General features: G+C 60.3%; 52 protein-coding genes (1 of these 52 cut by a window edge). 29 read left to right on the plus strand and 23 right to left on the minus strand.

The window, feature by feature from the left end; translation table 11 throughout:
- Positions 1–90: 90 nt before the first annotated feature.
- Positions 91–1,653 (minus strand): sigma-54-dependent transcriptional regulator, encoded by a 1,563-nt coding sequence (locus ACTD9P_RS03030; protein ID WP_138814472.1) that lies wholly within the window; start codon positions 1,651–1,653, stop codon positions 91–93.
- A gap of 257 nt (positions 1,654–1,910) precedes the next feature.
- Between ACTD9P_RS03030 and phhA the strand changes: the two genes are divergently transcribed.
- The 3 genes from phhA to ACTD9P_RS03045 all read left to right on the plus strand — a co-directional run bounded on the left by phhA (position 1,911) and on the right by ACTD9P_RS03045 (position 4,364).
- On the plus strand, positions 1,911–2,717 hold the full coding sequence (gene phhA / locus ACTD9P_RS03035) for a phenylalanine 4-monooxygenase (RefSeq protein WP_017134919.1): 807 nt from the start codon (positions 1,911–1,913) through the stop codon (positions 2,715–2,717).
- A 97-nt stretch (positions 2,718–2,814) separates the two neighbouring features.
- Positions 2,815–3,171 carry a 4a-hydroxytetrahydrobiopterin dehydratase gene (locus tag ACTD9P_RS03040; RefSeq protein ID WP_017134918.1) on the plus strand — a complete coding sequence of 119 codons (357 nt, stop codon included), beginning with the start codon at positions 2,815–2,817 and terminating at the stop codon, positions 3,169–3,171.
- Positions 3,171–4,364 carry an amino acid aminotransferase gene (locus ACTD9P_RS03045; RefSeq protein ID WP_438866630.1) on the plus strand — a complete coding sequence of 398 codons (1,194 nt, stop codon included), beginning with the start codon at positions 3,171–3,173 and terminating at the stop codon, positions 4,362–4,364. Before ACTD9P_RS03040 ends, ACTD9P_RS03045 begins: the two co-directional genes overlap by 1 nt.
- A gap of 130 nt (positions 4,365–4,494) precedes the next feature.
- Here the strand turns inward: ACTD9P_RS03045 and ACTD9P_RS03050 are convergent, their stop codons facing one another.
- Positions 4,495–5,304, minus strand: a complete 810-nt coding sequence (locus ACTD9P_RS03050) for a UDP-2,3-diacylglucosamine diphosphatase (protein WP_438866631.1) — start codon at positions 5,302–5,304, stop codon at positions 4,495–4,497.
- 137 nt (positions 5,305–5,441) lie between these two features.
- On the opposite strand from ACTD9P_RS03050, the gene ACTD9P_RS03055 reads away from it, so the two are divergent.
- Both ACTD9P_RS03055 and ACTD9P_RS03060 read left to right on the plus strand, forming a co-directional pair.
- On the plus strand, positions 5,442–6,191 hold the full coding sequence (locus ACTD9P_RS03055; protein WP_138814469.1) for an AraC family transcriptional regulator: 750 nt from the start codon (positions 5,442–5,444) through the stop codon (positions 6,189–6,191).
- A 100-nt stretch (positions 6,192–6,291) separates the two neighbouring features.
- Positions 6,292–7,176, plus strand: coding sequence for a DMT family transporter (locus ACTD9P_RS03060; protein ID WP_138814468.1), 885 nt, complete (start codon positions 6,292–6,294; stop codon positions 7,174–7,176).
- 3 nt (positions 7,177–7,179) lie between these two features.
- On the opposite strand, the gene ACTD9P_RS03065 is transcribed toward ACTD9P_RS03060, so the two are convergent.
- Complete coding sequence (locus ACTD9P_RS03065; RefSeq protein WP_138814467.1) at positions 7,180–7,467, minus strand: Rdx family protein; 288 nt, start codon at positions 7,465–7,467, stop codon at positions 7,180–7,182.
- Positions 7,468–7,551: 84 nt separating this feature from the next.
- On the opposite strand from ACTD9P_RS03065, the gene ACTD9P_RS03070 reads away from it, so the two are divergent.
- Positions 7,552–9,741, plus strand: a complete 2,190-nt coding sequence (locus ACTD9P_RS03070; protein WP_438866717.1) for a patatin-like phospholipase family protein — start codon at positions 7,552–7,554, stop codon at positions 9,739–9,741.
- 180 nt (positions 9,742–9,921) lie between these two features.
- Here the strand turns inward: ACTD9P_RS03070 and ACTD9P_RS03075 are convergent, their stop codons facing one another.
- Entirely contained in the window at positions 9,922–10,356 is a 435-nt protein-coding gene (locus ACTD9P_RS03075; protein WP_438866632.1) for a MarR family transcriptional regulator, read from the minus strand.
- A gap of 121 nt (positions 10,357–10,477) precedes the next feature.
- Positions 10,478–12,607, minus strand: coding sequence for a DNA helicase RecQ (gene recQ, locus ACTD9P_RS03080; protein ID WP_200433492.1), 2,130 nt, complete (start codon positions 12,605–12,607; stop codon positions 10,478–10,480).
- 276 nt (positions 12,608–12,883) lie between these two features.
- Here recQ and ACTD9P_RS03085 point away from each other — a divergent pair, with 276 nt between their 5' ends.
- Both ACTD9P_RS03085 and ACTD9P_RS03090 read left to right on the plus strand, forming a co-directional pair.
- A complete protein-coding gene (locus ACTD9P_RS03085; RefSeq protein ID WP_017134909.1) occupies positions 12,884–13,471 on the plus strand; it encodes a UPF0149 family protein in 588 nt (195 codons plus the stop codon).
- Between the two features lie 11 nt (positions 13,472–13,482).
- Entirely contained in the window at positions 13,483–13,875 is a 393-nt protein-coding gene (locus ACTD9P_RS03090; protein WP_438866633.1) for a YbaN family protein, read from the plus strand.
- A 662-nt stretch (positions 13,876–14,537) separates the two neighbouring features.
- Here ACTD9P_RS03090 and ACTD9P_RS03095 read toward each other — a convergent pair.
- From ACTD9P_RS03095 to ACTD9P_RS03150, 12 genes are read right to left on the minus strand one after another with little or no spacing between them, the layout of a single operon-like run.
- Entirely contained in the window at positions 14,538–15,593 is a 1,056-nt protein-coding gene (locus ACTD9P_RS03095) for an acyltransferase family protein (RefSeq protein WP_438866634.1), read from the minus strand.
- A 22-nt stretch (positions 15,594–15,615) separates the two neighbouring features.
- Positions 15,616–17,025 (minus strand): murein biosynthesis integral membrane protein MurJ, encoded by a 1,410-nt coding sequence (gene murJ / locus ACTD9P_RS03100; protein WP_438866635.1) that lies wholly within the window; start codon positions 17,023–17,025, stop codon positions 15,616–15,618.
- Between the two features lie 2 nt (positions 17,026–17,027).
- The gene (locus tag ACTD9P_RS03105) at positions 17,028–18,461 is read right to left on the minus strand and encodes an O-antigen ligase family protein (RefSeq protein ID WP_438866636.1); all 1,434 of its coding nucleotides are present in this window, start codon (positions 18,459–18,461) and stop codon (positions 17,028–17,030) included.
- Positions 18,458–19,561 carry a glycosyltransferase family 4 protein gene (locus tag ACTD9P_RS03110; RefSeq protein ID WP_438866637.1) on the minus strand — a complete coding sequence of 368 codons (1,104 nt, stop codon included), beginning with the start codon at positions 19,559–19,561 and terminating at the stop codon, positions 18,458–18,460. The genes ACTD9P_RS03105 and ACTD9P_RS03110 overlap by 4 nt, the downstream gene beginning before the upstream one ends.
- On the minus strand, positions 19,552–20,769 hold the full coding sequence (locus tag ACTD9P_RS03115) for a glycosyltransferase family 4 protein (RefSeq protein ID WP_219268348.1): 1,218 nt from the start codon (positions 20,767–20,769) through the stop codon (positions 19,552–19,554). Before ACTD9P_RS03115 ends, ACTD9P_RS03110 begins: the two co-directional genes overlap by 10 nt.
- Positions 20,770–20,777: 8 nt before the next feature.
- The gene (locus ACTD9P_RS03120) at positions 20,778–22,106 is read right to left on the minus strand and encodes a beta-galactosidase (RefSeq protein ID WP_438866638.1); all 1,329 of its coding nucleotides are present in this window, start codon (positions 22,104–22,106) and stop codon (positions 20,778–20,780) included.
- Positions 22,096–23,286, minus strand: a complete 1,191-nt coding sequence (locus ACTD9P_RS03125) for a glycosyltransferase (RefSeq protein WP_438866639.1) — start codon at positions 23,284–23,286, stop codon at positions 22,096–22,098. Before ACTD9P_RS03125 ends, ACTD9P_RS03120 begins: the two co-directional genes overlap by 11 nt.
- Complete coding sequence (locus ACTD9P_RS03130; RefSeq protein ID WP_438866640.1) at positions 23,286–25,277, minus strand: GumC family protein; 1,992 nt, start codon at positions 25,275–25,277, stop codon at positions 23,286–23,288. The genes ACTD9P_RS03125 and ACTD9P_RS03130 overlap by 1 nt, the downstream gene beginning before the upstream one ends.
- Before the next feature lie 14 nt (positions 25,278–25,291).
- Complete coding sequence (locus ACTD9P_RS03135) at positions 25,292–26,068, minus strand: polysaccharide biosynthesis/export family protein (protein WP_058420822.1); 777 nt, start codon at positions 26,066–26,068, stop codon at positions 25,292–25,294.
- 29 nt (positions 26,069–26,097) lie between these two features.
- Positions 26,098–27,009 (minus strand): glycosyltransferase family 2 protein, encoded by a 912-nt coding sequence (locus ACTD9P_RS03140; RefSeq protein ID WP_438866641.1) that lies wholly within the window; start codon positions 27,007–27,009, stop codon positions 26,098–26,100.
- Between the two features lies 1 nt (position 27,010).
- The gene (locus ACTD9P_RS03145; RefSeq protein WP_438866642.1) at positions 27,011–28,471 is read right to left on the minus strand and encodes a mannose-1-phosphate guanylyltransferase/mannose-6-phosphate isomerase; all 1,461 of its coding nucleotides are present in this window, start codon (positions 28,469–28,471) and stop codon (positions 27,011–27,013) included.
- Positions 28,471–29,910 (minus strand): undecaprenyl-phosphate glucose phosphotransferase, encoded by a 1,440-nt coding sequence (locus ACTD9P_RS03150; protein WP_438866643.1) that lies wholly within the window; start codon positions 29,908–29,910, stop codon positions 28,471–28,473. The genes ACTD9P_RS03145 and ACTD9P_RS03150 overlap by 1 nt, the downstream gene beginning before the upstream one ends.
- 513 nt (positions 29,911–30,423) lie before the next feature.
- Between ACTD9P_RS03150 and ACTD9P_RS03155 the strand changes: the two genes are divergently transcribed.
- Entirely contained in the window at positions 30,424–31,053 is a 630-nt protein-coding gene (locus tag ACTD9P_RS03155) for a LysE family translocator (RefSeq protein WP_438866644.1), read from the plus strand.
- Between the two features lie 18 nt (positions 31,054–31,071).
- Here ACTD9P_RS03155 and inhA read toward each other — a convergent pair whose 3' ends face one another.
- Positions 31,072–31,752, minus strand: coding sequence for an isonitrile hydratase (gene inhA / locus ACTD9P_RS03160; protein WP_438866645.1), 681 nt, complete (start codon positions 31,750–31,752; stop codon positions 31,072–31,074).
- A gap of 90 nt (positions 31,753–31,842) precedes the next feature.
- On the opposite strand from inhA, the gene ACTD9P_RS03165 reads away from it, so the two are divergent.
- Positions 31,843–32,811, plus strand: a complete 969-nt coding sequence (locus ACTD9P_RS03165) for a GlxA family transcriptional regulator (RefSeq protein ID WP_438866718.1) — start codon at positions 31,843–31,845, stop codon at positions 32,809–32,811.
- On the opposite strand, the gene ACTD9P_RS03170 is transcribed toward ACTD9P_RS03165, so the two are convergent.
- The 4 genes from ACTD9P_RS03170 to ACTD9P_RS03185 form a co-directional block, all read right to left on the minus strand.
- The gene (locus ACTD9P_RS03170) at positions 32,781–33,707 is read right to left on the minus strand and encodes an alpha/beta fold hydrolase (protein ID WP_438866646.1); all 927 of its coding nucleotides are present in this window, start codon (positions 33,705–33,707) and stop codon (positions 32,781–32,783) included. The two genes, ACTD9P_RS03165 and ACTD9P_RS03170, sit on opposite strands and share 31 nt — an antisense overlap.
- Positions 33,708–33,791: 84 nt before the next feature.
- Positions 33,792–34,337, minus strand: a complete 546-nt coding sequence (locus ACTD9P_RS03175; protein WP_438866647.1) for a GNAT family N-acetyltransferase — start codon at positions 34,335–34,337, stop codon at positions 33,792–33,794.
- Positions 34,338–34,460: 123 nt separating this feature from the next.
- Positions 34,461–36,287 carry a glycoside hydrolase family 15 protein gene (locus ACTD9P_RS03180; RefSeq protein ID WP_438866648.1) on the minus strand — a complete coding sequence of 609 codons (1,827 nt, stop codon included), beginning with the start codon at positions 36,285–36,287 and terminating at the stop codon, positions 34,461–34,463.
- Positions 36,280–37,080: a glucose 1-dehydrogenase gene (locus ACTD9P_RS03185; protein WP_438866649.1), complete on the minus strand. Its 801-nt coding sequence runs from the start codon at positions 37,078–37,080 to the stop codon at positions 36,280–36,282. The genes ACTD9P_RS03180 and ACTD9P_RS03185 overlap by 8 nt, the downstream gene beginning before the upstream one ends.
- A gap of 256 nt (positions 37,081–37,336) precedes the next feature.
- On the opposite strand from ACTD9P_RS03185, the gene ACTD9P_RS03190 reads away from it, so the two are divergent.
- The 15 genes from ACTD9P_RS03190 to ACTD9P_RS03260 all read left to right on the plus strand — a co-directional run bounded on the left by ACTD9P_RS03190 (position 37,337) and on the right by ACTD9P_RS03260 (position 50,933).
- Entirely contained in the window at positions 37,337–38,053 is a 717-nt protein-coding gene (locus ACTD9P_RS03190; RefSeq protein ID WP_438866650.1) for an HAD family hydrolase, read from the plus strand.
- Positions 38,054–38,078: 25 nt separating this feature from the next.
- Complete coding sequence (locus ACTD9P_RS03195; RefSeq protein WP_438866651.1) at positions 38,079–39,302, plus strand: transaldolase family protein; 1,224 nt, start codon at positions 38,079–38,081, stop codon at positions 39,300–39,302.
- A complete protein-coding gene (locus tag ACTD9P_RS03200) occupies positions 39,299–40,027 on the plus strand; it encodes a sulfotransferase-like domain-containing protein (RefSeq protein ID WP_438866652.1) in 729 nt (242 codons plus the stop codon). Before ACTD9P_RS03195 ends, ACTD9P_RS03200 begins: the two co-directional genes overlap by 4 nt.
- An 11-nt stretch (positions 40,028–40,038) precedes the next feature.
- Positions 40,039–40,764: an SDR family NAD(P)-dependent oxidoreductase gene (locus ACTD9P_RS03205; protein WP_438866653.1), complete on the plus strand. Its 726-nt coding sequence runs from the start codon at positions 40,039–40,041 to the stop codon at positions 40,762–40,764.
- Positions 40,761–41,897 carry an SDR family oxidoreductase gene (locus ACTD9P_RS03210; protein ID WP_438866654.1) on the plus strand — a complete coding sequence of 379 codons (1,137 nt, stop codon included), beginning with the start codon at positions 40,761–40,763 and terminating at the stop codon, positions 41,895–41,897. The genes ACTD9P_RS03205 and ACTD9P_RS03210 overlap by 4 nt, the downstream gene beginning before the upstream one ends.
- A 13-nt stretch (positions 41,898–41,910) precedes the next feature.
- Positions 41,911–42,681, plus strand: coding sequence for a class I SAM-dependent methyltransferase (locus ACTD9P_RS03215; RefSeq protein WP_438866655.1), 771 nt, complete (start codon positions 41,911–41,913; stop codon positions 42,679–42,681).
- Positions 42,682–42,691: 10 nt separating this feature from the next.
- Positions 42,692–43,921, plus strand: a complete 1,230-nt coding sequence (locus ACTD9P_RS03220; protein WP_438866656.1) for an MFS transporter — start codon at positions 42,692–42,694, stop codon at positions 43,919–43,921.
- A complete protein-coding gene (gene cysC / locus ACTD9P_RS03225) occupies positions 43,918–44,532 on the plus strand; it encodes an adenylyl-sulfate kinase (RefSeq protein WP_438866657.1) in 615 nt (204 codons plus the stop codon). The genes ACTD9P_RS03220 and cysC overlap by 4 nt, the downstream gene beginning before the upstream one ends.
- Before the next feature lie 95 nt (positions 44,533–44,627).
- Positions 44,628–45,272 carry a CGNR zinc finger domain-containing protein gene (locus ACTD9P_RS03230; RefSeq protein WP_438866658.1) on the plus strand — a complete coding sequence of 215 codons (645 nt, stop codon included), beginning with the start codon at positions 44,628–44,630 and terminating at the stop codon, positions 45,270–45,272.
- Between the two features lie 91 nt (positions 45,273–45,363).
- Positions 45,364–45,864 (plus strand): sigma-70 family RNA polymerase sigma factor, encoded by a 501-nt coding sequence (locus tag ACTD9P_RS03235; protein WP_438866659.1) that lies wholly within the window; start codon positions 45,364–45,366, stop codon positions 45,862–45,864.
- Positions 45,865–45,896: 32 nt separating this feature from the next.
- The gene (locus tag ACTD9P_RS03240) at positions 45,897–46,847 is read left to right on the plus strand and encodes a FecR family protein (protein WP_438866661.1); all 951 of its coding nucleotides are present in this window, start codon (positions 45,897–45,899) and stop codon (positions 46,845–46,847) included.
- 145 nt (positions 46,848–46,992) lie between these two features.
- Positions 46,993–49,350, plus strand: coding sequence for a TonB-dependent siderophore receptor (locus ACTD9P_RS03245; RefSeq protein ID WP_438866719.1), 2,358 nt, complete (start codon positions 46,993–46,995; stop codon positions 49,348–49,350).
- A 178-nt stretch (positions 49,351–49,528) separates the two neighbouring features.
- Complete coding sequence (locus ACTD9P_RS03250) at positions 49,529–49,855, plus strand: type III secretion protein (RefSeq protein WP_438866662.1); 327 nt, start codon at positions 49,529–49,531, stop codon at positions 49,853–49,855.
- A gap of 165 nt (positions 49,856–50,020) precedes the next feature.
- Positions 50,021–50,383 (plus strand): hypothetical protein, encoded by a 363-nt coding sequence (locus tag ACTD9P_RS03255; RefSeq protein ID WP_438866663.1) that lies wholly within the window; start codon positions 50,021–50,023, stop codon positions 50,381–50,383.
- Between the two features lie 13 nt (positions 50,384–50,396).
- A complete protein-coding gene (locus ACTD9P_RS03260; protein WP_438866664.1) occupies positions 50,397–50,933 on the plus strand; it encodes a type III secretion effector protein in 537 nt (178 codons plus the stop codon).
- 24 nt (positions 50,934–50,957) lie between these two features.
- Here the strand turns inward: ACTD9P_RS03260 and ACTD9P_RS03265 are convergent, their stop codons facing one another.
- Positions 50,958–52,109: an MFS transporter gene (locus ACTD9P_RS03265; protein WP_438866665.1), complete on the minus strand. Its 1,152-nt coding sequence runs from the start codon at positions 52,107–52,109 to the stop codon at positions 50,958–50,960.
- 356 nt (positions 52,110–52,465) lie between these two features.
- On the opposite strand from ACTD9P_RS03265, the gene ACTD9P_RS03270 reads away from it, so the two are divergent.
- The 4 genes from ACTD9P_RS03270 to ACTD9P_RS03285 all read left to right on the plus strand — a co-directional run.
- Positions 52,466–53,452, plus strand: a complete 987-nt coding sequence (locus ACTD9P_RS03270; RefSeq protein WP_438866666.1) for a diaminopimelate epimerase — start codon at positions 52,466–52,468, stop codon at positions 53,450–53,452.
- Positions 53,453–53,755: 303 nt separating this feature from the next.
- On the plus strand, positions 53,756–55,774 hold the full coding sequence (tssI, locus tag ACTD9P_RS03275) for a type VI secretion system tip protein TssI/VgrG (protein ID WP_438866667.1): 2,019 nt from the start codon (positions 53,756–53,758) through the stop codon (positions 55,772–55,774).
- Complete coding sequence (locus tag ACTD9P_RS03280; RefSeq protein ID WP_438866668.1) at positions 55,774–56,610, plus strand: DUF4123 domain-containing protein; 837 nt, start codon at positions 55,774–55,776, stop codon at positions 56,608–56,610. Before tssI ends, ACTD9P_RS03280 begins: the two co-directional genes overlap by 1 nt.
- A protein-coding gene (locus ACTD9P_RS03285) for a hypothetical protein (protein ID WP_438866669.1) crosses the window boundary here: on the plus strand, positions 56,603–57,067 show its 5' portion. 321 nt of this gene lie beyond the right edge of the window; 465 of the gene's 786 nt are visible here — the first part of the coding sequence; it begins with the start codon at positions 56,603–56,605; its stop codon lies off the right edge, out of view. Before ACTD9P_RS03280 ends, ACTD9P_RS03285 begins: the two co-directional genes overlap by 8 nt.

Genomic DNA, 57,067 nt, shown 5'->3' on the forward strand with positions numbered 1-57,067 from the left:
GGCGGTGGGTCAGTTAATTCATCTGTAACTGACCCACCGCCTTCGCGAGCAAGCCCGCTCCCACAGTTTAAACCTCAGCGTGTCAGCAGGTTATTTATCGGTCTTTAGGATTTCGTAATCGCGTAACTTATTGGCAATGGTGGTGTGCGACACACCAAGGCGCTTACCCAACTGCCGACTGCTCGGATGCTCGGCATACAAAGCCTCCAGCACCGCCTTTTCAAACCGCCCGACGATATTTTCCAATCCGCCTTCCAGGGAAAAATCGCCAAGCGGCTGACGCACCCCATAATCCGGCAAGCGAATATGCTCGGCCTTGACCATCCCGCCGTCGCACAACGACACCGCCTGAAACAACACGTTCTCCAACTGCCGCACATTACCGGGCCAATGGTAATGACTGAGCCGGTCCATCGCCGCCGGCGCCAGCTTGGGCAGCGGGCAACCAATCTGTCGGCTGGCCTGGTCAAGAAAGTGCTCTACCAGCGGCGCCAGGCCGTCCAGGCATTCACGCAACGGCGGGATATGCAGCGACAGCACGTTAAGCCGGTGATACAGGTCCTGGCGGAATTCGCCACGCGCACAGAGTTCCGACAAGTCCACCTGGGTCGCGCAGATCACCCGCACATCCAGATAGACCTCTTCATCACTGCCCACCCGGCGAAAGCAGCCGTCCTGCAAAAAGCGCAGCAATTTCACCTGCAAGCGTGCACTCATTTCCCCCACACCATCGAGAAACAACGTACCGCCCGCCGTCAGCTCCAGCAGGCCCAACTTGCCCTCGGCCCTTGCCCCTTCAAACGCACCGGGGCCGTAGCCGAACAACTCGGTCTCGGCCATCGACTCCGGCAGGCCCGCACAATTGAGCGCCATCAAGGGCGATTGCCCGCGCGGGCTGGCCAAGTGACAAGCGCGTGCCAGCAACTCTTTGCCAGTGCCGGTTTCACCTTCTATTAATAGCGGCGCATCCAGCGGCGCCATGCGCCGGGCTTCGCGCACCACGGCGGCCATGACTTTGGAGCTTTGGAAAATACTGTCGAAACCGCGCAGCTCTTGCTTGCGCACATTGTAGATACGCTCGCCCACACGGTCGGCACGGTGCAGGGTCAACACGGCGCCGGCCATGGCCTCGCTGTCGTCGTGCTCGGAGGATTGCAGCGGCGCGATGTCCGCCAGAAACACGTCACCCTTGACCTTGACCCGCAAGCCGTTGATGCGTGATTTGCTCGCACGCACCAGCTCCGGCAGGTCGAAATCCTCGGCATAACGCGACAGCGGAATGCCCGGCACCTCGTCCACCCGCACCCCGAGCAACTGCGCCGCCGCACGGTTGGCGGCGACGATGGAGCCGCCCATATCAATCGACAACACCGGAAACTCCAGGGCGCCGAGCAGCGCATTAAGCTCCATATGCCGACGTTCGCTGGGCATCAGCCCTACCCGTTTAACCCCAAATACCCCGGCTATCGCTTCGAATTGCGGGCGCAGCGCCTGGAACTGCATGTTCACCAGATTGGGACAAAACAGGTAAATGGCGTTGCCGTGCTCACCGCCCACCTCGCCTTTGGCGACGTTGACGCCGTACTCCACCAGCAGGTTGAGGATGTCCCGCAGGATGCCGATACGGTTCTGGCAGTGCACTTTAATACGCATTAAAAAACCCAAAAGGTGGGAAAGCGCCGCGTCTTTTTGCCGCTGGGCGCAGATAGTCGTCAAGATTATGTGACAGCTTGTGACCTTTTCCCAGCCCAAGACAACGAGAGGCCGGCGTACCGTAACGAAAACTTTACGAATAACGGTAACTTTTCCTACGCGCAAGCACCGGAGCCCGATGGAATCCGTCGCCTTCCGCGTTATCAATAGGCTCATCGCAGGACATAACAAGAACGAATGCCTAGCAGGAGAGCCGTATGAAGCAGACGCACTACGTGGCCCGCGAGCCCGATGCGCAAGGTTTTATCCACTACCCGCCGGAAGAACACGCGGTGTGGAACACCCTGATCACGCGCCAATTGAAAGTGATCGAAGGACGCGCCTGCCAGGAATACCTGGACGGCATCGACAAGCTCGGCCTGCCCCTGGACCGCATCCCGCAACTGGGTGAGATCAACAAGGTGTTGGCCGAAACCACCGGCTGGCAAGTTGCCCGCGTCCCCGCACTGATCCCCTTCCAGACCTTCTTTGAATTGCTCGCCAGCAAGCAATTTCCGGTGGCGACCTTTATTCGCACCCGCGAAGAACTGGACTACCTGCAAGAGCCGGATATTTTCCACGAGATCTTTGGCCACTGCCCGCTGCTGACCAACCCATGGTTTGCCGAGTTCACCCACACTTACGGCAAGCTCGGCCTCGCGGCCACCAAAGAGCAACGCGTGTACCTGGCGCGCCTGTACTGGATGACCATCGAATTCGGTTTGGTGGACACCCCGCAAGGCCGGCGCATCTACGGTGGCGGCATCTTGTCGTCGCCTAAAGAAAGCGTGTATTGCCTGTCGGATGAACCCGAACACCAGGCCTTCGACCCGCTGGAAGCGATGCGCACGCCGTATCGCATCGACATTCTGCAACCGCTGTACTTCGTATTGCCCGAGCTTAAGCGCCTGTTTGAAGTAGCGCAGGAAGACATCATGGGCATGGTCGAGCGCGGTATGCAGCTGGGTCTGCATGCTCCGCTCTTCACCCCAAAGGCAGTCCCGCCCAAGCCCGAAGCTGCTTGAACCTTACATTTTGAGGCCAGGTGAATCTGTTCCCTGGCCGCGCGTTGCTTTAGGGTAACGCCCACTGATCTCAATCTTTCGAATTCAGGACACCCCCATGACCACCTTGAACCAAGCCCACTGCGAAGCCTGCCGCGCCGATGCCCCACAAGTCAGCGACGAAGAGCTGCCGGTACTGATCAAGCAGATTCCCGACTGGAACATCGAGGTCCGCGATGGCGTGATGCAGCTGGAAAAGGTTTTCCTGTTCAAGAACTTCAAATTCGCCCTGGCCTTTACCAACGCCATGGGTGAAATCTCCGAAGCCGAGGGCCATCACCCAGGCCTGCTCACCGAGTGGGGAAAAGTCACCGTGACCTGGTGGAGCCACTCGATCAAAGGCCTGCACCGCAACGACTTCATCATGGCCGCGCGCACCGACGAAGTGGCCAAAGACGCCGAGGGCCGCAAGTAATGCATTTTGATGCCATTGGCCGTGTGCCCGGCGATCCGATCCTCGGGCTGATGGACCTGTATGCCCAGGACGCCAACCCGAACAAGTTCGACCTGGGCGTGGGCGTCTATAAGGACGACCAGGGCCTGACGCCGATTCCGCACTCGGTAAAACTGGCCGAACAGCGCCTGGTGGACACGCAAACCACCAAGACCTACATCGGTGGCCACGGCAACGCGGCCTTCGGTTCGCTGATCAGTAAATTGGTGCTGGGCGCCGATTCCGCGCTGGTTCGCGAACGTCGCGCGGGCGCCTCGCAAACCCCAGGCGGTACTGGCGCGCTGCGCCTGAGCGCTGACTTTATCGCGCAAAGTCTGCCGGGCCGTGGCGTATGGCTGAGCAACCCGACCTGGCCGATCCACGAAACCATCTTCGCCAAGGCGGGGCTCCAGGTCAGCCATTACCCGTATGTGGGCGCGGATAACCGCCTGGACGTGGGCGCGATGCTTACAACGCTGGCCACCGTGCCCAAGGGCGACGTGGTGTTGTTGCATGCCTGCTGCCATAACCCGACGGGTTTTGACCTGTCCCAGGACGATTGGCGCCAGGTGCTGCACATCGTGCGCGAACGGCAATTGCTGCCATTGATCGACTTCGCCTACCAGGGCTTTGGCGACGGGCTCGAGCAGGACGCCTGGGCGGTGCGGCTGTTTGCCGCCGAACTGCCGGAAGTGCTGGTCACCAGTTCCTGCTCGAAAAACTTTGGCCTGTACAGCGACCGTGTCGGCGCGCTGATTGTGTGCGCGGCAGACGCCGAAAAGCTCACGGACGTGCGCAGCCAACTGGCGAATATCGCGCGCAACCTGTGGTCGACACCGCCGGATCATGGCGCCGCCGTGGTAGCGACCATCTTGGGCGACGCCGAGCTGAAAAAGCGCTGGAGCGATGAAGTCGAGGCCATGCGTTCGCGCATTGCCCAACTGCGCTCCGGGCTGGTGGAGGCGCTGGCGCCCCACGGGCTGGCCGAGAAGTTTGCGCATATTGGTGCGCAGCGCGGGATGTTTTCCTATACCGGCTTGAGCGCCGAACAGGTCAAGCAACTGCGCGAGAAGCACAGCGTGTATATGGTCAGTTCAGGGCGGGCGAATGTTGCCGGCATTGATGCCACGCGTCTGGCATTATTGGCCGATGCTATCGCCGACATCTCGAAATAACTGAAGAAACCCAATCAAATTGTGGGAGCTGGCTTGCCTGCGATTACGGAGTGTCAGTCACTGAATAAGCTGACTGAACAACCGCCATCGCACGCAAGCCAGCTCCCACATTTTTGACCGTGCGAACCTTCTAGCTCGCAACCATCTCAGCTTTGAGCAGCGCCTCTTTAACCTGCGCATCCGCCAACCGATACAACTCGATACTGCCATCCCAGTGCTCGATCAACGCGGTGCACGACTCCACCCAATCCCCGCAATTGAGGTAGTCCACCTCACCCACCTTGCGAATCTCGGCATGGTGAATATGTCCGCACACCACGCCATGCAGCTCGCGCTTGGTGACCTCGTGGGCGATCGCTTCTTCGAAATCACTGATAAAACTCACCGCCGTCTTGACCTTGTGTTTCAGGTACGCCGACAACGACCAGTAGCCATAGCCATAGCGCGCACGCCAGTGGTTGAGCCAGCGATTAAGCGTGAGGGTGAACTCGTAGGCCGAATCACCGAGGAAGGCCAGCCAGCGGTGGTAACGGGTAATCACATCAAATTGATCACCGTGAATCACCAGCAGGTGGCGGCCGTCGGCGGTGACGTGCACGGCCTCGTCCACCAGTTGGATATTGCCCAGGATCAGCTTGGAGTAGCGCCGCAGGAATTCGTCGTGGTTACCGGTGACGTAGATCACCTCGGTGCCGCGCTTGGCCATGGTCAGCAAACGGCGGATCACATTGGTGTGGGCCTGGGGCCAATACATGCCGCCGCGCATTTTCCAGCCGTCGATGATATCGCCCACCAGGTACACCTTGTCGGCGTGGTAGCCCTTGAGGAACTGCGACAGGTGCTCGGCCTGGCAATCCCGGGTGCCCAAGTGCACGTCGGAGATCCACAGGGTACGAACCCGTTGTTTGCGGCTGGGTTTGGCCAACTCGGCACTGGTCATGGGCATCCCTCGACGGTGTTTTGGCGAGCTTGCGCCCAGGCGGTTAATAGCCCATGACAGCTGTGCGTCAGTCTGATGACAGCGCTCGCAGCCCTTGAAGCGTTGTAGACTGCAGGCCTGCTGCCCAGGAGACCGCGATGAGACCGACCCTCACGCTGCGCCACTATATTGAAGAGCCACTTGCCCACAGCCATGACCACGCACAGCTGGTGTTCGGGCTGTCGGGTCACTTGGACCTGGAAGTCGACGGCCTCGGCAGCCAGGTGCACGCCAGCAGCGTGATGGTGCTGCCCTTCTCGGCCCACCACGCCTGCGGCAGCCGCGACGGCAGCCGCTGCCTGGTGCTGGACGTTCCCGACGAGCAATGGGTGGCGCAGTCTTTGGGCGAACATGCCGACACCAGCCGCCGCCTGCTCGAGCAACCGGCGCGACTGACACTGGACGCCCGGCAAAGCCAGTTGGTGCAATGGCTGGCACACAGCCCGGTGGATGACGCGCTGATCGCCCAGCAAGGCGCAGTGTTGCTGTTGGCCAGTCTCAATCATCCGCAGGCCCAACCGATACCGGGCAAGCGTTTGCCGTATGCGGCGTTCAATGCGCACATCGAACGCCATGCTGCGCGCCCGTTGCAAGTGGCCGACCTGGCACGTATCGCCGACCTCTCGGTGGCGCGCTTGCATGCACGCTTTATGGCCGAGTGCGGGCAAACACCGATGGACTACCTGCGTAGCCGTCGCCTGCACATGGCGTTGAAACTTTTACGCGAGACGCCTCTGCCCGTTGGCGAAATTGCCGAACGCGTCGGCTACGCCTCACAAAGCGCCTTCTCTGCCGCCATGCTGCGCGAATTCGGCGCCTCGCCGGGCACACTGCGTCGCTCGGCATGACGAGAGCCTGACGCTAAGATTCGCGAGGCCCGCGACAGACACCGGCGCCCTCGACCCTCTAGACTGCGATTCTGTCACTCCCGTTGGTTCAAGGATCGCAATGACTCCCCGCTCAGCCCTTGGCGCCCTGCATATCGGCGCATTGATGTTTGGCCTCACCGGTGTCTTCGGCAAGCTGGCGGCTGCCTCGCCGGCCATCATTGTATTTGGCCGTGCCGCTTTTGCCGTGATCGCCCTGGCGATCTTTGCGCGATTCGCCAGCAACACCACCTGGAAAGCCCTCGAGATCCGTGACTGGCGCCGCCTCGTCGTCAGCGGCGTGCTGCTGGCGGCGCATTGGGTGACCTTCTTCATCGCCGTAAAAGTCGCCGGCGTCGCCGTCGCCACCCTGGGCTTTACCGCATTCCCGGCCTTTACCGTAATACTTGAAGGGCTGATATTCCGGGAACGCATTCGCGCCAACGAAGTGCTGTTGGTGGCGCTGGTCACGGTGGGCCTGGTGCTGGTGACGCCAGACTTCGATCTCGCCAGCCAAGCCACGGGCGGCCTGTTGTGGGGGATTCTCTCGGGCCTGTTGTTCTCGCTGCTGTCGCTGAACAACCGCGCCAGCTCCGGGCGCATTCCGGCGGTGCAGGCCGCGCTGTGCCAGAACGTGGTGGTCGCGGCCTGCCTGCTGCCGGTGGCGGCGCCAGGGTTGGCGGATGTGCGAGCGATTGACTGGCTGTGGATCGGGCTGCTTGGCGTGTTCTGTACCGGCCTGGCGCACAGCCTGTTTGTCGCCAGCCTCGCGGTGATCAAGGCGCGCACCGCCTCGGTGGTGTTCGCCATGGAGCCGGTCTACGGCATCACCGTGGCCTGGCTGCTGTTTGCCGAAACGCCGACCTTGCGCATGCTGCTGGGCGGCGCGCTGATCATCGTCGCCATTGTGCTCTCAGGCTTGATGGGCAGCGCCAGCCAGGCCAAACAGCCGGCAGCCACCGCGTAGCCTTCAGACCTTGCGGTCGTTGTGCCCCAAGTCGCGCTGCGGGTCGATCTGGTCGCGCACGCGTTGCTTGAGCACCTTGGCCTCCGGAAAGCCGCCGTCGGCCTTGCGCTCCCAGATCTGCACACCGTCACACGTGATGCGAAACGCGCCGCCGGTGGCCGGTTCAAGCGCCACGCGGCCCAGGTCATCGGCAAACGTACTTAACAATTCCTGGGCCAGCCACGCTGCGCGCAACAGCCATTGGCATTGGGTGCAATAGGTGATGACGATCTCGGGTTTGCTGGCAGACATAATTAGAGAAGTTCCTGACATAACGGGCACGGACGATCGAGTGACTATAATACCGGCCTTTATTGCCCAGCCTCGAGATTCATGATGCGCCGCCTGTTGTCCTGCCTGTTTCTGTGCTTGCTTCCCCTGATCGCCGACGCCGTCGAAAGCCCCCGCCCCAAGATCGGCCTGGTGCTGTCCGGCGGTGCCGCCCGTGGCCTGGCGCATATTGGCGTGCTCAAGGCGCTGGAAGAGCAAGGTATCCAGATCGATGCCATTGCCGGCACCAGCATGGGCGCGGTGATCGGTGGCCTGTACGCCTCGGGCTACAAGATCGATGAACTGGAAAAGCTCGCGCTGAGTATTGACTGGCAACAGGCATTATCCGATGCCCCACCGCGTGAAGACGTGCCGTTTCGGCGCAAACAGGATGATCGCGACTTTCTCGTCAAACAAAAACTCAGCTTCCGCGATGACGGCAGCCTCGGCTTGCCGCTCGGCGTGATCCAGGGCCAGAACCTGGCATTGTTGCTGGAAAGCATGTTCGCCCACTCCAGCAATACGCGTAACTTCGACAAGCTGCCAATCCCGTTCCGCGCCGTGGCCACCGACATCACCACCGGCGAAAAAGTGGTGTTCAGCAAGGGCCACTTGCCTCAGGTGATCCGCGCGAGCATGTCGATCCCGGCCGTGTTCGCTCCGGTGGAACTGGACGGACGACTGTTGGTGGACGGCGGCATGACCGACAACATCCCGCTGGATGTGGCGCGCGAAATGGGCGTGGATATCGCCATTGTCGTGGACATCGGCACGCCGCTGCGCTCACGCAAGCAACTGGCAACCGTGGTGGACGTACTCAACCAGTCCATCACCCTGATGACCCGGCGCAACTCCGAAGAACAACTCAAGGCCCTGCACCCCAAGGACGTACTGATCCAGCCGCCCCTGGCCGCCTACGGCGTGACGGACTTCGGCCGCGCCAAAGACATGATCGACGCCGGCTACCGAGCCACCCGCGCCCTCGACGTGCGCCTGGCGCACCTGCGCCCCGCCGAACCGATCGACCCGCAATTGGTGGAGGCCCGCACCCCAGGTGAACGCACGCCGGTGATCACCGCCATCAAGGTAGAGAACGACTCGAAAGTCAGTGACGACGTGATTCGCTACTACATCCGCCAAACCCTGGGCGAGCCGCTGAACCTGGGCCGCTTGCAAACCGACATGGGCACGTTGTACGGCCTGGATTACTTCGAGCAGGTGCAATACCGCGTGGTGAAAAAGGGCCAGGACAATACCCTGGTCATCAGCGCGCGTGGCAAACGCAGCGGCACCGACTATTTGCGCCTGGGCCTGAGCCTGTCGGATGACATGCGCGGCGAAAGCGCCTACAACCTGGGTGCCAGTTACCGCATGAACGGCATCAACCGCCTTGGCGCCGAATGGCTGACGCGTGTGCAGATTGGTGATCGCCAAGAGCTGTACAGCGAGTTCTACCAGCCACTGGATGTGGGCTCGCGCTACTTCGTCGCGCCCTATATCAGTGCCCAGGCACAGAACGTTGACCTGGTGCTGGACAGCGACCCTATCGCCGAATACCGCCTGGAGCGCTACGGTTTTGGTTTGAACGTGGGGCGCCAGATCGGCAACAGCGGCGAGATCCGCTTCGGCGTCGGTGAGGCGTGGGGCAAGGCCGATGTGCGCATTGGCGAGCGCGACTTGCCGAGTGTCAGCTTCAGTGAGGGTTTCTATGAGCTCAAGTACTCGTTCGATTCACTGGATAACGTGTACTTCCCCCATTCCGGCGAAGACATCGGCCTGGCCTTCCGAGAGTTCGAGCCAGGCCTGGGGTCGGACCAGCGCTACCGACAGTGGGAGTTCAAGCTGGACAAGGCCATGAGCCACGGCCCGGACACCTTGATACTCGGCGGTCGTTATGGCCGCACCCTGGATAAATCCGACGTGGTGGTTTCCAGCTTCCTGCTCGGCGGTGCGCGGCAATTATCAGGCTTTCGCGAAGACTCAATCTCGGGGCAGAACATCGCGCTGATGCGCGCTGTGTACTACCGCCGCCTGACGCCACGCTCGTACTTGCCGCTGGATTTCCCGCTGTACCTCGGCGCCTCGTTGGAGCGCGGCCGGGCCTGGAATAACGACAATCAGTTCGACAGCGGGTATATCAATGCCGCGAGTATTTTCCTCGGCTTTGATACGCCGTTGGGGCCACTGAACTTCAGCTATGGGTTCAATGATGACAAGCAGCAGGCGGTATACCTGAACCTGGGGCAGACGTTCTAGCTGAATGCCTGGCTTACTGTGGCGAGGGAGCTTGCTCCCGCTTGGGTGCGAAGCGCCCCCAATGCGGTGAATGCGATCATTCAGGTGCAACGAGGTTGATGGCTTTGGGGCTGCTACGCAGCCCAGCGGGAGCAAGCTCCCTCGCCACAACAAGCCCGCTTGCCACTAAATGGGTCCGCCTCAGGACTTTTCCAGGTTCGCCAGAATGTGCCCATGCACGCGCATGCACACACGCAAATCTTCTTCATCCACGCCCACAAACAACTCGTGACGCAAGGCCGTGGCGATGGTTTCGATCTGGTCGATCAACGGGCAGGCGGTGTCGCACAGCAGGATGCGTTTTGCGCGACGGTCTTCCAGCACCGCCTGGCGCTGCACCAGGCCCTGGCCTTCAAGGCTGTCGAGCAGGCGTGCCAGGGTCGGACCTTCTACACCGACGCTTTGCGCCAGTTCGCGCTGAGTAGGTGCATCGACAAAACGGGCGAGGTGCAACAGCACCAGCCAACGCGCCTGAGACAAACCCAGGCCCGCCAAACGGCGGTCCAGTTCGGCGCGCCAGCCTCGGGACATTTGCGCCAACTGCATGCCAAAGCGGTGTTGTTCGGTTAACGGCATAAAAAACTCATAATTTAGACTGAAAATAAAATGTGACTAATTATTAGTCAGCTAAGCATGAGCCATGCCATCAGGCAAGCATCGCTACGTAGTGATTCGTTACATTGTCGTAATTGGCACACTAAATTTCAAATTCAGACTGCAAAGCGGCCCGTACGCAATACAAAACACCCTCCGGAACACGCCCGGTAAACAGCGGTGCGATCTCCGTGACAGGTGGCAATTCGCCTTCTCCGTCGAGGAAGGCATCCTGGATTTCGCCCAGCAGATCTTCCGGTAAATCAAGGGCCTGCTCCAACGACAACTGCTGTTTGCCAATAGATTCGGCCAGCAAGGTGTAGACGTTTTTCTCCGAGCATTGCAGCTGACCGGCGATCTGGATCGGGGTCATGCCGGCACGTGCCAGGCTGATCAGTTCGTGGCGGATGTCGGCAACTTCCTTGGGCGCTTCGACTTGGCCGCCGAGCACTTCGAGGAAGGCCTGGCCATAGCGTTCCAGCTTGCGCGCACCGACGCCGCTGACCTTGGCCATCTCGGCCATGCTGGTCGGCTGCTCGCGCAGCATCTCCAGCAACGTGGAGTCGGGGAAGATAACGTAAGGCGGCACACTGTGTTCCTGCGCCAGTTTGCGCCGCAGGGTGCGCAAGGCTTCCCACTGTTCGCGTTCTTCGCCGCGCACCAATTGGCTGGCCGGGCTGGTGCTGCTGCTTTTGGCAGTGGTCTGCGGCTTAAGGTCGCGGCGCAGCTCCAGGCTTACTTCGCCCTTGAGCAATGGCCGGCAACTGTCATTCAGGCGCAAGCCGCCGTAGCCTTCGATGTCGATGTCCACCAGGTTGCGCGCGACCATCTGCCGAAACAACGAACGCCATTCGCCTTCGGCGCGCGCCTTGCCGACACCGTACACCGAGAGTTTTTCATGGCCGAAGCTGCGCACTTTCTCGTTGTCCTTGCCCAGCAGTACGTCCACCAGATGCCCCACGCCGTAGCGCTGGCCGGTGCGGTAGATCGTCGACAGCGCCTGGCGTGCCGGTTCGGTAGCGTCCCAGGTCTGCACGCCATCGGTGCAATTGTCACAGTGCCCGCATGGCTCGGGCATGTCCTCGTCGAAATAGGCGAGTAGCGTCTGCCGGCGGCAACGGGTCTCTTCGCACAGCGAGAGCATGGCATCGAGCTTGTGTTGTTCCAGGCGCTTGTGGCGCTCGTCACCTTCGGAGTTCTGCAACATCTGCTTGAGCATCACCACGTCTTGCAGGCCGTAGACCATCCAGGCATCCGCCGGCAGGCCATCACGGCCGGCGCGACCGGTTTCCTGATAGTAGGCCTCAAGGGATTTTGGCAGGTCCATATGCGCAACAAAGCGTACGTTGGATTTGTCGATACCCATGCCGAACGCGATGGTCGCCACCATGATCAGGCCTTCCTCGTTGAGGAAGCGCTTCTGGTGGGCAGAGCGCGTGTCATTGGGCAGGCCCGCGTGATACGGCAGCGCCGGGTAGCCTTGCTCGCAGAGAAATGCCGCCACTTCATCGACCTTTTTGCGCGACAGGCAATACACGATGCCTGCGTCGCTGCGCCGCTCGGACAAGAATGCCAGCAACTGCTTGCGCGGCTGTTCCTTGGGCACGATGCGGTAAAAAATATTCGGCCGGTCGAAGCTCGACAGGAAGCGTTCGGCGTTCTGCAGATGCAGGCGCTCGACGATTTCTTCGCGGGTGCGTTTGTCGGCGGTGGCGGTCAGGGCGATGCGCGGCACGTCGGGGAACAATTCCGCCAGTTGGCCCAGTTGCAGGTATTCGCGACGGAAATCGTGGCCCCATTGCGACACGCAGTGGGCTTCGTCGATGGCGAACAGCGCAATTTCCAGACTTTGCAGGAAGGCCAGCATGCGTGGCTGCACCAGCCGTTCAGGCGCCAGGTAGAGCATCTTCACTTCACCGCGCTTGATGCGCGCAGCCAGCTCGCGCTGCTGTTCGGCACTCAAGGTGGAGTTCAAGGCGGCGGCGGCGACACCGAGTTCTTCAAGGGTGGCGACTTGATCGTCCATCAACGCGATCAGCGGCGACACCACCACGGCCAAGCCATTGCGCAACAGCGCCGGCACCTGGAAGCACAGCGACTTGCCGCCACCGGTAGGCATCAGGACCAGGGCATCACCACCACTGGCCACGCGCTCAATGATCGCACCCTGGCGGCCACGAAAACTGTCGTAGCCGAAGATGTCCTTGAGGACGCGTTGAGCCTGCTCGAGCATGTAAAACTCCAAAATGGTGCCGAAATCCCTCTGTACAGGCTGGCCGAAAAAATACCGCTTCACGGGAAATAATCCGTAAGCGAAGTTTTCGCGAATTGGCGCTTGGCCTGCAGGGGCATCACAAAACGCGGCAGTATACCCGAGCGTTACCCTGCAAAGGGCGTCACTGACGAATAGTCATCACGCTCTAAAACCCGGCAAATATGCCTTGCAGCTGGCCTGGGCGCTCAAGAAAGCCTAGAATTGCGCATCGTTTATTCCCAAGGTAGCCCTTCAATGTCCTTCGCTGAGCAACTAACCCGCCTGCAAGCCTTCCTCGACGCCGATGAGCTGCATGACGAGGCGCTGGACTACGTGGCCGCTCACGGCTACCTGACCGCCCTGTCGATCTGCGCCGACGTCGTGCCCGACCGTGAATGGATCGACGCGCTGTTCGCCGAAGAACCGCATTACGCCGACGCCGCCCAACGCGAAGAAATCGAATCGACCCTGCTGGCCCTCAAGGCCCACATTGGTCGCCAGCTGGCTTCCGATGAGGAATTCGAGCTGCCATGCGAGCTGGACCTGGGCGAGGAGCCGGATGACTCCGACCTGCGCGGCTGGTGCATCGGCTTCATGGAAGGTGTGTTCCTGCGCGAAGCCGCCTGGTTCGAAACTGCCGAGGAAGAAGTCAGCGAAATGCTGCTGCCGATCATGGTCGGTTCGGGCCTGTTCGATGACCAGCCGGAATTCTCCGACATCGCCGCCGATGCCAACCTGATGGACGACATGATCGTACAGATCCCGGAAGCCCTCACCGCCTTGTACCTGCTGTGCAACGCACCTGACGAAAAACCGGCGATCCTCAAGCCTCGTCACCACTGAGTCGTTTGCCCATGACGCCCATGGGCGAGCGCTCACTGCTCCTGCGCTACGTGCTGCTGGCCATCGGCTGGCTGAGCGTAGCGCTGGGTGTGATTGGGATTTTCCTGCCGGTATTGCCAACCACCCCCTTCCTCCTGCTCGCCGCCGCGTGCTTCGCTCGAAGCTCCCCGCGTTTCTACCAATGGCTGGTGGAACACCCGCGCCTGGGGCCGTGGATTCGTGACTATCTGGATGGCAATGGTATTCCGCTCAAGGGCAAAGTGTATGCCATAGGCCTGATGTGGCTGAGCATTGGGTTTTCCTGCTACCTGGTGCCGCTGCCTTGGGCACGCGGGTTTATGCTGACCAGTGCGGTGTTGGTGACGATTTATATTTTGCGCCAGAAGACCTTGCCGCGGCGGTGAGCGTGTTTTTTCGTAGTGGCGGGTGGCGTGTATATCCATTGCCGGGGTAACGGCGGCCTATGGTTCCGCTTTTACAGCGGGTCACTTTTGGCAAACGCCCGGAATGCCGGCCCAGCCAAAAGTCCAAAGTGCAAGGCAAAAGCCTATTTACCTGATGCAACGCGGTCTAAGTGTGGGAGCGGGCTTGCTCGCGAATGCGGTGGGTCAGCCAATTCATCTGTTACTGATACACCGCATTCGCGAGCAAGCCAGCTCCCACAGGTGACCGAGTATGGCTCTGCTGTTGCTGTTGCTCCGGCTCTTACATCCTTTTCGATGACGAAGTCAGCGGTCTTTTGATCTGCGCTTTTGATCGTGATCTTGATCTGAAATCGCCCCGTCAAACACGATGGCCGGAATTCGACAGTGATTTGGGGGGTAAACCGGCAGGACGCCGGTTTAGCCGCGCTGGGCCAAGGATGGCCCATCGCGGCGGCCCCCCAAATCACTGTCGGATTGCGGGCATGCCGAGCCATAGCGAGGCACCGAGTGTTGGGGCGAGGACCTTTTGGTTACTTTTGCGTCCTTGCAAAAGTGACCCGCTGTAAGAGCGGAACCATAGGCCGCCGTTACCGCAGCAACGGATATGTACACCAACAAGCCGCCATCACAGACACATTGATTCAGCGCTGTTCCAAAGGTTTTGCCACCTTCCGCACCGGAAACGGAAAATAGAAAAACCGCAAAAACGCCACCCGCTTGATCACTTCCCCAATCAACAACGGCACCACCACCGCCACCACCAATCCAATGCACGCCGACAGCAACGGATGCAGGCCCACACGCTCCATCAGGTCAACAGTCTTATGCTGAATCTCCCCATGAAAGATCAACAGAATCAAAGTGGACTGCCCGATGTACGTCATCACCCACGTGATGACGGCCGACGCCATCAGCACCCGCGCCAGTGACCAGCTCGCGTACACACCGATCACCGCCAGCAAGCTCGTCCACAGCCAATGGTCGTAGCGCCGCTGCGCCAGGTCCATGGTGTCGTGGCTGTAGAGGAATACCGCGGCGAACAACGCCACCGAAATCACCAGCGTCAGCAGCGACCCTTCATGCCGACGCAACCAATCGCGCAGCAGGTAGCCGTAGATGAAGTAAGTGCTGCTGATCAGGGTTATCTCAAGGCCGAAGGGTAAACCAGGCAGCGTCCAGGTCTGCCCGCCAACCGTCACCGGTATTTGCCAGAACCACGGCAATACCCAGATGCCGATCAGCAGTTGCACCACGACCAGCAAGCAACTCAACGGCAGTGACAGCTTCAGGCGCTGGATCAGGCGCAACATCAGCCAACTGAACAGAATCGCCACCCAGAAGTGCGGCAGAAACCACAGCGCCTGCCAGGGGATGGTGTCCACCGAGGCATACAACACGCCGCCGACATCCGGCAGCAGCGGTTGGCCGCGCAGTACATCGCGTACCAGCACGTACACCAGCATGGTGAAGAAAAACGGCTTGAGCAGGCCGTCGGCCTTGCGCACGGCCATCTCCACAAAGGGTTGCTCGGGCTTGAAGAACACCCCGGAGAGGAAAAAGAACAGCGGCAAGATGAACGAAGCAATGATCGGATACTGCAACTCCAGGGAGTTGGCCACGAACCAGCTGTGGCCGTACACGATCAGCAGAATGCCGATGCCCTTGGCAATGTCCATTTGAATCCAACGATGTTTCATCCGACTGCCCCCGACCGATCGATCATGCCTTGCGCCATGGCTTGAGCCACAGCCCCATGCCCAGCAACACCACGGCGCCGGCCAGGGTGCTTAACCCCAGTTGCAGCCACACGCCTTGAATTGGAAACAGCAATAGCGCCGCGAGTCCCATCACCAGCGCACTGAGCAGCCAGTGGCGTGCCCAAGGCAGAGCATCGAGTAATGCCTGGCGCTGCATCAGCAACAGTGCGGTGCAGATCACGCCCGCCAGTGCGGCCAGGGGAATACCCGCCAGGCCAAACACAAACGGCAGCACGCCCAGCAACAACACATTGACCAGGCTGCCGAGCAGCTCGCAACGCAGCGGCTGGCGCGTATCGCCCGCGGCATAGGCATAACGCGCCAGCAGGGCATTCCAGGCACCGAACACCAGTGGCACGGCAAACCAGGCCAGCAGCAGCGGCAACGGTGAGTCCGCCGATTGTTTGGGCAACAGCAGGGCCACCAGGCTCGGCGCCGCCGCCACCAGGCCAACGCCGGCGGGCAAGGTCAGCACGCTGGCGGTTTCCAGCCCGCGCTTGAGCAGGGCCAGGCGCTCATCGCCCTGGCGTCGGCTCATCATGCCCAGCAGCACCTGGTTGAGGCTCATCAGCGCAATCAGCGGCAGGTTCATCAGCTTGCGGGCGAGGTTGACCCAGGTCACCGCGCCTTCACCGAGCAGCGACGCCACCAGCCGTTCGATCAAGGCCAGGCCCTGGCTGGCGCCATTGCTCAGTAACAGCGGCCCGATGCGCTGGCCCAGCTCGCGCAGCGGCGCAAAGGACAGTTGCCAGCGCCACGGCCGCCAGCCCTGGCGCCAGATCGACGGCAGCAACGCCAGCGGCATCAACAGGCTGCCGGCCAGGCACGCCAAGGCGAGGGAATGCGGTTGCGTGGCCGTGCCCGCCAACGCCAGGTAGGTCACCGGCGGCAGGTTGAACAGCAACGAGCCCAACCCCGCCAGCACAAACCGCTCGCTGGCCTGCAACGGAATACTGAACAGCGCATGCAGCATCAAACCGGGCACGCACCACGCGACGATTTGCAGGTTGCTGCCGGCCAGCGCCGTGGCACTGGCCGCCAACCCCGGTCCGAGCAACTGCACCAGCCACGGCGCCAGCAGTGTCAGCAACAGGCTGGTGACCAGCGCGATCAGCATCAAGGCCGGGAACAGCACCGCCAGCCAGTCCAGGCGTTCGCCGTCCTTGCGTGCCAGGTACAGCGGCAGCGCGGCGGCGCTCAAGACGCCACCGGCCAACGACATGCGCAACGCCTCGGGCAAAAACAGCGCGATCAGGAACGCATCGCTGCGCTCTCCGGCACCCCACGCAGCCACCAGCAACCACTCGCGGGCGAACCCCAGGCACAGGCCCAGCAAGGTTGCAAGCGTCAGCCAGACGGCAGAGCCGAGCATGGTTAAGGCCGCACGCCGTCAAGCAGCGGCTTGCGGTACACCACGGTCTTGACCTGCGGCAGGCGCGCCGGAAACAGTCGGCGGGCCTCCAGCACATTGATGCCGACCATCAGCCAGAACAGCGACACCATCACCACGGCAAAACTGAAGTAGTGGTCAAACAGGCCGCTGACCAGTGCCGCCAGAATCCCGGCTGTGCTGCCCAGCCACAGTGCGTTGTCTTTGGTCAGGCGGATCGGGCCTTTGTCCGGGCGCGCTTCACGCCACCAGCGCACTGTCACGGCAATAAACAACAGCATGCCGACAATGCCGATCTTGTAGACGTAGTTCAGCCACAGGTTGGAGATCCCCAAAAAGTGCGTGCCCGGCACTGGCGGGTCGACCTTGAAGCCGATGCCGAACGGGTAGGCCGCCACCGCCTGCGGGAACATGCGGTATTCGTCGAAACGGATTTCGGTACTGGCGTTATCCGAGGAGAAAATCGTCGCCAGGCGGTCCTGCAACGGCGGATAAGCCATCACCAGCGCCACGGTCAGTGCCGCACCGATCATCAACAAGCGGCCGGTGTAGGGCACGCGGCGCGTGGCCATCCAGATCAGTACCAGCGCGAGGCTGACCATCGCCCCACGGCTACTGGCCAGCAGCAATGCAGCAGCCCCCAGGCACGCCACGCCCAGGCCCAACCCGCGCTTCCAGCCCTGTTCGGTCATGCCGAAGCAGAAGGCCAAGGGCAGCAGCAGGGCCATGATCCCGCCGATGGCATTCGGGTGCATCCACGGCGAGCCCATGCGCGACGACATCGCCTCCAGGCCGAATTTCAGGGTGTCGAAGTTGCCGTAATTGAACAGCGCCAGCACCGGCGCAATGCCGGCGCCCGAGCGGGTGCGCACGAACACTGCAATCGACAGCACCAGCATCGCCAGGGTGCCCAGCAACAGGGCAATCACCAACGATTCGCGGTGCTTGTGGTCGACCAGCAGCTTGGCGGCCAGAAACACCCCCGACAGGTTCAGCAACCAACGCAGCCAGTTCGCCACGCCACTGCTGTCGGCGTGAATGGTGACCTGGCCGACGATAAACGGGAACACGCTGAACAGCATCAGCCACAGCAGCATCTGGTCGGTGGGGCGGCGTGTAAGGCTCGGCGTGGCCGGCACACGGGCCAGGAAGCTGTGCCACAGCACCGCGCCCCAGGTCAGCGCCAGGATCGCTTCGCTGACCGTACTGCGAATACCCAGGTTGAGGGTGGAGTAGGGCATGAAGGTTGCCATCCCGGCGAACAACAGCAAGCCCCAGAACGGGAAGCGCAAAATAGTCACCGCAGCGGCCAGGCCGATCACCGCGAGAAACGCCTTGGCCGGTGATAGCATCAAGGCGAGTGCACCGAACAGCAGGCCGAACAGGATGGCGACGAGGCTTGCCAGGGAGAGTCTCATTTCAATTCCTCGATCAGTTCGGCCAGGCGTTGGCGATAGGCATGCTGATTGAAACGCTCTGCCCACTGGCGGTGTTGTTCGGGAGTGTCTTCATCCGCCTGATCACTCAGGCCCAGCATCAATTGCACCAGCGCCGGGCCATCGGTGGGCGAAAAACGCGGTGCCGACGGCGGGGTGATTTCATCCAGCGAGGTGCCGCTGGCCACCGCCACCGGCGTGCCGACGCTCAACGCTTCGATCACCGGCAAGCCAAAGCCTTCGGCATAGGACGGCTGCCACAGCCGCGAGGCCTGGCGGTACAGGGCGTGCAGCTCGGCATCCGACACACCGCTCAGGGCGCGAATCCCCGGCAGGCTGCGCTGAGCTTCGGGCAGGTGCTCGAGGCTGCCGACCAATACCAGTTCCGGCACTGCAGGTGAGAGCCGACGCGCCTGTTGCCAGGCCTCCACCAGAAACGGCACGTTCTTGCGCAATTCGCGTGTACCCACCAACAGCCAATAGCGCGGTGGCAGCTGGCGCGCAGTGAGGTCCGCCGCCAGTTCGATAAATCCATCGACCTGATTGGGCAACACGCGCACCTTGCCGGCGGCCTTGGGAAACAAACGCACGGTTTCATCGGCACTGTACTGCGACGGCGTCCACACCCGGTCGGCGCTGTGTACCGCATAGCTGATCGACAGGCGATCGCTGGTTTTGTAGATCAACGCCTTCAAACGGTTGGCGTGGTAGTTGTTCAACGTGATCTGGAACAGGTCGTGCAGCAGCACCACGCTGCGCATGCCTTTTGGTTTGGGTGGCAGCGGCAGGCCCATGTTGAAGGTGCTGATGTACAGGTCGATCCGCTGTTCGCGCAAGGCCTGCGGTAAAAAGCCGGCCTCGAAGCGCAGGCGATTCTGCGGCTGGTGCATGGCGGTTTTCGCACAGCCCCAGGCCGGGCAGTGGGCCTGCAAGCGCGTTTCATCGCCCAGCGGCGCCACGGTGAAGCGCTCCAGTTCAATGCCCGGCAATGTGCGCAGGGCGGCCTCGAGCGCATACACCTGGCGGCTGATGCCCGATTGCGGTGAGGTGCCGACGGTGCGGTAATCCAGGCCTACACGCATACGGGCTCCTTTTGATTGAGCGGTGCCAGTGAGGCATACACCTGCTCCAGCTGGCTGGCGGCAACGCTCCAGTCATGGGCACGGCGCACATAGGCGCGGCCGGCTTCACCCATGGGCGCGGCGGCCTCGGGAAATTGCAGCAGGCGCACCACGGCATCCGCCAGGCTCTCGGCACTTTGCCCGCCGAGGTAATCCAACCCTTCTACCAGGTCCAGGCCCGACACACCTTGCTCGGTGCTCGCCAGGGGCAACCCGGCTGCAAGCGCTTCGAGCACTTTCAATTTGGAGCCGCCGCCATGGCGCAAGGGCGCCAGGAACACCGAACAGCTCGATTGCAGGTTCAACAGGTTCGGCACAAACCCTTGCCATTCGATGCGCGGGTCTTTCCAACGCTCGCGCCAACTACCGGGCATGCCGAACCCGCAGACACTCATGCGCGCCTGCGGGCAACGCTCCCAGACTTTGGGCAGGATCTCATCCAGCGCCCACTCGATGGCGTCCACGTTGGGCGCGTATTCATAGTTACCGAGGAACAACACGCGCTGGGTCGACGGGTCGGGATGGGCGGCGGCGAAGTGATCGCAGTCCACGCCATTGACCACCACCGGCACCGGTTTGCCGGCGATTTTGGCCAGCACTTGCGCGTCGGCTTCGGTGACGGCCACCACTTGCGCCGCCTGGCGCATCACTCGATGTTCCCAGCGGCTGTAGCGCCATTGATCATAGCGAATGAACGGCAGCGCCCAGCGCGGCAGGCGGTCGTAGGTGGCGGCGCCCAACGCCGATTCCACGTTATGTTCGGTCAGCACGAACGGCTGGGATTTACGTGCCAGCGCATCTTCGTAGGGTTGGAAGGTGTAGGTGTGCTCGATCTGCACCACGTCCCAATGCTCGTTGAGCAGTTGGTGAAAGGTGTCCTGCAAGGCACCCGACAGGCCATTCACACTGGCCAGCAGCGGGTAGGGCGCCAACAACCCGGCCACCAGGGTTTTGAGGCTGCGCAGCGGGCGGCGCGGCAGGATGATCAGTTGTTCGAGGAAGGCTTCCAGCACTTGGCGGTCGGTCAGCGACACCGGGTGTTTGTCATGCAGCAGCAGGGTGATCCGATGCCCACGCGCCGCCAGGCTGCGCAGCAGGTGGAACTGGCGGGTCTTGCCGCCACTGGTGGCGGGCCAGGGTGAGTAGGGCAGGATCCATAAAATGCGCATGGCAGGCCTCAATCCCATAACAGAATTTGCAGGTTCGACTTGACCGGTACGGTCAGGCCGTCGGTGCCACTCAGCGGGGTTTGCGTGCCGCGCAGCGGGTCGTACAGGGTCGCGCCGGTCAGGCCGGGCAAGTGCGCGTTGCCGCCCTGGGCCGACCAGAAATACCAGAGTTTGTGGCCGTCGGCGCGGGTCCAGCCGATGCTGAACAGGCCGTCCGGCAATTGGTCGGCGCTGGGCGGGTCGCCGGGTGTGAGTTGCGGCCCGCTGACGTCGAGGAAGTTCTTCAGGGCGGTATAGACCGGTTTGGGGTTGGCGTCGATGTCGAGCAAGCCGTAAGACTGGTCGCGCACGCTGGCGCGCTGGTCGAGGTCGCTCAGGGTGAACAGGAAGATCCTGTCGAAATCCATTGCGCTCATCAGTGCCACGCGGCGCACTACATAATCGGCCTGGCCCTGCAAGGTAATCAGGTCTTGGGCGTCTTTGGGGCCGGGGTAGGTTGACCAGCCCCACTCGGTGCTCCACAGGGTGTGCACGCCACCGGCGCGCAGGGACTGGTTGAGCACCGTGGTCTTGGCGATAAAGTCCAGGTTCGCCGGGTCGTTGCCTTCGGGAAGCTGGGTGTAAGGGTGATAGGAAATCACCGTGTTCAAACTGGCCACGCCCAGCGCGCCAAGGGCCGAGAGCATGGTCTGGCCGTTGGGCATCTCGCTGAAGAACGCCATGCCGGCGGCCACCACTGGTTTGTTCGCATCCACTGCGCGCAAGGCGGCGGCGGTGACGGTCAGCAAGTTGGCATAGCCTGCGGGGTCGGCTGCCGGGCGCCAGAAGCCAAGCAGGTTAGGTTCGTTCCACACCTGCCAGGCATCGACGCTGGGGTAGCGTTGCGACAACAGCGCCATGCGGTTGGCGAACACATTCGGGTCCTTGGGCGGGTACTGGTCCTGATACGGCGCACCGACCGGCGCGGTGGTGGCGAAGGGCGCCGAACCCACCAGGTAGAACACCGACTTGAGCTGGTTGGTTTGCAGGTTGGCGACCAACTGATCCAGGGTCGCGACCTGATACTGGCCCTCAACGGGCTCCAACTGGTCCCAATGCAGATCCAGGCGCACCCATTGCAGGCCCAGGGCCTTGAGCCGGCCGATCTGCAGTTGATACAACGTGGGGCTGAACCACAGGAACTGCGCGTTCACCCCCAGAAAGTCCTTCCACACCACCACCTTGTTGCCCTTGAGCACATGGTTTTCGGCGTCGGCCTGACGCCCCCACATAAAGGCGCTGAGGCCGATGGCCGCGACCACGGCCAGGGTGGCTAACCACGTGCGTCTAGGTGCCATAAGGTGCTCCTGCAATGGCCTGTTCAAAGAGCTGCTTGAACTGCTGCGCGGTCAATGGCCACAGGCGTTCACGGCCGATTTCTGCGGCGCGCTCGGCCCAGTCGCGGGCCAGGGTCGGTGTGCGTGCCAGGCGCAGCAGCTGTGCACTCAAGGCCGCCACATCACCTTGGGGATAGATCGCACCATTGCCGCTGGCGACTTCTTCGGCAAACGCGCGCGCATCCGACGTGATCGCCCCACGCCCGCACGCCGCCGCCCAGGACAGCGCACCACTGGTGCCGCGTTGGCGCCCCAGCAGGCCGAGTTTTTTTGATTCGCGGTACGGCAGCACCATCACATGGTGCGCCTGGATCGTCTGCGCGATCTCGCCGGCCGGCAGGTTCAGCCGCCAGTCGATGGCGCCCGCCAGGCCGAGGTCGGCGATCTGGCGGTTCAACTGTTCCAGGTAATTGCCGCCTGCGCCAAATGCCATTTCGGCGGCAGTGCCACCGGCCAGGGTCAGGCGCACACGGTCACGCAATTCGGGGGCCTGCTTGAAAGCATCGGCCAACGCCTGCAACAGGTCTTCAATGCCTTTGCCACGGTAAATAAAGCCGAAATACAGCAGGTGCAAGGTGTCCAGCGACGGCAACGGTGCCGGCGCAATCGCCAGGTTGGCGTGGTTGATCACCGCCACTTTGCCGGCCGGCAGTTGCATACGTTGGGACAAACAATCGGCGCCCAGACGCGTGAGCGTCACCAGCCGCGTCAGGCCTTGGGCGACCTGGCGTTCTTCACGCAAGGTCAGCGGGTCGGCCAGCACCACCGCCGCTTGCGGTAATGGGCTGGGCAGACGCTCCAACAGGTTCAGTGGAAAGGGCAGGTGCTCCCGCCGCCAGACCATGCGTTCGGGGTCATGCACGGTGGCGGTCAGCGGCAGTTTGGGGTGGGCCTTGCGCAACTCGCGCAGGGCCAGGAATTCGCCAAGCCGCCCGCCACCCAGCTCGGCGTGGACCAGGTCCACGCGTTGCCAGTCGAACCCGGCGATGGCCTGCTGGATTGCAGCGCTGCTGCCTTCCACGCCGCTCAACGGTGTCGCCACCGTCACGCCCAACTGCTCCAAGGCCGTCTTGAAATGGTTCGCGTAGTCGGCGATCCCGTTTTTTTCCGGCGGCAAAGGCGCGAGCAGGGCGATGCGCATCAGAACGCTCCCCGGTATTTGGCGATGGTTTTGAGCACCTTGGCCGGCACTTCAAATTTGCGCCGGTTGATGATGATGCCGTCCACCTTGCCGAACGCAGTGTTGAGGATCGACAGCGCGTGTTCCACCACCGGCACCGTGCTTTTCTGCGCTTCCACCACCAGGGCAATCAGGTCGGCGCGGCGCAGGTTGATAAAGGCGTCGCGGTTATCCAGCAGCGCCGACGCATCCAGCAGTACCAATTCGCCAGGTGCCGCCGGTTGCGCGCCGCCGACCCGCACGTTGATGCCGTTCTCTTGCAGCAATTGGCGCAGTTGTTCGACCACAAAGGTCACGCCCTCGCCATGCCGTGCCGAGGTCAGCCCCAGGGTCATGCCGCGCTCGGCAATGCGGTCCAGCTGCAGCAAACCGTACAGGCGGTAAATGCTCGCATTGAACGCGTTGGTACTCTGCGCGGTGCTGGTGTCCAGCTCCGGCAGGGTGGTCCACAGCGGCAGGCCGAACTTGCGCTCCACCAACCCGCCGTCGTGAATGCGCTGGTCCAGCAGGTAGCACAGGTAGACCACCAGCAGGCCGACGACGATCGAGAACGGAATCGCCAACAGCAACATCAGCAAGGTTTTCGGGAAGATCCGGCCTGGGTTCAGGGTGGCTTCTTCGATCACGGCAATGTTGCTGATCTGGCTCTTGTCCAGCTCACGGTCGATGCGCGATTTTTCCAGGTTGTCCACGTACAGCGCGTAGTTGCGCTCGGTGGCGCTCAGTTCACGAGAGAGGCGAGTCAGCTCCGGTTCAATCTCCAGCGCCTCCTTGCGTTGTGCCTCAAGGTTCACCAATTGTTTTTGCTGCTGAACCAATTGGGTGCGCAGCGCCAGGTTGTTGCTCGACTCATCCAGCAGCACCCGCTGCAAGTGAATTTCGAGGGTGTTCGGCGCGCGGTTTTCCGAGCTTTGCACCGTGTTGCTTTCACCGGCCACCTGCGCCTGCATCGCGCGAATCGACGCATCCAGGGCTTTGACCGGCGGCGCGTTATCGGTGTAGGTGCGCATCATGTCGGCCTTTTCCAGCAGCTTCTGATTGAGCAGGCGACGCAAATCCTGTTGCTGCGGGTTCAGTGCGATCTGGCGCACCGTGGTGACTTCCTTGGGCTGGCCCTTGAGTTGGTCGCGGGTGCTCTGGATCGCGCTGTCGGAAGAGGCGATCAGGCGCGTGGTGTTGAAGGTCTCGCCACGCAGCACATTGATGCGCTCGGACAAGTCTTCCAGGCGGTCGGTGATGCTCGCCGCACCGATCTCGTTCAAGTGCTTGAGGATCTGCTCCTTGTAGCTTTTGATCTCGGTGGCGCTGGTGTTCACCTGGCCTTCATAGAAGGCATACAGGCTCTTGCGGCCCAGTGCCTGGGTGCGTTCGGTAATGTAGGTCTCAACCCAGTCCTTGACCACCTGTTGGGCGATCTCCGGGTCACCCCAGCGAAAGCTGATATCCATCACCGTGGAGCCCACGGCGTGGCTGACCTCGAAGTTTTTCTCAAGGCTGGCGGCCAGGCGTTCCACGGGGGTGGTTTTTTCCAGGATGCCGACGGTTTCCAGTACCACGCGAACCCCATCGAACACCGCGCCCACACCTTCCTTGAGGTAGTACTTGGTGCGCTTCCAGAAGCCTTCCGGCGGCGGTGCGTTGGCGATCACTTCCAGGTAATGCTCGGCCACCGTGCGCACAATCGGCCGCCCGGTCAGCAGGCGCTCCTCGTCCACGATCGGGTCGCGCTGGGTGCTGGGCATCACGATTGCCTGGCGGTTGCTGATCTCGATCGGCAAGGTCGAATCACGCCCCGGCTTGACCAGCAGGCGCGCGGTGGATTCGTACTTGGCCGGCAGCAAAAAGGCCCCCAGCAAGATGATCACCAGCGCCGCGATGGCCGCCAGTTTGAACTCGTGCCGGAAGATGAAGAACAGGCGCAGAAGATCACGAAAAGAACGGATCTCGATCATGGGATGTCGCTCCTTCAGTTATTGCCGCCGCTGGTTCGGGTGTAGTTGTAGCCAACCCCGATCGACTTGGTGAACGGGATCAGTTGGTTCAAGTAGGTATCCACCCCTTGGATGCGCTCGCCGACGTTGGATTTGGGCACGAACACCACGTCGCCGCGTTGCAGGTGCACCGGTTTACGTCCGTTGGGACCGGGCTTGAGGTATTGGCTGAAATCCAGGAAGTAGGCGTGATAGGCGCCCTGGGCATCTTCGCGCAGCAGCGCGACCATGCTCGCGTTGCCCGACGGGTTGACCCCACCGGCGCCGACGATGGCTTGCTCCAGGGTGTTGGCCGTGCCCAGCTGCACGGCGGTGGGGTTATTCACCGCGCCGCCGACGATCACCGAGTTGCCCGGTGCCTGGTTGATGTTCACCGTCACCCGTGGTTCGCGATACACCGGCGCGAGCTTGTTGCTCAGCTCGGTGGCCAGTTCCGAGGGCTGGCGCCCGGCGACCTGGATCGGCCCCAGGAACGGGTAATTGATCTTGCCGTCGGTCTGCACCGTGTACAGCGTCAGCTCATAGATGGTGCTGACGTTGAACGCCGACAGCGTCGGCATTTCCCCGGCATCACGCACAATGCGCAACTGGTCGCCGATGCGGATACGCTCCACCGCCGGCGGCAGTTGCGCAAGCTGGTCGAGGGCGCGTTTGCCGTCTTCAACGGTCTGGTCGTCCGGCGGGACGATGCGTGCGGGCGTATTGCAGGCGGCCAACGCCATCATGGCCAGGACGAGCAAGGTTCGTTTCATCAAGGGGGACTTCCTGTAGGTCATGATGCTCACCTCCAATAACCGGGGAACATGCTGATGCGCCGCTTGAGGGCGAGGGGTAGCCGGCGTTCCAGATGGCCCAGCCGGTAGCCGAGCAACTTGAACGCGCTGCGCACCAGTACTTCGGGCACGCGGTGCAATGCACCGGCTGCGCGCAATGCCGCGAGCTCAGCCAGTACATAGCGTTTACCTTCACCGCCGGCATCGCCAAACGCCTGGCGGATCCACGGCTCGCGACCGTAGAACACGCCAATGTCGAAGTAGCGGTGAAACTCATCCATGAGTCGGTAATCGTGGGAGTGGTACACCCGTGCAGTGGCGGCGTAGCGCACGGTGTAGCCTTCGAGCAGCATGCGCGCGGCGACGTAGGCGTCTTCGCTGCCGATCACATCGGCGGGGAAGCCTCCGACGGCCTGCAAGGCGCTGCGTCGGTACACGGAAAACGAGTCGGAGCTGAAGCAGGTTTTGATCCCGAGCGTGGGCGCGTCGGCCATGCGCTTGGTGCGGCTCTGGTCCGGGTAATTGAAGTGCCGCGACTGCGCGCCCAGCACCCCGGCGCCGGGGTGCGGCAACTGGCGACCGTAGGCCACGCCGTTGAGCGGGTCTTGCTGCAGCTCATCGAGCAGGTTGGCGAAGGTCTCGGCATCGGCGGGGATCGCGTCCTGGGTCATCACGATCAGTGCGTCACCGCTCACCTGCTCACTGGCCCAGCGGCGAGTGCCGCCGTGGTTGAAATCACGCGCATCGATCACCTCGACCCGGGCGCCGAATTCGCGAAAGCGCGCCACGGTGTCATCGCTGGACGCGCTGTCGACCACCAGCATCTCGTCCGGTTGCAGCGTCTGCTTGTTCAGCGCAGGCAGCAGTCGCGCCAGGTGGCTGGACGCGTTGCGGGTCGGGATGATCAACGAGGTGCGCATGTCACTTCTTCACTTCTGCCGGCGCACGCCCATAGATATCGTCAAAGCGCACGATGTCGTCCTCACCCAGGTACTCGCCGCTCTGCACCTCGATCATCACCAGGTCGATGATGCCGGGGTTGGTCAGGCGGTGCTTGTGCCCGGCCGGGATGTAGGTGGACTCGTTGGCGTTGATCAAAAACTCACGCTCGCCATTGGTGATTTGCGCGGCGCCACTGACCACCACCCAGTGCTCGCTGCGGTGATGGTGCATCTGCAACGACAGCGAGGCCTGGGGCTTGACCACGATGCGCTTGATCTTGAAGCGGCTGCTTTCCTCCAGCACCGTATATGTGCCCCACGGCCGGGTGACGGTGCGGTGCAAGCTGAACGCCGGATGGTTCTGGCGCTTGAGTTCGGCGACGATGTAGCGCACGTCCTGGCTGCGGTTGGCGTCGGCGATCAGCAGTGCGTCAGGGGTGTCGACGATGATCAGGTCGCGCACGCCGACGGCGCCGAGTACGCGCTTGGGCGAGTCGATGTAGCAGTTATGCACGTCATGCAAAATCGCTTCGCCATTCACCTGGTTGCCATGCGCATCGCTGGGCGTGAGCTGGCGCAGTGCTTCCCAGGAGCCGATATCGCTCCAGCCGATGTCGCAGGGCACCACGGCGACTTGCTTGGACTTCTCCATCAAGGCCACGTCGATGGAAATGTCCGGCGCGCTGCCGAACGCATCCGCATCGAGTTCGCGCTGGCGCGAGGTTTTGTTTTGCAGGCCATGGCTGTGTTCCAGGGCCGCTCTGGCAGCGGTCAGCACCTCGGGGGCATGGGCGGCGAGTTCGTCCACCAGGGTGCCGGCCTTGAAGCAGAACATACCGGCGTTCCACAGGTGCTTGCCGCCGTCGAGGTAGGCTTGCGCGGTGGCCAGGTCGGGCTTCTCGACAAAGCGTTTGACCCGGTTGCCGGTGCCCAGCGCGTCACCTTTTTCGATATAGCCAAAACCGGTTTCCGGGTGATCGGGCTGGATGCCGAAGGTCACCAGGTAGCCGGCTTCAGCCAGGTCGCGCGCCTGGGTTACAGCCTCGGCGAACGCGACTTCATTGAGGATCAGATGGTCGGCGGGCATCACCAGTAACTGTACGTCGTCGCCGAAATGCTCCTGCACATGCAGCGCCGCCACGGCAATCGCCGCTGCGGTGTTGCGCCCGAAGGGTTCGAGCAGCAGGTCCAGGGGCAGGTGGGCCTTGTTGACCCCACGGTAGTCATCCAGGGTGCGAAACAGCAGGTCGCGGTTGGTCACCGTGAGCACGCTTTCCACGCCGGGCAACTTGGCCGCGCGCTGAAAAGTCTTCTGCAACAGGCTCTGGCCGTCACGCATGCGCATGAAGGGCTTGGGCATGTTCTGCCGCGAGACCGGCCACAGCCGCGTACCCGAACCACCGGAAATGATGCAGGGAATTAATCCGTTGAGGGTGTTCATCAATAGACTTCCTTGGTGGAGAGGACGGCCGGGACCGTCATGAAGACGATGTACAAGTCAAACCACACCGACCACTTGGAGATGTACTCCAGGTCGTACTCGACACGTTTCTGGATTTTGAACAGGGTATCGGTCTCGCCCCGATAGCCGTTGATCTGCGCCCAGCCGGTGATGCCTGGCTTGACGCGATGGCGCGAACTGTACTCGCTTACCGCCACTTCGAACGGAATGCCTGCGGCTTTGGTGGCCGTGGCATGCGGGCGCGGGCCGACCATGGACATATTGCCCAGCAGCACATTAAACAGCTGCGGCAGCTCATCGATGCTGGTCTTGCGAATGATGCGGCCCACGCGGGTGATGCGTGGGTCTTTGCGGGTGGTCTGTTGTTCGGCGGTGAAGTCGCTCTGGTCGGTGAACATCGAGCGGAACTTGAACACGCGAATCTCGTTGTCGTTGTAGCCAAAACGGTTCTGGCGAAACAGCACCGGGCCCTTGGAGTCGAGCTTGATGGCGATGGCCGTGCACAGCATCACCGGCGACAGCGCCACCAGGGCCAGGCTGGCCAGCAGTAAGTCTTCACAGCGCTTGATAAAGGGCGACCAGCCGCGCAACGGCAGCTGCGAGGTGTTGAACATCAGGATGCCGCCCACGTCGGTGATGCGGCTGTGGCCGTAGCGCAGGGCGGCCATGTCGGGCACCAGCATCACGTTCACCGACATCTGCCGCAGGCGGTTGACCAGCCCATGAATGCGCTGCTCGGCGGCCCACGGCAGGCAGATCATCACTTGGTTGACCTGCTCGGCACGGATCAGTTTTTCCAGGTCACGGGTATTGCCCAGCAACGGCAGGTTGCTCAATTCCTTGGGAATGCGCTCGGTGCGGTCGTCAATGAAACCGATCAGGCCGGAGCGGATATCGCCATTGCGTTGCAGATGGTCGGCCACATGCACGGCGGTGTCGGTAAACCCCAGGATGACCGTGCGTTGCAGGTACTTGCCCTTGCGCATCAGGTTGCGATAAAGGCGCAGCATCACCAGGCGTTCAACGCAGAACAAAGCCAGGCTGGCGATGTACCAGACCACCAGGTTGCGCGGGGTCAATTGCGGGAAAAACTGCAGTATCTGGTACATGAACAACAAGATGCAGAACGCCGCAGACCAGGCCACGATGCTGGTGCGCAGGCGCAGGCGATTGCTGAACAGCTCTTCGGAATAAATCCCCAGAGCCTGAAACAGAATAATGCTCAGCACTGCAAAAAACAGCAGCAGGCCGAGAAAGTGGGACAGTAGCTCGGGGGCCAGCGGGTCAAGGAACAACACCAGCACCAAAGGTGGCAAAATCGCAGTGAGGCCGTGGACCAACTTGACGAAAACAACAAAAAATTCAACGAATCCAGCACGGGTCAGAAACAGGCTATCGACTGACGACTTTTCTCGCATAACAACATCCCTCATTGCACTCCAGACTTTCTGTTCGGCTACTTCAACCTGCTTGATAAGAAGGCAAATCGAACGACGGCTATGCTGGGTAAAACGCAACTATTTCATCCAAGTGCAACCGTCCAAATGGAGGAAATTGGCAGGGGGCAGTGACTAAAGGATTTTTCCTTTTATTGGCTTGGTCAAAAAGTTGACCGTGGAGCGAAGGTGGTATTCCAGACACGTTGGTTCAGGTTTTTATGTGTCATGTTGTTGACATTCCTTGTTCGTGCACTCGGTCTTGGGGTGTGATTTTGAGTGTAGGAACAAATATGGGAATTTTCCTGCTGGATGAGTAAACCTTTTTCGAAGGTGGCAGAAAAAGGGGACAGAGAGGGCGCGGCAACGCCAACAAACAAGGCATGGAGGCTAATGTTTTTTGTGCAGGATGATAGAAATGTATCCAGCACAATTTTTTGTTTGCGCAAGGTTCACCGATTAACCTGCGGGCTTTCCCTGGTAGATGGCTTGAGCATGATCGACCTCGCAACCCTCGCGGTGTTTTCCGGCGCTGTTTTGCTGTTGCTGCTGTCACCTGGGCCGAACATGGCATTTGTGATCAGCCATGGCGTGAGTTACGGCTGGCGCGGGGGCGTGGCTTCAAGCCTTGGGATCTGCGTGGCGGACCTGCTGCTGACTGCCTTGACGGCCTGCGGGGTCACCGCTTTGGTTGCCAGCTGGCCGCCGGCGTTTGATTTGATTCGGTACGCCGGGGTGATCTACCTGGTGTGGCTGGTGTTCAAGACTCTGCAAAAAAACACCGGCCTGGATATGACCCAGGTCCAGCGTGTACGTTTGGGGCATGTGTTTGTGCAGGCCATGCTCAACAGTTTGCTCAACCCTAAGGCGTTGTTGTTTTTTATGGTGTTCCTGCCCCAATTCGTCAAGCCAGAGGCAGGCTCCATTGCGATGCAGCTGTGGGTGCTGGGCGGCGTTCTGACCCTGATCGCCGGGGTTTTCCATGCCTTGCTGGGCATTTTTGGCGGGGCGATCAGCCGAGTGTTTGCGGGCAGTAGCCACAGCGCCAGGCTACAGAAATGGGGCCTGGCGACCGTGCTGATGCTATTGGCGGCGCGGTTGGCCTTTATGTCTCGGCCAGCCTGACCTACCCCATTCGTGCCATCAGCCCAACCGCGCGGCTGCCCGCGCCACAATTTCACCGCGCACCCGACGCGATTCCGCCGTGCGCTTGTTGGCTTCCTCCAGCACATGTTCAGGCGCGGTGTGCGGGCTGCCCGCGTCAAACGGCGGTGCTGGCGCGTATTCGATCTGCAACTGCACCAGCTGCGCGGCGGCCTCGCTGTACAGCTCGGCGGCCAGGGTCAGGGCAAAGTCGATCCCCGCAGTGATCCCGCCACCGGTGAACAGGTTGCCGTCACGCACCACGCGCGCCTGCACCGGGATGGCGCCCAGCGGGGCGAGCAGGTCGTGATAGGCCCAGTGGGTGGTGGCCTTGCGGCCGCGCAGCAAACCCGCCGCGCCGAGCACCAGTGAGCCGGTGCATACCGAGGTCACGTAGCGGGCGGTCTGCGCCTGGGCTTTGAGGAAATCGAGGGTTTGTGGGTCTTCCATCAAGGCGCCGACGCCGGAACCGCCGGGCACGCACAGCACATCCAGGCGCGGGCAGTCGGCATAGGCCATGGTCGGAGTGAACACCAACCCGGTGCTGGAGGTGATCGGCGCCAGGTCCTTCCACACCAGGTGCAGCTTCACATCCGGCAGCGAACCCAACACATCATAGGGGCCGGTAAGGTCAAGCTGCTGGATGCCGGGGAACAACAGAAAACCGATCTGCAAGGTCATGAATCAAGCTCCGTTAAAAGGGTGGACGGCTTCACTGTAGAGGCCTAGGCTTTGGCGAATACGCCATTGAACCCACAAATCACGCCAATCATGACCCGGATCATCCACGTTCTCGCTTTTGATAATGCCCAGGTGCTCGACGTGACCGGGCCATTGCAGGTGTTCGCCTCGACCAATGACCTGGCGCGCCAGCGCGGCCTGGCGTTGCCTTACGCGGTCTCGGTGGTCGCCGCGCAGGACACGCCGGTGATGACCTCCGCCGGCCTGGCGTTGGTGGCCGAGCCGCTGCCAGCGCCGGATACACCCTGCGACACGCTGGTGATTGCCGGCGGCTGGGGCGTGTACGGCGCCGCCGAAGACCCCGCGTTGGTGCAATGGGTGCGCGAAAAGGCCAGGCACACACGGCGCATGACATCGGTGTGTACCGGGGCTTTTTTGCTCGCCGCCAGCGGCTTGCTCGACGGCTGTCGCGTGGCCACCCATTGGACTCGCTGCGAAGAGCTGGCGCGCAAGTTTCCCGCGCTGACGGTGGAGTCCAACCCGATCTTTATCCAGCAAGGTGCGGTGTGGACCTCCGCCGGCGTCACCGCCGGCATCGACCTGTGCCTGGCCCTGGTGGAAGAAGACCTCGGCCGCGCCGTCGCCCTGGAAGTGGCGCGGCATTTGGTGGTGTTCCTCAAGCGCCCGGGCGGGCAATCGCAATTCAGCGCAACCTTGTCGCTGCAGAAGGGCGACAGCCGCTTTGCCGACTTGCACGCCTGGATGGCCGACAACCTCACCCTGGACCTGAATATCGCCACCCTGGCCGCCCAGGCCGGCATGAGCGAGCGCAGTTTTGTGCGCCACTACCGCACCGAAACCGGCCAGACCCCGGCACGCGCCGTTGAGTTGATCCGCGTGGAAACGGCGCGGCGGCAGTTGGCCGACAGCACGGCATCGATCAAACGCATTGCCGTGCAGTGCGGTTTTGGCTGTGAAGAAACCCTGCGGCGCAGCTTCCTGCGCGCGTTATCGGTGACGCCCCAGGCTTACCGCGAACGCTTTTCGCCGGTGTCGTGAGCGAGTAGTTCAAACAACGACTCAAGGGTCACCTGCGGCGCTTCCTGGAATACATTGTGGCCAACGCCCGGCAACACCTGGCGCCGATACACGCCGCTGAAGCACTCCAAATCGTCGTCCTCAACCGGGGCCGGGCCGACGCCATCATCGGCACCGCACAGCGAAATGCTCGGCACCGAAATCGGCGGTTGCAGCGCCAGAGCCTGTTCGATCGCTTCCAGCGCCGGGTCGCCAGGCGCATACATGAAGCGATGGCGATAGGAGTGAATGACCACCTCGACAAAATCCGGGTTATCAAACGACGGCGCAGTCTTGGCGTAGAGGCTCGGCCCTTCGGCCCAGGTCGGCGACCACAGCGTCCACAGCAGCGCGCACAGCTCGCGGCGATTGGCGGTCAAACCGTCCACACCCCGCTGGGTGTGAAAATAGAACTGATACCACAGGCGGTGCTCTGTGTCGGGCGCACGCGGCTTGAGGGACTTGGCAATGTCCTGAATGTTGTAGCCATCCCCCGTCACCAACCCTCGTACCCGCTCGGGCCACAGCGCGGCGACGATACACGCGGCGCGGCCACCCCAGTCAAACCCCGCCAGAGTGGCTTGCGGGATGTGCAGGGCATCCATGAAGTCCAGCAGGTCCTTGGCCAACGCCGCCTGCTGCCCGGAGCGCATGACCTGCTCATTGATAAACCGCGTCGGGCCGTAACCGCGCAGGTACGGCACCAGCACACGGTAGCCACGCTCGGCCAGCATCGGCGCGATGTCATCGTAACCACGCGGGTCGTAGGGGAAACCGTGCAGCAGAATAATCGGCGCACCGCTTTCGGGTCCGTGGGCTTCGTAGGCAACGTCGAGCATGGAGGTGCGCACGTAGAGCAGTGGGGCGAGTGGGGTCATGACGGTCTTCTCGTGGCAGGCCAAAAATGGAAGAACTCTAGTCAAACGCGGTGACGGAATATCGAGCGAATGGAGGCAATGGTCTTACTTGTCTAGACACTCCCGCGCCAACAACCCCAACACATTGAGGTCATGCCGCTGGCCATTCCAGAAACCAGCCTCGCGTAATGTGCCTTCAGTTTTAAAACCGAGTCGTTCCAGCAGTGCATGTGACGCGGTGTTCTGCGGATGCACCAACGCTTCTACGCGATGCAACTGCATATGCTCAAAGCCCCAATCGAGCATGGCCTGCAAGGCTTCGCGCATCAAGCCTTGCCCTCGAGCAGCAGGGGCCAGTTCGCAGGAGAGGGCGCAGCTGTTCCAGGCGCGGTTCCACTTGAACAGGCCGCAACTGCCGATCAACTTGCCGTGGTGTTCAAGGCCCCAACGGGTGCCTGGGTTGGGGTGAGTGCGCCACTGGGCAAAGGTGTCGATCAGGGCTTCGGCCTGGGCGATGTCAGTCATGGGGTCGGCGCCGAACCGGCGCATGCTCGCGGCATCGGCGTGGATGGCGAACAGCGCGGGGGCGTCGGTTACTTGCAGTTCTCGCAGGCGCAGGCGTGGGGTTGCGAGGGTAGGAAATCCGCTCATGCCGCCAGGGTCGCGAAAACCGGATCGCGATCAACGATTTTGACTAAAGGATGCCGCCCCACCTCTACCTCCATGTATTGCGCACAATCGAACGACGGGTCTGGCCATTGTGCCCAGCCCGCCTCAGGGTTGCCACACTGTCTTCACCCCACTGAGTTTACGGTCCAAAAACGTCGCCGCGCTGATCAATGCCAGGTGGCTCAGCGCCTGGGGCGTATTGCCCAGGTGACGGGCCTGGCTGTCGAATTCTTCGGCGTACAGGCCCAGCGGGTTGGCGTAGCGCAGCAGTTGTTCGAATTCCAGGTGGGCTTTTTCCACTTGGCCGGCGCGGGCCAGGCATTCGACGTACCAGAACGAGCAGGCAGTAAACGCGCCTTCAGTGCCTTGCAGGCCATCGATCTGGCTGTCGTCGTTGCGGTAGCGGTAGACCATGCCGTCACGCACCAGGCTTTTCTGGATCGCTTCCAGGGTCGACAGCCAGCGCGGATCGGTGGCCGCGACGAAGCGCACCAGCGGCATCAGCAGCATCGAGCCATCCAGTGCGGTGCTGCCGATATGTTGCACAAAGTGCCCGCGCTCTTCGTTCCAGAAATTGCTCCAGATGTCGGCATAGATCGCCTGGCGAGTCTGGTCCCAGCGTGCGAATGGGGCCGGCAGCGAGCGTTTGGAGGCCAGGCGGATTGCGCGGTCCAGTGCCACCCAGCACATCAGCCGCGAATGCAGGAAGTGATGCTGCTCGCCGCGCATCTCCCAGATGCCCACGTCTTTCTGGTTCCAGATTTCGCAGACCTGGTCGGCCACTTCCACCGTGTGTTTCCAGCCTTCGTGGGAAATCGCCTCGCCGTATTTGTTGACCAGGTACACCGCGTCCATCAGCTCGCCGTAGATATCCAGTTGGATCTGGTCAAACGCTTCGTTTCCGACACGCACCGGCTTGGCGTCGCCGTGACCACGCAAATGGTCCAACTCGGTTTCCGGCAATTCCTGGCGCCCGTCGATGCCATAGAGGATATTGATTTTGGTCGGCTGGCCGCAGCAGTCGCTGACCCGGCCCTTGAGCCAGCGCATGTAGCTGTTGGCTTCCTCGACAAAGCCCAGGCGCATAAAGGCGTAGACGGTGAACGAGGCGTCGCGGATCCAGGTATAGCGGTAGTCCCAGTTGCGTTCACCGCCGGGAGATTCGGGCAGGCCGAAGGTGGCGGCAGCAATGATTGCGCCGTGTTTGCGTGACGTCAGAAGCTTCAAGGCCAACGCCGAGCGGTTGACCATTTCGCGCCAGCGTCCACGGTAATTGGACTGCGCGATCCAGCCGCGCCAGAACTTCAGGGTGCGTTCCAGGTACAGGTCGGTGCAGTCGTTGGTGACGCGTGGGTCGTCGGCGCCACCGAGGACAAATTCGGCGCCTTCCTCCTGGCTCAGGCTAAAACGTGCGACTGCCGCCTGGTCTTCGAGGCTCAGCGGGTGGCTGCCGACCAGGCGCAGGCCGGGCTGGCCGTCAGCGGTAAACAGCACGCCGCCGTTGTCGGCCGTCGCCTTGGTCGTCGCGCGGGCGTAGTCATGGCGCACGGCGCAGCGCAGGTGAAGGGTGGCTTTGCCGCTGACCACACGCACGCGGCGAATCAGCAACGGCAGTTCATCGACGTCTTCGCTGACGGTCAACAGGTCGGTGATTTCCACCACCGCTTCATCACTCAGCCAGCGGGTTTGCAGCACATTGGTGTCGGGCAGGTAGATTTGCTCGCGACGAGCGTTGGGCAGGTCGGGGGTGAGTTGGAAAGCACCGGCCTCGTGCGTGTCCAGCAGTGAGCAGAAGATTGATGGGCTGTCGAATTCCGGCCAGCAGAAAAAATCGATGCTGCCTTTGTCATTAACCAATGCAGCGCTGCGCATATCGCCGATGATGCCGTGGGCATCGATGGCGCTTTGCGGTTCGTTCTTGAAATCAACCATTGCCACGAAACTCCGGATATAGGCTCATGCCGCCATCAATAAACAAAGTGCTGCCCACCACGTAATCGGAGGCATCACTGGCCAGCCAGACCACCGCGTTGGCCACGTCTTCCACATCGCCTACGCGGCCGTAGGGAATCAACTTGAGCAGTTCTTTTTCAGCCGCGCCTTCAGTGGCCGCACGGTTGATTGCCGTGCGAATCGCCCCTGGCGCGATGCCATTGATGCGGATGCGCTGTTCGCTGACTTCCTGGGCGAGGGTGCGCATCAGCATCTCCACGCCGCCCTTGGAGGCTGCGTAATTCACATGCCCGGCCCAGGGGATGATCTGGTGCACCGAACTCATGTGGATGATTTTGCCGGCCGACCGCGATACGCCGTCGCGAATGCCTTGGCGATTGAAGATCCGCACGGCGGCGCGGGCGCACAGGAACTGGCCGGTGAGGTTGACGCCGATCACGGTGTTCCAGTCATCAAGGGTCATGTCGACCAGATTGGCGTCTTTTTGCAGGCCCGAGTTGGCCACCAGAATGTCCAGGTGACCAAAAGCGTCGAGGGTCTGGGCGAACAGGCGCTCCACGTCCGCCTCTTTGGACACGTCGCCACCGATGGCAATCGCCCGCCCGCCGTTTGCGTTGATCTGCGCGGCGAGGGCTTCGGCCGGCGCCGCCTGGGAATTGTAGTTGAGCACCACGGCCGCCCCGGCTTCGGCTAACGCCTTTGCCGCACCTGCGCCGATGCCGGAACTGGCACCGGTGACCAGGGCCACTTGTTGCTGCAAGGAGATCTGCATTGCCCACCCACCGTTTTATCAGAGTCCTTTGTGCTGACTGGCACGCGTCGGTAGAAGTTCAGCAGCCTCAAGTGGGTTTTTTTGCGAAGCATTTATGCTTTATGGAATAAAAAACTAATCGCAAATAATTAAAAGTAATTAATAATCCACCAAAAACCGTTTGACAGGATATTGCTGCGGGCGTCTTATAAGCACACCTCAATGTGCTCCGCTGGTAGTTCAGAAGTCATCGCGGATATACCTATAAGAGATGCCTATGCACCCATTGGCCTTTATAGGGGAACTACCAGTTCAGGGGGCAGCGCCTGTCCGTGTGGGCGTGCCTAAGTTAGTGATCTTCGATTGCGACGGTGTACTCGTGCAAAGCGAAGAAATCACCCTGTCTGTACTGATTTCCCTGCTGAATGAACAAGCACGTCGTGATGCGCATGAGACTACGGGTCTTGACTTGGTAGAATTCATTGAGCGATTTCGCGGGCGAAAGATTGCCGACTGCTTACGTGAAGCCGAACGGGTATTGAATATTTGCCTCGACAGTCAGTTTGAAGAAACTTATCGCCAGCGTGCTGAGATCGCTTTGACCGCGCATTTAAAACCTACTGAGGGTATCAGTGAGGTGCTCGAGAACTTGAGTATTCCTTTTTGCGTAGCCTCGAGTGCGCCCCGGCATAAAATAGAACACTGTTTGCGTCTCACCGGACTGCTCTCTTATTTTGAGGGGCACCTGTTCAGTTGTTATGAGTTAGGTCGCTGGAAGCCGGATCCTCTGGTGTTTTTGACGGCGTGCGCCACTTATAACGTTGATGTCCGTGATGTATTAGTTATTGAAGACAGTGTGGCCGGTATTCAAGCGGCGATTGCGGCGAACATCAAAGTGCTGGGTTTTGGACCGGTCGACCGGCATTCAATGTTGGTCGATGCGGGGGCGTTAGCATTTTCCGATATGCGTGAATTACTCACGATTCTACAGTGATATGACCACTCAAGGAGGAGGCGTTGTGACGACATCAGGTTATACCGAGCGACTAAAAAGTAATGACCCATATTCTGAAGTTTGGTGGGACTCTTCGCCTGCCGTCTATGCACCTTATAAGAAATACTTGCTTGAAAAGTACCCGGCCGCCTTCAGCTCCATAGAACAGTTAATGCCAGACACGTTTTCGCAGCCCGGTGGGTTCAGCAATGTGACGACTAACCCTCGTCTGGTGACTGCGGTAATTCTTGAAAAACGCGAGTATTGGTTGTCGCGGTTTAATCTTGCCAAACTGACGCCCCAAGAATTGCGCCGCAAGCTGTACGACGAAGTGATCGTGCAGGGGGCTTCGGACCTGAAGCAACGCTGGGTTCAATCTGCCCAGTGTGAAGGGTGGATTTGCGCTCAAGTCGATCCTGTCGATGTGCGCTGTGCCGAACGCATGACTGCCAGGGGCGTGGCACTGCGTCAGTTGGCTGCGAATGTGATGGTGAAGGTGCCCGCAAGCCTGGAGGGCCTTACGACTGTCGAGCACTTAGTAGCGCAAGGCAGTTCTGTCAATATCACCTTCTGCTTCACTGTTGCGCAATTTCAGGCAGGCATCCAGGCCATAGAACGTGGAAGGATGACTGCGCGCAGCAAGGGCATCGACACACGCCATTGCAAGTACGTGATCACGTTCATGATCGGCCGCTTCGCTTGTCAGCCCGAGTTTGCGTTACAAGCGGCAGAGGGCGGCCTGACGCTGAGTCCAGAGGATCTGCGCTGGGCGGAGTTGATGGTTTATGAGCAAATACAGGCGCTGGTCTCGGCGTCTTCCGCTCCAGTCAAAACCCTGCTTTCCAGTATAAAAGTCGATGTGGACGAGCGTGGCAACAAGCACTGCTGGCACCTGGAGAAGACCGGCTTGCTGGCGACGTGCTACACACTGACGCCGGAAGTGGTTGAGTTTCTGATTGAGCGCGAAAGTCGCGGTAAACCGGTATTCCCTGCGGGGGAACCCTTGAAGCCACCGGCTTCGACGCTCGCGAAGTTGTTTCGTATCCCGTATTTCTGCGAAGCCTACTGCCTGGACGGCATCGAGCCTTATGACTTTTGCAATCATGAGGCGTTTATCAATACGTGCAATGAGGCCAACAGTGCGCATCGGCGCCTGGCCGATTTTTGCACTCGACTCTGCCCCCCTACGCATGCTTTCAGCCGTTCGCTCAGTGCGATCATGGCGGCCGAATACGGGGTGCTCGTATGAACAAGATGGTCGGGTTATGGGCGCACCCACGTTCTCGCTCCACGGTGTTGGAACGCGTATTTATCGAGCGCAAAGACTTTGAAGTTTTCCACGAACCGTTTGCCCATATGGCATTTTCTGCTGACTCTGCCATTCCGTCGGATGAATGGGATCACAGTTTCCCAACCACTTATCAGGCAATAAAAGAGCGGCTGGTCAAGGCCAGGGAGACGGCCAATGTCTTTCACAAAGACATGTGTTATCACTGCCTCAATGACTTGAAAGCAGACGTGGACTTCCTGGCGCAACAAGACAATATCTTTCTTATCCGGGAACCCGCCAGCAGCATTCTTTCGCATTATCGCGTGCACCCCAATATGCCGTTGCAAGCCATTGGCCATAAAGCCTTGTATGAGATTTTTTGTGTGGTCACTAAGCTCACCGGCAAAATGCCCTATGTCATAAATGCTGATGACCTGGCGGCAGCGCCGGAGCGGGTGATTGGTAAACTATGTGACTATTTGGGTATTGAATTCCTGCCGCACGCCATGGTGTGGAAGCGCGAGTGCCCAGAACAATGGAAAACCTGGCGAAGTTGGCATATTGCCGCAGAAAACAGTGAATGCATTATTTCACCGAGTCAGCCTCACCCCGATAAAGAGGTGCTCGATAACACCCCGGCGTTAAAAGCGATGTATGACTATCACCGGGTTTTTTACGCGCGCATGAACGAATTCTGTCAATAGGGGAGCAGGGCATGAAAAAGTTGATTATTACTGGCGCCGCCAATGGAATTGGTCGGGCGACGGTGGAGCAGGCTATTGTCGATGGTTACTTTGTTATTGCCGTCGATAAGGACATCGACGCCCTCAACGCCCTGCAACAAACTTACGGCGCGAGTGTGCTAGAGACGCAAGTAGCCGATCTTTCCAATGGTGCTGTAATCAAGGGTTTTATTCCACGCCTGTATGAGCGTCATGCCAGTATTTATGGGTTAATTAATAATGCTGGGGTGTATCACGGCAAAAGCATTTACGCCTATTCCGATTACGAGGTGGATGAAATGCTTAACGTTAACCTCAAAGCCCTGGTTTATCTTTCCAAAGACTTCGCCGAACGCGAAATGAAGCATGAAGCGCCGCGCAGCATCGTCAATATCACCTCAGTGGCAGGGGAAGTGGGCAGTTGTGATGCCCTGTACGGCGCCACGAAAGCCGCAGTGATCGGCTTGACCAAGGCCAACGCCTGGAACTTCGCGCCTTTTGTGCGGGTAAACGCGGTGTCTCCGGCACTGATTCACGACACGGCCATCTACGACACCATTCCTGAGTATCGGCGCGCGGAGTACGCGCGCCAGGAAATTCTCAAAGACCCCATCCTGCCCAGTGGTGTGGCCGAGGTTATCTTGCTGCTGGTTGGTGAAGGTTTGCGGCATATGACCGGCAAGGTTATCCCGGTTGATAACGGAGCCTACCCACGGTGAGCCAGCCCAAACCGAAGAAAAAGTTGCTGTTGGTGGGCGCGGGTAATCTGTGCCTGCAGATTCTCAAGATTCTGGCACCCAGGAATAAATTCGAGTTTGTCGTGCTGGGGCGCAACGAAGAAGCGACCATCCGGCTGTGCAACCTGGTGACGCTGTCGTGCGCACAACTGGAGCAGTATGTTGCTATCTCGCCGGTGATCGCGGACTTGACGGATATCGGCAGCGTGACCCAAGTGCTCCGGGAACACGCGCCGGACATCATCGTGAACTGCGCCTCGTTGCAGTCATGGCGAGTGATCACCGGGTTGCCCAAACGCTTGTTCGAACAACTTGACCAGGCACAGTTCGGTCCTTGGCTACCCATGCACCTGACACTGATGCATGACTTGATGCAAGCCGTGAAGACCTCCGGTATCGCGACCCTGACCGTCAATGCGGCCTTTCCCGACGCCGTCAACCCGATCCTGGCCAGGGTCGGTCTGGCGCCTGATATAGGGGTAGGTAATGTCGCCAACCTGATTCCGGCCGTGCGTTTGTCCATCGCAAAGTTGCTGAAGTGCTCTGCCGCGGACGTGGAGGTGATGCTGTATGCCCAGCATTATTTCAGTCACTACGTGCCACGGGGCGGCCTGCCCCCACGTGCCAGCTACCGCTTGCTGTATGAGGTTCGCGGCCAGCGTACGGTCGCTCGTCTGTCGGATGAGGTGATTTTTTCTACGGTGAAAAACGAGTTTCGTCGGTTGGGCGGGGTTGATGGGCAGTTTTTGACCGCGTGTTCTGCGGTCACCGTGATCGAAGGGCTTTTTTCTCCCACGCCGGTCCTGGTGCACGCGCCCGGCCCCCTGGGGCTTCCGGGTGGCTATCCGGTGTGGCTTCAAGACGGACGCATCAATGTGCAGTTCTCCGACGACTGCCCATACGACGACGCGGTGCGCCTCAATAGCATTTGCCAAAGCCACGATGGTATCGACGAAATTCATTGTGACGGCTCGGTCACCTTCAACCCCAGGTGCATGGCAATCATGCAGACGATGCTGGGGTACTCCAAGGACATCATGTCGGTTAAGCAGTCCGCGGACTGTGCTCGGGAGTTGGCGGGAAAGTACCTGTCTTTCAAGAATTCAACCTGGTAGGGAGCCGTGTGCCATGAGTCAGATCCTGGAGTATGAACACGAGGAAGTAGCCAATTATTCAACGCAGTATTCGCCAGACTTTGTTGAGCACTGGGATGCGTTGATTGATTGGGAAAAAAGAAAGGCCGGCGAGCAGGGGTTCTTTGAGCAGTTGTTGAAAAGTCACGGAGTGAAATCAGTACTCGATGTATCCACGGGCAGTGGTTTTCATGCCGTGCAACTCAAGCAGGCAGGTTTCGAGGTGGTCGCTGCGGACGGTAGCGGCACGATGCTGAACAAAGCCCGACAAAACTTTCTTGAGCGTAAATTGGCGATTGACTCCCACCACAAGGAGTGGCTTGAACTCGACCCGGACGTGCTGGGCACGTTCGACGCTGTGGTGTGCCTGGGCAGTTCACTGTGCCATGTGTTTGAGGCGCACGTCCGCATGAGCGTGCTGCGCAAGTTCAGGGCATTGCTCAAGCCAGGCGGTGTGTTGATTGTTGATCAGCGTAATTTTTTTGCTATTCGCGCGGGCAACTTCAAATCCAGCGGCAATTATTATTACTGCGGCGCCAGCGCGTCGGTCAGCCTGGGAAGGGTTGATGCACAGGTGTGCGAGTTCATTTACGAGTTTGCAGATAAACAACGCTACAGCCTGAAAGTGTATCCGTTACTTCCCGCTGAACTGGCCAGCGAGATTCAGGCCAGCGGCTTCTTTGCCCATGAGGATTACGGTGATTTTCAGCGTGATTTCGACAGTATGAATTGTGATTTTGTCATCCACACCGCCCGCGCCGTGTGAGGGCGTCATGATGAGCACACTCGTACAGAATAATCCTCGCGTACTGGACAGCGTAGTGTTGGCAGTCGTACTGACGGGGTTTGTGGCCAGTACCTATGGGTTCGGCGTCTACTTGTTCGCTAATCTGGTGGTTGATATGCGCCGGGATATCGGCTTCGACTACACCACCGTGGGCTTGATCACCGGCGGCGCACAGATAGGTTTCCTGCTGTTTTCTTCGGTCACCAGTTATATCAGCCGTTTTTTCGAAGGTTGGAAAATCAGCCTGGTGTCCACCGTGGTGACGTCTCTGGCCCTGCTGGGTTTGAGCGTCAGCGACAATATCTGGTCGTCGGGTGGGTTGTTGATATTGCTGGGAGGGTGCTCCGCTTCGGTTTACATCCCGCTGGCAGAAATCGTCACCAAGGGTTTCAGTCCAGGTAATCGCTCCCGCGTCATGGGGCTGATCTCCAGTGGCACCAGCTACGGTGTGTTCATCAACGGGTTGCTGGTGTCGTTTCTCACCTTACAGGGTGGCTGGCGCTCTATCTGGCTGACGGCCGGCCTTGTGTCATTGGGCCTCTGTTTCGTGGCCTGGTTTCTATTGCGCAACATGGGGGCGGACCAGGCAACTGGTTTCTCAGGTGCGCGCTCGCGGTCGCTCGATGGCCACACGCCATGGCTGAGCCGTTCGTTGTATCTGATTTGGGTCATCGCCTTTCTCAACGGTATGGCACTGCTGCCGTTTCAAACTTACCTGGCACCTTACCTGCGCGATGAGTTAGGCGTTTCGGTACAAGACGCAGGGTTTATCTGGACGACGATCGGCGCTGTAGGGATGGCTTCGGGCTTTTTGGTGGGATGGGTTGCAGACAAAGTGGGTGCCAGGACGGCCTTGGCCATGTGTTTTCTGAGCGCGGGTCTGGCAGCCCTGCTGGTGTTCAGTTTTAACACTGTCGCGTTGTTCTATTTGGCGGCTTTTTTGTTTGCGCTGGCGTTTTATCCCATTTTTGGGTTGGTCCCCAGTTATATCGGGCAAATCGTTCCGGTCAACCGGCTGACGCAGGCATTTGGCATTGCCAATGTGCTGATTGGCCTGGGTGGCGTGTTCGGTAACTTCCTGGGCGGACTGTCCAAAGACCTGACCGGGTCATTCTCGACAGTTTATTGGGTGGTTGCGTTCCTGCTGTTTTTACAATGCGTGATGGTGTTCATGTTGGGCAAACAGCCTGTTTCGCTTAAGGAGGGAGAGCGGTCATGAGTTATTTCGCGCAAGGTCCACAACAAAACTTGCACGCGTTCACGTTCAGCCACGTGCGTGCCGAACAGTCACTTATGAAACAAAAACCTTTGGTCATTTGGATGACTGGCCTTTCTGCCTCCGGGAAATCGACCATTGCCGATGCGCTGGATATGGCCTTAAGGGCCCAAGGCCGGTTTACCTGCATCATTGACGGCGATTCGGTACGCAGCGGGCTGTGTCGTGACTTGGGGTTTACCGACAGTGACCGCGATGAAAACATTCGGCGGGTCGCTGAGGTAGCGGGTTTGATGGTGGAGGCGGGACTTATTGTTATCGTCGCGCTGATCTCGCCGTCATCGGCCAGTCGGCATTACGCCCGCTCGATCATTGGCAACGACCATTTTGTAGAAGTCCACGTGGATGCCCCACTGGCAACTGTCGAACAGCGGGACCCTAAAGGGTTGTATAAAAAGGCGCGATCGGGACTGCTTATGAACTTCACGGGGATTGATTCGAACTACGACACTCCGCTGTTTCCTGAAGTGCATGTGCAGACCCACCTGTTTTCGGTTGAACAATCGGTCGAGATCATTCTTGATTGGATGGCGAGTGCAGCGGACCCCGCTTAGCCATTGGTCTTCTAGCCGCGGGGCGGCGACTTCGACTCCAAGAAACGAGGTATTCTCTGCCAAGGCAGAGCGTGCAGGTTTTTTCGGGAGTTGGAATGACGCATTTCACGGGCACTGCAAAATCAATCCGGCTGATCGGCGGCGCTCGGGTATTGGATTTTATCAATACCACTAATGGTCGCAGGCCGTATTCTGCACTCAAGGTTAAGGAAGAACGACTCACGAGTTTCAAGTTCTTCATCGAGTGGGCATTACACGCCTCTTTGCTCTCTGATCAAGAGTACGATAATTACTCACCTATGGTGTTTGACTCGCTTATTTCCTTCCAGCCAGACCTGGACGCGATTATTGCATTCCGAGAGTGTCTTTACGGCGTCTTCCACGCTCTGTCATTACACCAGCATGTCACCGATGAGGCCTTACAGCAGATCAACCTGCACTACCAACAAGGCGCGGCGTGGCGAGTCTTGCGCTCCATTGACGGGAGGCCCGCATGGGGCTGGCGCACCTGCGTCTCTGCGCAGGAGCTGACGTCGATGCTGATAGCGCGCCTGGCCACAGATGCGACGCAATTGCTTGTATCGAGCCAGCTTCACGCGTTGAGGTGCTGCAGTTGCACGGATTGCGATTGGATATTTCTCGATCTCTCCAAAAGTAAACAACGCAAGTGGTGCCAGATGAGTGTGTGTGGCAGCCGAGAGAAGCTGAGCCGACTTAAACAGGCGGCCAGTCATCTTTAGTTGCAACTCGAAACGGTGAGCGACGGGAAGCAATTGCTCCGCTTAATAGGAAGCATTACTATTCACGCCCCCGCCTCCCAGTGCTCACGCGATGATTCCTCAGCCGCCCCGCAGAACAGGCTTTTTCGAGCATTACGAAGAGTTGATCGGAACCTGGACACGCCGCCTGAGAAACCGTCAGCAGGCCGAAGACCTGGCTCACGACACTTTCGTACGCGTGCTTGAGTCTGGTTCGAGCGACGTTGAGCAACCGCGTGCCTATCTGCATCAAACGGCGCGCAACATTGCGGTGGACGCTTACCGTCGCGAAGACCGGCGTGAGGCGCTGGCATTGGACGCCTTTGATCAGCGTTCGCCCCACACCGGCGACCCGGAGCATTTCATGCACGCGATCCAGTTGGCCGACTCCATCGAGCGGGCCTTGGCCGAGTTGCCGCTCAACTGTCGCAAGATATTTATCTGGCAGAAAATCGAGGGGCTGACCCAGCAGGAAATCGCCGTGCGCCTGGGGCTGTCTAAAAACATGGTGGAAAAGTATATGATCCGCACCTTGCGGCATCTGCGCGACCGCCTGGACGCCATGGCCCCATGAACTCTGCCCGTTTTGAAACAGGATCTTCCACGATGGATAGCCGTGCTCGCGACGAAGCCGCGCAATGGTTTGTACGCCTGCAAGACGCCGAGTTGAGCCCCGAAGAGCAGCAGCGTTTCGACGCGTGGTGTGCCGAGCAGCCTGAGCATCAATATGAATTTGAAGTGCTGCAAGGCCTGTGGAGCGCCGCTGACCTTGTGCCCACGGCGCGTTTGCAAGCACTGTGCGAGGCCCCGGTCGAACGCCCCAGACGCCACGCCATTGTGCGTTACGCCGTGGCTGCCAGTGTGGTGGCCATCGCCTTGGGGCTTGGCCTGTTCAGCGGGCTTGATCATCCCAAACCCTACAGCGCTGAGTTCAGCACGCGCTTGGGCGAGCATCGCCAAGTGGCATTGCCCGACGGTTCGGTGATGGACCTCAACAGCCGCAGCGTGGTCGCGGTGCATTATGAAAAGGGTCGGCGCGGCGTAGAAATCAAACAGGGCGAAGCGATGTTCAGCGTCGAACACGACACCAGCCGGCCGTTTGTCGTGGTCGCCGGGGCAGGGCAGATCACGGTCACCGGCACGCGTTTTGATGTGCGCCGCGATGACGATCAGACCCGCGTGGTGGTCGAGGCCGGCACGGTCAAGGTGCAGGGGCGTGTGCCGGATCAGAGCGTGACGCTCACGGCAGGGCTCGGCACGCATGTCGATCCTGCCGGGCAAGTCGCTACGGCGTATGCCGTGAATGCCGATGAACTGACAGCCTGGCGCACCGGCAAATTGGTGTTCAACAACGCCACCCTTGGCGAAGTGGCGCGGGAAGTATCGCGCTATCGCGAGCAGCCGTTGCGGGTCAATACAGCGGCGGTGAGCAATCTACGGCTGACCAGCGTGTTCAAATCCACTGACACCGACGCCTTGCTCAAAGCCCTGCCACATATCCTGCCAGTGGCCGTGCGCGCCTTGCCGGACGGTAGCCAGGAAATTATTTCACGCTGACATTCAGGTTTTTTTCGAGTTCTTCGTCTTCTTCTGCAACTGCAACTGGTTTGCATTAACAGCCGCATACTCTTGCGATCACAGGACTAGGTTCGACGTGAAAAAACTTGTCGGTAACAACAATAAAGTCTCCCGCTGGGCGCCCATGGCGCTGGCACTTGCGGTCAGTGCCGCGCTGCCTGCGGCCTATGCGGCCGATGGCATCCATATTCGCTCACAGCCGCTGGGCGCTGCTTTGAGTCAACTGGGCCAGCAGACTTCCCTGCAAGTGTTCTTCAGCCCTGACATGGTCGCGGGTAAACAAGCGCCAGCAGTGGACGGCAACCTTTCTCCCGAACAGGCCCTGCGCCAATTGCTTCAGGGCAGCGGCCTGGATTACCAGATCGATGCCGGTTCCGTGACCCTGCGCCCGCTGCGCAGTGGCACGGGTGAAGCCGGCTCGCCGTTGGAGCTGGGCGTCACGGATATCAAAGTAGTGGGCGACTGGCTGGGCGATGCGAATGCCGAAGTGGTGCAGAACCATCCGGGCGCACGTACCGTGATCCGCCGTGAAGCCATGGTGGAGCAGGGGGCGATGAATGTCAGTGATGTGCTGCGCCGCGTCCCTGGCGTGCAGGTGCAAGAGGCCAACGGCACGGGCGGCAGCGATATTTCCCTCAACGTCGGCGTGCGTGGCCTGACTTCGCGGCTGTCGCCACGCTCTACCGTACTGATCGACGGCGTACCGGCGGCGTTCGCTCCCTATGGCCAGCCGCAACTGTCGATGGCACCGATTTCCGCCGGCAACCTGGACAGCATCGACGTGGTACGCGGCGCCGGTTCAGTGCGTTATGGGCCACAGAACGTCGGCGGTGTGATCAACTTCGTGACCCGCGCGATTCCTGAACAGGCCTCGGGTGAAGTCGGCACCACCCTGGAAACCTCCGCCCACGGCGGCTGGAAACACGTCGACAACGCATTTGTCGGCGGCACCGCCGATAACGGCATGGGCGTGGCGCTGTTGTATACCGGGGTGAATGGCAACGGCTACCGCAACGGCAACAACTCCAACGACATCGACGACGTGATCCTCAAGACCCACTGGGCGCCGACCGATCAAGACGATTTTTCGCTGAACCTTCATTATTACAACGCCAACGCCGATATGCCCGGCGGCCTGACCCAGAAGCAGTTTGACGCCAACCCGTACCAGTCGGTGCGTGATTGGGACAATTTCAGCGGCCGTCGCAAGGATGTGTCCTTCAAGTACATTCGCCAGATCGACGACCGTACCCAGGCTGAAGTGCTGACCTATTACATCGACAGTTTCCGTGGCAGCAACATTGCTAACCGCGACCTCAAGACCATCGGTTCCTACCCGCGCAGCTACTACACCTTCGGCATCGAGCCGCGGGTGTCCCATGTATTCGATGTGGGCCCGAGCACCCAGGAAGTCAGCGTCGGTTATCGCTACCTCAAAGAAGGCATGCATGAACAGGCCAGCAGCCTGAACCTGGTCAACAACGTGCCGACGCCGGGCGGGCAAAACGACGGGCATGTTTACCAGGACCGCACCGGCGGCACCGTGGCCAACGCGTTCTATATCGACAACAAAATCGATATTGGCAAGTGGACCGTCACGCCGGGCATTCGTTTCGAAAACATAGAAACCAACTGGCATGACCGCCCGGTGGTCGCCTTGAACGGTGTGCGCACCGTGGAAAAGAATCGCAAGATCAATAGTAACGAGCCGTTGCCAGCGTTGAGCGTGATGTACCACATTTCCGATGCCTGGAAAGTCTTCGCCAACTACGAAACCTCCTTCGGCAGCTTGCAGTACGCGCAGATCGGGCAGGGCGGTCGCGTCAACCAGACGGCCGACGGCCTGAACCCGGAAAAGGCCAAGACCTACGAGATCGGCACACGCTACAACGACAGCGTCTGGGGCGGCGAAGTGACGCTGTTCTACATCGACTTCTCGGATGAGTTGCAATATGTGAGCAATGACGTGGGCTGGACCAACCTCGGCGCCACCAAGCACCAGGGTATCGAAACCTCGGCCCACTACGACCTGTCGAACCTGGACCCACGCCTCGACGGCCTGACCGCCAACGCGGGTTTCACCTACACCAAGGCGACTGCCGAGGGTGATGTGCCGTTCAAGGGCCGCGATCTGCCGCTCTACTCCCGTGAAGTGCTGACAGCGGGCCTGCGCTACGACATCAACCACTGGACCCATAACCTGGACGTCTATGCTCAGTCCGGTCAGCGCGCGCCTGGCACCGGCACCACCTACATCACCCAGGGCACTGCCGATGGACAGTACGGCGATATCCCCGGTTATGTCTCGGTCAACGTGCGCAGCGGGTATGACTTCGGCGCGCAACTGTCGAACCTGAAACTGGGTGTGGGGGTGAAAAACGTCTTCGACCAACAGCACTACACACGCTCCAGTGACAACAACGCCGGGTTGTACCTGGGCCAGCCCCGCACGTTCTTCGTGCAGGCCAGCGTTGGCTTCTGACCGGGCGTTGATAAGAAAAATCGCAGCCTGAGGGCTGCGTTTTTTTTGCCAGTTTTTGCAGTGCTCGCTGCACGGCCCAGGCCAGCGCAGGAACTGTTTTCGCGCGTTTGCCACACAGGTTGTAACCAGCGACTTTGATCGTAGGGGTTGCTTTTAAACGCCGAGACAGGAGCCAGACATGACTTCAACTTCGTTTCAATCCGGTCAGGCCGATAGCCGGGGCACCTTTGAGGGTATACGCAAGGTTGCCCGCTCAATATCGGTTGACGAGGAGGGCAACTGCCCAGCCTTGTTGACGGTGCACGCCACCGAAACGATGCGCATGAAAGCCTTTGTGGGCCAACACAAATTCCAGGCGCCCGTCGCGGATGATTTTGCCCGTGGCCTGCTCGCACCAGAGCCTGCCAGCCACCCTGACATCCAGAGCTTGGGGCAACCCATTTGCCGGTGGGCCACGCTGATCAATTACCTCACCACCCGGTGGCGTGGGCCAGCAGCCGGGTGAACCGGTGTTACATGCTGTTATCGGGATTCTTCTATCGCCCGGAACTATCGCGTGGCGCTAACCACATATCGGGTGCTTGCTGCCCGGGGGGTGAACCGATGACTCGGTACTCTCGGTACTGACTTTTCAGGCAAGCATAGATCTGCAAAAAGCGAGAGATGACGCATGAAGATTGAGGGTGCAATACCGCGCGCACAGCCAATGGGCGTGGGCGGGCCAGAGGTATCTTGGGCTTCATCGCCCCGCGTTTTCCAGCTGCCGGGCGATGAGCCGTTTGCCACGCGGGACCTGCCGACGCAGCGGCCCATGCTGTGGCGCGGAGGCTTGTCTTCACTGCGCCAGCAGGCGCTGCAGAATGCCCCCGCAGTGCGTACCAACACCACGCCGCCTGGTCCGAACTCTACGGACAGCCAATTAGCCGGTGAGCTGGAGAAACACTTTGGCGAGCTGCATGGTTTTCTGAAAGATGGGCGCTTGACGCAGTCGTCATTACGCCAGATCGCCGCTCAGACCTTGAGTGGAGAGTAAGGTGCGCGACCGTATGATTCTGCTGGTCAGGGAAATTCTCAATCGCCCCCTGCTCAACGATGCGATCATCGATTGCGCGGGGTACATCACCCGCGACAGCCTGAACGCGGCCGCTGCGGCACTGCAAGGTAACAGCTCCCCCAGCGTTTTCAGCCAGGACCCTTTTCATGATCAGGGCAATGCTCAGGTCGTAAAAGCACTGCAAGGCTATTTCAAGCAACTGAGGGATATCCCCAAAGACAGCACAGTATTTTTTGAGGCGCTTGAGTACCTGGACATCAACCAGCTCAAAGTCGTGATGAGCGACCCTGATGACCTGGACTCGCAAGGACAGCCCCTGCTGGAGCCCGCCACCGGGCTAGCCAGGAAGAAGTACAGTGAACACTGCGTGTACACCGCCAAGAACATTATTGAACGCCCGGGCCTGCTGCGTTCATTGGAGCGCGACAACAATATGCGGTTGTTGGGACGCCCCAGGCACGAGGGCTTTCTTTGCAACAAAAGCCTGGAGCGTTGGCTGGAACACTATGAAACCCACAAAGCCAGGTAACGTCCTGGCTGTGCGGTGAGTGCTTTACACCTTGAGAATTTTGCCGCTGATGGCTACCCCCGCCAGCAGCAGCGCAATCAGCACAAAGGCGGTGCTCAGACTGCTGCCGTGGGCGATGAACCCGATAACGGCTGGCCCGGCGAGAATGCCGGCATACCCCAGCGTGGTGATGGCCGGCACGGCGATATGTTCCGGCATGACCGTTTGTTTACCGACGGCGGTGTACAACACCGGCACGATATTCGAGCAGCCGGCGCCCACCAAGGCATACCCCAGCAGCGCGGTTTCCCAGGCCGGCAATAACGTCGCGAGCAACATGCCGGCAGTGGCCAGTGCGCCGCCAATCACGATCACGCGGGTAGCCCCCAGGCGACGCACAATCGCATCACCGGTCAGGCGCCCTGCGGTCATGGTCAAGGCAAACGCCGCGTAACCCAAGCCGGCGTAAGCTTCATCAAGGCCGCGCTCGGCGCTCAGGAACACCGCGCTCCAATCCAGCACGGCGCCTTCGGCCAAAAACACGATGAAACACAGACAGCCGATAAACAGCACCACGCCGTGGGGAACGGCAAATGCGGGGCCAGTGCTTTCGCTGCCGTAAGGCAGCAGATGCGGCCCGGCCTTGAACAATGCCAGCGCCATGATGACGATCACCACCAGGGTCGCCTGCAACGGCGACAAACCCAGCCCCAGCAACCCGGCAACCCCTGCTGCGCCGACGATACCGCCAAGGCTGAACAACCCGTGGAACCCCGACATCATGGTTTTGCCGCTGGCACGCTCAACAATCACCGCCTGCAGGTTGACCGTCGAATCCACAGTGCCCAGGCCCCCACCAAACAGGAACAGCGCGGCGATCAGCAAGGGGATTGAACTGACCGTGGCGAGCATCGGCAATGCCAGGCAGATCATGATTGTGCCGGCGGTCAGCACCCGGCGGCAGCCGAAGCGTGAAGCCAGCGCGCCAGCCATCGGCATGGCGATGATCGATCCGACGCCCAGGCACAACAGCAACAGGCCCAGCGTGCCTTCATTAAGGTTTGCCCGCGCCTTGGCGTAGGGCACCAGCGGCGCCCAGGCCGCGATACCGAAGCCGGCGATGAAAAAGGCGATACGGGTCGACATTTGCTCCAGCCGTCCGGGAACCACGGGCGCTGGGGTGGGGATGGCAGTCATGAAAAATCCTTGGTTTTGCGTTCAACGAACGATGTCCGGCACGACATCCTTGCACATCAGGCCCTGTCGAGCGAGCCGGGTTCCCTTGAAGAGAGTGACTGGCGCGCAGGCTGCGGGTTTATTGTTACAGGAGCGGAACGTCCAGGACGGTGGCGACCACACAGAGGCTGTCGAATGTATCGGCGGTGGCCTGGAAGGTGCGTAATCTGCGTGAGAACGGATGAACCCCAGGTTTTGACGTTGGATTACCACCTTCCAGGCCACCTCCTACAGCGCCGCCTTCTGTAATACGCTGCTGCCAAGTGTGCAGGCAATCGGCCAAATACGCCGATGATAATTCTTTGGAAGGTGTCGCTATGACGGTGTTCTATGACGCACGGGGCAATATTTACGGCGTGGTCAGCCCCGGCTACCTACGCAGCCGGGGCATAGCGGTGCCTGAATGTGCCGACCTGGCTGCCCGTACTCGAACAGAGTGGGCAGCCTTGGCGATCGCGTCGGAATGTGAATGGGGCACGTTACCGCGTGCGGGCAATGCCAAGGCACACCGCTGCGATGGTTTGCTGGTGGGGCCGTTCCAGGCTGTGCCGCCGTTTGACGTGTTGATCGTCAATACCGACGGCACGCTCGCCGAGCGCAGTGGTAACGGCTTGACGATTTTTTCTCAGGCGCTGACGGATCAAGGTTTGATGACCCAGGGGTGTGAGTTGCACGTGCATCACGACAAGCACGATGCAGCCTCTCCAGTGGCGACCTATTCGCAGCCGGCAACGTTTGAACAGGTTGCAGGCTTCTGGCTGGCCTTGGGGCGACCGGAGTTCGGGCCGGCAGCGGTGGCCGCCAGCGGTATTGGCGCGGTAACACTGGGGCAACGTGAGTTCAGCTATGTGGCCGCACTGGCGGCGATCGACCCGCAATGGGGTGTCAGCCAGTTTGTGCGTGTTGGCAATCCTCATTGTGTGACGCTCGTCGAGCATGTCCAGGCCTTGCCGGACAATCAGTCGCTGCACCAACGCGCACTGTTTGAGCCGTTACAGGCGATTGCTTTTGCACCGCCGGGCGGGCGCGGCCAACCATGTTTGGCGGGGATCAATCTGCAATGGGCCGCACACTCTACGGGCAATCGGGTTCTCGCGCGGGTGTTTGAGCGGGGAGAAGGGCCTACTGCGTCCTCGGGTACCAGCGCCAGTGCAGTGGCCTGCGCGGCATGGCGGGCGGGTTGGGTTGAGTCCGGAGAGGTGGCCGTGGTCATGCCGGGTGGCACTGTGCCGGTGCGTTTACAGTGCCAAGCCGAAACTCTGCTGAGCGTCAGTCTGTTCGGGACTGCATGCGTGCAAGCCTGAATGCGTGGGAGTGGCTGATATCTTGAATGCGTGCCAGCTGTTTCTTTGTTGGTTAGTTATATAGGTGAAGTTTCGCGTAGGAACTTTCTCGTTGTTGAATAGTGTTTAATTTCACGAATTTATTATTTTGTAAAAGACACGTCCTACCACGGTGTGCGAAACGTCTTTTTTATTTTCAAAGGGTCAAGTTTCGCCTGGAATCGCTAATATCTATTGGGTTCAGGCGCTTTTTCCCAGCAGTTCAATCAATGCCCGATGGGGGGAAGCCTTTCAGTCAAATAATTGATGACGGGTAACTTAGGGATGGTTGCAATATCTGCCGCGCCACGTTTCAAGTTGATACTTCCACAAATAGCCAATGACTTTCAGGTACTCGCTTTTAAGGGCCGCGAAGACCTTGATCAGCCGTATTTCATCACCGTGCAGTTAGTCAGTGAAAATCCTTCTCTGGATCTGGAAGCGCTGCTTCACCAGCCGGCCTACCTGGACTTTGGCGAAGCCGATGCGGGGCTGCATGGGCAGGTGTACGCCATTGGTCGGGATGATCCGGGCATTCGACTCACTCGCTATCGCCTCACCCTGGCACCGCGCCTGGCGTGCCTTGCCCATCGGCGCAACCAGCGGGTTTTCCAGCAACGCAGCGTGCCGCAGATTATCGCCACGGTTCTCGAACACCACGGCATCCTGGCGGACGCTTATGCCTTCGAGCTTGGCACCGTGGTCTATGCACCCCGGCCCTTCTGCGTGCAATACGTAGAAACCGACCTGCACTTTATCCAGCGGTTGTGCGAAGAGGAGGGCATTCATTACCACTTTCGCCATAACCCGAATAATCACCTGTTGGTATTTGGCGATGACCAGACGGTGTTTCGCCGCCTGGGCGCACAGCACTTTTGCCCGACGCAGGAACTGGCCGCCAACAGGGGTGTTATCCGGCAGTTCGACGTGCGCCTGGAGACCCGTACACAGCTGACGGTGCGCCGTGATCATGACTTCCAGCATCCGTCGCTGCGCCTTGAAGATAACGCGGGGCCTGCATCGATGCAGTTCCTTGAGGATTACCATTACCCGGGTGGTTTCTGTGACCATGTGCGAGGTCGGCAGTTGGCGCGCCGGGCCCTGGAGCGGCATCAGCGCGACCGCCATCGTGCCGTGGGCAAAAGTGACCAACCGGCGCTGGCCAGCGGCCATTTTCTTGAGTTGTGTGATCACCCGGATCCGGCCTGCAATGACCTTTGGCTACTCACGTCAGTGCATCACGAGGGGTATCAGCCGCAGGTGCTGGAGGAAGCGGCACCCGTGGTTGGCACATTCCACGGCTATCGCAACCGGTTTACCGCAACGCCTTGGCGCGCCGTGCATCGACCGCCTCTCAAACACCCGAAACCGACCCTCAATGGCAGCCAGACCGCCATTGTGACGGGGCCCGCAGGCGAGGAAGTGCACTGCGACGCCTATGGCCGAGTGAAGGTCCGTTTTCATTGGGACCGCCGGGATCCCACCGATGACAAAAGCAGTTATTGGGTACGGGTAGCTTCCGGTTGGGCGGGAGATGGCTTTGGCGCCATGCTGATTCCACGGGTGGGCATGGAGGTGCTGGTGACCTTCCTGGAGGGTGACCCGGACCGGCCGTTGATCAACGGCTGCCTGCCCAATGCGCTGCACAGGCCGGCTTACCCCTTGCCGCAACACAAGACCCGCAGTGTGCTGCGAAGCCGCAGTGTGCCGGGCGGCGCGGGTGCCAACGAGCTGCACCTTGAGGACCGTCATGGCGAGGAACTCATCTACCTGCGCGCCCAACGGGATCTGGAGCAGTGGGTTGGCCATGACAGCCGCCTTGAGGTGGCGGGAGAGCGGCGCGAAATCATTCGCGGGTCAAGCACGGTTCACTTGGAAGGCGGCGAGCAACGGCACATCACCGGAGATCGCACCGTCGTGCTGGGCACGAATGACCGGTTGGATGTGCAGGGTGACAGCCAGACGCATATCGTTCAGTCGATGGTTATCCAGGCCGGGCAGCAGATCGTCCTCAAGGCGGGCGCCAGTCTGGTCATCGACGCGGGCGCACAATTGAGCCTCAAGGCCGGTGGGGAACACCTGATTATCCAGGCGGGCGGCATTTTCAGCAGCCGGCCTGTGACCGTTGGCGGCTTGCCGCCCGTTACGCCCTCAGCGAGCCCTTTGTCGGCAGTGGACGTGCCGAGTCTCTCGACGGCGCAAGGCACGCTTATGGACGAGGCCCGGCAGTTGGGCGCGGACTTCTGTCCGGTATGCGAGGCATGCCGTGAAGGCCAGTGCACCCTCACGCGGAGGGCAGCCTGATGCCGAGTAAACCTGGCCAGTGGATGGCCCAACAGCACCGAGCGGGGCGCCGAGTGTGCTTGATCCTTGAAGGGCATCAGGATGCACGTCAGCGGCTGTTGTCTGTGCGTCAGCTGCCGCAGTATTGCAGCCTGTACGCTGAGACTGCCCTGTTCGAGTTGGCAGCCGCAGGCCCGGTGATTGTGCTGGTGGAGCAGGCGGATGAGTCGGGGCTTGTAGACCTGCTGCAACGCCCCGAGGCGAACTGGGGCTGGTTGGGCAGCCTGCCCGACGATGATCTGGCTGGCGTGGTTCGGCATTGGCGTGAACGCCTGTTGGTAGGGCACCCGGGAAGCCAGGCCCTGTATCGTTTTCACGATAACCGCACCTTGGCGCGTGCGTTGACCCATCTACAGAGCGAGCATCGGCCAGTGTTGCTCGGCCCACTGATCAGTGTGTGCTATTGGCATGAAGGCGCTTGGCGCCAGAGTGAAAACCCAATGCCCGGTGAGTATCCGGTGCCTGTGCCTGCGCCCTGGCTGAATACGCCCAACCCTCAGGCCGAAGTGATCCTGCACGCCAATATCCTGCGTTATCTACTGACAGAGCACAGCGAAAAGCTCGCCGGCTTGGTCGAGTTTCGGGACCCCGGAATTTGGCTGGCGCAGGTTATCGAGCAGGCCCGTGCCTGGCAATGGCGAAGCCCCCAACAGCTCGAATTTCTGGTAGTGCGCAGGTTGGAGGAGGCGACGCAAGGCAGCGCGATTCGGTGGCTGCCGATAGAGGGCGAGGCGCCTGGAGAGCATTTTGAGCGGGTGTTACGGGAGTGGCACAGTTTGGGGAAAAAACATGAGTAAGTGGATGCGCAGCGTGTGGGTCGCATTTGGAGTCGGATGGCTCTCGGGTTGTGCGGTGGCACCACGGGCTGATCATTTTACGCTGGAGGTGGATTTACCCCCGCAGTTTCGATTTATCGGGGCCGCTAACTACCGTCCCGCCAGGTATGAACTCTGCACCTTGCCGCAGCGTCGAGGCAAAAGGCCTGAACGCAAGATTTTTATTGCCGATTACAAACTCCTGGCCGAGCGGGTGAGCTATGAGTTCCCGCTGACTGAAACCATTGAGGGGTGCCCTTCGGTGTTGCGTAGCGTGCAGTTCACTCTTTATGCGAAGTGGGGTGAACTCGACACTGATGTCGGTGGCAGTTTCGCGGCAATTTCTTTCGCAGATCCTATCGAGTCTGAGCGCGTAGCAGCGATGCCCGAGTCGGGTGTGCAGGAGTTTTTTGGACAATGTATGTGGTTTTTTCGGACG

The organism is Pseudomonas onubensis (assembly GCF_965653655.1).
In the GTDB taxonomy this organism is placed as follows: Bacteria; Pseudomonadota; Gammaproteobacteria; order Pseudomonadales; family Pseudomonadaceae; genus Aquipseudomonas.

Coding starts and splice junctions, on each gene's coding strand:
- phhA (WP_017134919.1), top strand. CDS start 1,911: ATGAAGCAGACGCACTACGTGGCCCGCGAGCCCGATGCGCAAGGTTTT.
- cysC (WP_438866657.1), top strand. CDS start 43,918: ATGAGTTATTTCGCGCAAGGTCCACAACAAAACTTGCACGCGTTCACG.
- ACTD9P_RS03220 (WP_438866656.1), top strand. CDS start 42,692: ATGAGCACACTCGTACAGAATAATCCTCGCGTACTGGACAGCGTAGTG.
- ACTD9P_RS03215 (WP_438866655.1), top strand. CDS start 41,911: ATGAGTCAGATCCTGGAGTATGAACACGAGGAAGTAGCCAATTATTCA.
- ACTD9P_RS03140 (WP_438866641.1), bottom strand. CDS start 27,009: ATGCGCACCTCGTTGATCATCCCGACCCGCAACGCGTCCAGCCACCTG.
- ACTD9P_RS03120 (WP_438866638.1), bottom strand. CDS start 22,106: ATGGCACCTAGACGCACGTGGTTAGCCACCCTGGCCGTGGTCGCGGCC.
- ACTD9P_RS03105 (WP_438866636.1), bottom strand. CDS start 18,461: ATGAGACTCTCCCTGGCAAGCCTCGTCGCCATCCTGTTCGGCCTGCTG.
- ACTD9P_RS03095 (WP_438866634.1), bottom strand. CDS start 15,593: ATGAAACATCGTTGGATTCAAATGGACATTGCCAAGGGCATCGGCATT.
- ACTD9P_RS03060 (WP_138814468.1), top strand. CDS start 6,292: ATGACTCCCCGCTCAGCCCTTGGCGCCCTGCATATCGGCGCATTGATG.
- ACTD9P_RS03280 (WP_438866668.1), top strand. CDS start 55,774: ATGCCGAGTAAACCTGGCCAGTGGATGGCCCAACAGCACCGAGCGGGG.
- ACTD9P_RS03130 (WP_438866640.1), bottom strand. CDS start 25,277: ATGATCGAGATCCGTTCTTTTCGTGATCTTCTGCGCCTGTTCTTCATC.
- ACTD9P_RS03240 (WP_438866661.1), top strand. CDS start 45,897: ATGGATAGCCGTGCTCGCGACGAAGCCGCGCAATGGTTTGTACGCCTG.
- ACTD9P_RS03255 (WP_438866663.1), top strand. CDS start 50,021: ATGAAGATTGAGGGTGCAATACCGCGCGCACAGCCAATGGGCGTGGGC.
- ACTD9P_RS03180 (WP_438866648.1), bottom strand. CDS start 36,287: ATGGTTGATTTCAAGAACGAACCGCAAAGCGCCATCGATGCCCACGGC.
- ACTD9P_RS03165 (WP_438866718.1), top strand. CDS start 31,843: ATGACCCGGATCATCCACGTTCTCGCTTTTGATAATGCCCAGGTGCTC.
- ACTD9P_RS03175 (WP_438866647.1), bottom strand. CDS start 34,337: ATGAGCGGATTTCCTACCCTCGCAACCCCACGCCTGCGCCTGCGAGAA.
- ACTD9P_RS03040 (WP_017134918.1), top strand. CDS start 2,815: ATGACCACCTTGAACCAAGCCCACTGCGAAGCCTGCCGCGCCGATGCC.
- ACTD9P_RS03235 (WP_438866659.1), top strand. CDS start 45,364: ATGATTCCTCAGCCGCCCCGCAGAACAGGCTTTTTCGAGCATTACGAA.
- ACTD9P_RS03070 (WP_438866717.1), top strand. CDS start 7,552: ATGCGCCGCCTGTTGTCCTGCCTGTTTCTGTGCTTGCTTCCCCTGATC.
- murJ (WP_438866635.1), bottom strand. CDS start 17,025: ATGCTCGGCTCTGCCGTCTGGCTGACGCTTGCAACCTTGCTGGGCCTG.
- ACTD9P_RS03050 (WP_438866631.1), bottom strand. CDS start 5,304: ATGACCAGTGCCGAGTTGGCCAAACCCAGCCGCAAACAACGGGTTCGT.
- ACTD9P_RS03205 (WP_438866653.1), top strand. CDS start 40,039: ATGAAAAAGTTGATTATTACTGGCGCCGCCAATGGAATTGGTCGGGCG.
- ACTD9P_RS03230 (WP_438866658.1), top strand. CDS start 44,628: ATGACGCATTTCACGGGCACTGCAAAATCAATCCGGCTGATCGGCGGC.
- inhA (WP_438866645.1), bottom strand. CDS start 31,752: ATGACCTTGCAGATCGGTTTTCTGTTGTTCCCCGGCATCCAGCAGCTT.
- ACTD9P_RS03030 (WP_138814472.1), bottom strand. CDS start 1,653: ATGCGTATTAAAGTGCACTGCCAGAACCGTATCGGCATCCTGCGGGAC.
- ACTD9P_RS03125 (WP_438866639.1), bottom strand. CDS start 23,286: ATGCGCATCGCCCTGCTCGCGCCTTTGCCGCCGGAAAAAAACGGGATC.
- ACTD9P_RS03135 (WP_058420822.1), bottom strand. CDS start 26,068: ATGAAACGAACCTTGCTCGTCCTGGCCATGATGGCGTTGGCCGCCTGC.
- ACTD9P_RS03085 (WP_017134909.1), top strand. CDS start 12,884: ATGTCCTTCGCTGAGCAACTAACCCGCCTGCAAGCCTTCCTCGACGCC.
- ACTD9P_RS03190 (WP_438866650.1), top strand. CDS start 37,337: ATGCACCCATTGGCCTTTATAGGGGAACTACCAGTTCAGGGGGCAGCG.
- ACTD9P_RS03260 (WP_438866664.1), top strand. CDS start 50,397: ATGATTCTGCTGGTCAGGGAAATTCTCAATCGCCCCCTGCTCAACGAT.
- ACTD9P_RS03245 (WP_438866719.1), top strand. CDS start 46,993: ATGGCGCTGGCACTTGCGGTCAGTGCCGCGCTGCCTGCGGCCTATGCG.
- ACTD9P_RS03055 (WP_138814469.1), top strand. CDS start 5,442: ATGAGACCGACCCTCACGCTGCGCCACTATATTGAAGAGCCACTTGCC.
- ACTD9P_RS03065 (WP_138814467.1), bottom strand. CDS start 7,467: ATGTCTGCCAGCAAACCCGAGATCGTCATCACCTATTGCACCCAATGC.
- ACTD9P_RS03075 (WP_438866632.1), bottom strand. CDS start 10,356: ATGCCGTTAACCGAACAACACCGCTTTGGCATGCAGTTGGCGCAAATG.
- ACTD9P_RS03265 (WP_438866665.1), bottom strand. CDS start 52,109: ATGACTGCCATCCCCACCCCAGCGCCCGTGGTTCCCGGACGGCTGGAG.
- ACTD9P_RS03155 (WP_438866644.1), top strand. CDS start 30,424: ATGATCGACCTCGCAACCCTCGCGGTGTTTTCCGGCGCTGTTTTGCTG.
- ACTD9P_RS03185 (WP_438866649.1), bottom strand. CDS start 37,080: ATGCAGATCTCCTTGCAGCAACAAGTGGCCCTGGTCACCGGTGCCAGT.
- tssI (WP_438866667.1), top strand. CDS start 53,756: ATGGTTGCAATATCTGCCGCGCCACGTTTCAAGTTGATACTTCCACAA.
- recQ (WP_200433492.1), bottom strand. CDS start 12,607: ATGCTCGAGCAGGCTCAACGCGTCCTCAAGGACATCTTCGGCTACGAC.
- ACTD9P_RS03170 (WP_438866646.1), bottom strand. CDS start 33,707: ATGACCCCACTCGCCCCACTGCTCTACGTGCGCACCTCCATGCTCGAC.
- ACTD9P_RS03145 (WP_438866642.1), bottom strand. CDS start 28,471: ATGAACACCCTCAACGGATTAATTCCCTGCATCATTTCCGGTGGTTCG.
- ACTD9P_RS03250 (WP_438866662.1), top strand. CDS start 49,529: ATGACTTCAACTTCGTTTCAATCCGGTCAGGCCGATAGCCGGGGCACC.
- ACTD9P_RS03270 (WP_438866666.1), top strand. CDS start 52,466: ATGACGGTGTTCTATGACGCACGGGGCAATATTTACGGCGTGGTCAGC.
- ACTD9P_RS03090 (WP_438866633.1), top strand. CDS start 13,483: ATGACGCCCATGGGCGAGCGCTCACTGCTCCTGCGCTACGTGCTGCTG.
- ACTD9P_RS03115 (WP_219268348.1), bottom strand. CDS start 20,769: ATGCGCATTTTATGGATCCTGCCCTACTCACCCTGGCCCGCCACCAGT.
- ACTD9P_RS03045 (WP_438866630.1), top strand. CDS start 3,171: ATGCATTTTGATGCCATTGGCCGTGTGCCCGGCGATCCGATCCTCGGG.
- ACTD9P_RS03200 (WP_438866652.1), top strand. CDS start 39,299: ATGAACAAGATGGTCGGGTTATGGGCGCACCCACGTTCTCGCTCCACG.
- ACTD9P_RS03150 (WP_438866643.1), bottom strand. CDS start 29,910: ATGCGAGAAAAGTCGTCAGTCGATAGCCTGTTTCTGACCCGTGCTGGA.
- ACTD9P_RS03110 (WP_438866637.1), bottom strand. CDS start 19,561: ATGCGTGTAGGCCTGGATTACCGCACCGTCGGCACCTCACCGCAATCG.